This is a genomic window from Okeania sp. SIO2B3 (genome assembly GCF_010672525.1).
Lineage (GTDB): Bacteria > Cyanobacteriota > Cyanobacteriia > Cyanobacteriales > Microcoleaceae > Okeania.
In genome coordinates this window covers 1-57,671 of sequence record NZ_JAAHGH010000030.1, presented here as the reverse complement: position 1 = coordinate 57,671, position 57,671 = coordinate 1, and the positions used below count along the sequence as shown (strand labels likewise).

At 35.5% G+C, this 57,671-nt stretch carries 40 protein-coding genes and 2 pseudogenes (1 of these 42 running past the window's edge); 29 read left to right on the top strand and 13 right to left on the bottom strand.

Translation table 11 applies throughout. The features are described 5' to 3' along the window. The 10 genes and pseudogenes from F6K15_RS20040 to F6K15_RS19995 all read left to right on the top strand — a co-directional run. On the top strand, positions 1 to 544 hold the 3' end of the coding sequence (locus tag F6K15_RS20040) for an SGNH/GDSL hydrolase family protein (RefSeq protein ID WP_293063553.1). The gene continues 659 nt to the left of window position 1, outside the view; the window shows 544 of its 1,203 coding nt (coding positions 660–1,203); its start codon lies off the left edge, out of view; it ends in the stop codon at positions 542 to 544. A 412-nt stretch (positions 545 to 956) separates the two neighbouring features. Beyond that, positions 957 to 1,337 carry a helix-turn-helix domain-containing protein gene (locus F6K15_RS20035; RefSeq protein WP_293063552.1) on the top strand — a complete coding sequence of 127 codons (381 nt, stop codon included), beginning with the start codon at positions 957 to 959 and terminating at the stop codon, positions 1,335 to 1,337. A gap of 31 nt (positions 1,338 to 1,368) precedes the next feature. After that, a complete protein-coding gene (locus tag F6K15_RS20030; protein ID WP_363268345.1) occupies positions 1,369 to 1,782 on the top strand; it encodes a transposase in 414 nt (137 codons plus the stop codon). 126 nt (positions 1,783 to 1,908) lie between these two features. Beyond that, positions 1,909 to 1,974: pseudogene (locus tag F6K15_RS20025) on the top strand (hypothetical protein); the annotation flags it as partial. 40 nt (positions 1,975 to 2,014) lie between these two features. Beyond that, entirely contained in the window at positions 2,015 to 2,242 is a 228-nt protein-coding gene (locus F6K15_RS20020; protein ID WP_293063550.1) for a hypothetical protein, read from the top strand. Positions 2,243 to 2,544: 302 nt separating this feature from the next. Next, the gene (locus tag F6K15_RS20015) at positions 2,545 to 2,676 is read left to right on the top strand and encodes a hypothetical protein (RefSeq protein ID WP_293063548.1); all 132 of its coding nucleotides are present in this window, start codon (positions 2,545 to 2,547) and stop codon (positions 2,674 to 2,676) included. Positions 2,677 to 3,470: 794 nt separating this feature from the next. Continuing rightward, positions 3,471 to 4,691: an SGNH/GDSL hydrolase family protein gene (locus F6K15_RS20010; RefSeq protein ID WP_293063546.1), complete on the top strand. Its 1,221-nt coding sequence runs from the start codon at positions 3,471 to 3,473 to the stop codon at positions 4,689 to 4,691. 736 nt (positions 4,692 to 5,427) lie between these two features. Further along, entirely contained in the window at positions 5,428 to 6,780 is a 1,353-nt protein-coding gene (locus F6K15_RS20005; RefSeq protein WP_293063544.1) for a hypothetical protein, read from the top strand. 1,427 nt (positions 6,781 to 8,207) lie between these two features. Next, the gene (locus F6K15_RS20000; RefSeq protein ID WP_293063542.1) at positions 8,208 to 9,437 is read left to right on the top strand and encodes an SGNH/GDSL hydrolase family protein; all 1,230 of its coding nucleotides are present in this window, start codon (positions 8,208 to 8,210) and stop codon (positions 9,435 to 9,437) included. Between the two features lie 1,971 nt (positions 9,438 to 11,408). Beyond that, entirely contained in the window at positions 11,409 to 12,866 is a 1,458-nt protein-coding gene (locus F6K15_RS19995; RefSeq protein WP_375341077.1) for a hypothetical protein, read from the top strand. 456 nt (positions 12,867 to 13,322) lie between these two features. Here the strand turns inward: F6K15_RS19995 and F6K15_RS19990 are convergent, their stop codons facing one another. Beyond that, the gene (locus F6K15_RS19990) at positions 13,323 to 14,387 is read right to left on the bottom strand and encodes a hypothetical protein (protein ID WP_293063541.1); all 1,065 of its coding nucleotides are present in this window, start codon (positions 14,385 to 14,387) and stop codon (positions 13,323 to 13,325) included. 2,034 nt (positions 14,388 to 16,421) lie between these two features. Between F6K15_RS19990 and F6K15_RS19985 the strand changes: the two genes are divergently transcribed. Together F6K15_RS19985 and F6K15_RS19980 are read left to right on the top strand one after the other, a co-directional pair. Further along, positions 16,422 to 18,221: a hypothetical protein gene (locus tag F6K15_RS19985; protein WP_293063540.1), complete on the top strand. Its 1,800-nt coding sequence runs from the start codon at positions 16,422 to 16,424 to the stop codon at positions 18,219 to 18,221. Between the two features lie 1,307 nt (positions 18,222 to 19,528). Continuing rightward, positions 19,529 to 20,476, top strand: coding sequence for a DMT family transporter (locus F6K15_RS19980; RefSeq protein ID WP_293063538.1), 948 nt, complete (start codon positions 19,529 to 19,531; stop codon positions 20,474 to 20,476). A gap of 149 nt (positions 20,477 to 20,625) precedes the next feature. Here the strand turns inward: F6K15_RS19980 and F6K15_RS19975 are convergent, their stop codons facing one another. Continuing rightward, positions 20,626 to 21,810 carry a hypothetical protein gene (locus F6K15_RS19975; RefSeq protein WP_293063537.1) on the bottom strand — a complete coding sequence of 395 codons (1,185 nt, stop codon included), beginning with the start codon at positions 21,808 to 21,810 and terminating at the stop codon, positions 20,626 to 20,628. A gap of 1,640 nt (positions 21,811 to 23,450) precedes the next feature. On the opposite strand from F6K15_RS19975, the gene mfd reads away from it, so the two are divergent. From mfd to F6K15_RS19960, 3 genes are all read left to right on the top strand, one after another. Continuing rightward, on the top strand, positions 23,451 to 26,942 hold the full coding sequence (gene mfd, locus F6K15_RS19970) for a transcription-repair coupling factor (protein ID WP_293063536.1): 3,492 nt from the start codon (positions 23,451 to 23,453) through the stop codon (positions 26,940 to 26,942). Between the two features lie 82 nt (positions 26,943 to 27,024). Beyond that, positions 27,025 to 27,303: a transposase gene (locus F6K15_RS19965; protein ID WP_293063535.1), complete on the top strand. Its 279-nt coding sequence runs from the start codon at positions 27,025 to 27,027 to the stop codon at positions 27,301 to 27,303. Positions 27,304 to 27,405: 102 nt separating this feature from the next. Next, positions 27,406 to 27,816 (top strand): transposase, encoded by a 411-nt coding sequence (locus tag F6K15_RS19960; protein ID WP_363268343.1) that lies wholly within the window; start codon positions 27,406 to 27,408, stop codon positions 27,814 to 27,816. A 396-nt stretch (positions 27,817 to 28,212) separates the two neighbouring features. Here F6K15_RS19960 and F6K15_RS19955 read toward each other — a convergent pair. Next, positions 28,213 to 28,446: pseudogene (locus tag F6K15_RS19955) on the bottom strand (hypothetical protein); the annotation flags it as partial. A gap of 17 nt (positions 28,447 to 28,463) precedes the next feature. Between F6K15_RS19955 and F6K15_RS19950 the strand changes: the two are divergent. Beyond that, a complete protein-coding gene (locus F6K15_RS19950; RefSeq protein WP_363268332.1) occupies positions 28,464 to 28,721 on the top strand; it encodes a zinc ribbon domain-containing protein in 258 nt (85 codons plus the stop codon). Positions 28,722 to 28,741: 20 nt separating this feature from the next. Here the strand turns inward: F6K15_RS19950 and F6K15_RS19945 are convergent, their stop codons facing one another. After that, entirely contained in the window at positions 28,742 to 28,993 is a 252-nt protein-coding gene (locus F6K15_RS19945) for a hypothetical protein (RefSeq protein WP_293063534.1), read from the bottom strand. A gap of 315 nt (positions 28,994 to 29,308) precedes the next feature. Here F6K15_RS19945 and carB point away from each other — a divergent pair, with 315 nt between their 5' ends. From carB to F6K15_RS19920, 5 genes are all read left to right on the top strand, one after another. Continuing rightward, positions 29,309 to 32,545, top strand: coding sequence for a carbamoyl-phosphate synthase large subunit (gene carB, locus F6K15_RS19940; RefSeq protein WP_293063532.1), 3,237 nt, complete (start codon positions 29,309 to 29,311; stop codon positions 32,543 to 32,545). Between the two features lie 377 nt (positions 32,546 to 32,922). Then, the gene (locus F6K15_RS19935; protein ID WP_293063530.1) at positions 32,923 to 33,915 is read left to right on the top strand and encodes a YgcG family protein; all 993 of its coding nucleotides are present in this window, start codon (positions 32,923 to 32,925) and stop codon (positions 33,913 to 33,915) included. 561 nt (positions 33,916 to 34,476) lie between these two features. Then, positions 34,477 to 35,025, top strand: a complete 549-nt coding sequence (locus F6K15_RS19930) for a Uma2 family endonuclease (protein ID WP_293063528.1) — start codon at positions 34,477 to 34,479, stop codon at positions 35,023 to 35,025. 430 nt (positions 35,026 to 35,455) lie between these two features. Beyond that, a complete protein-coding gene (locus F6K15_RS19925; protein ID WP_293063526.1) occupies positions 35,456 to 36,253 on the top strand; it encodes a phosphodiester glycosidase family protein in 798 nt (265 codons plus the stop codon). 187 nt (positions 36,254 to 36,440) lie between these two features. Continuing rightward, positions 36,441 to 37,010, top strand: a complete 570-nt coding sequence (locus F6K15_RS19920) for a Uma2 family endonuclease (RefSeq protein WP_293063524.1) — start codon at positions 36,441 to 36,443, stop codon at positions 37,008 to 37,010. A gap of 260 nt (positions 37,011 to 37,270) precedes the next feature. On the opposite strand, the gene F6K15_RS39100 is transcribed toward F6K15_RS19920, so the two are convergent. Next, the gene (locus tag F6K15_RS39100) at positions 37,271 to 37,348 is read right to left on the bottom strand and encodes a hypothetical protein (RefSeq protein WP_375341078.1); all 78 of its coding nucleotides are present in this window, start codon (positions 37,346 to 37,348) and stop codon (positions 37,271 to 37,273) included. Positions 37,349 to 37,578: 230 nt separating this feature from the next. Between F6K15_RS39100 and F6K15_RS19915 the strand changes: the two genes are divergently transcribed. Further along, positions 37,579 to 38,769, top strand: a complete 1,191-nt coding sequence (locus tag F6K15_RS19915) for a hypothetical protein (protein ID WP_293063522.1) — start codon at positions 37,579 to 37,581, stop codon at positions 38,767 to 38,769. On the opposite strand, the gene F6K15_RS19910 is transcribed toward F6K15_RS19915, so the two are convergent. Then, complete coding sequence (locus F6K15_RS19910) at positions 38,766 to 41,555, bottom strand: DNA methyltransferase (RefSeq protein ID WP_293063521.1); 2,790 nt, start codon at positions 41,553 to 41,555, stop codon at positions 38,766 to 38,768. The two genes, F6K15_RS19915 and F6K15_RS19910, sit on opposite strands and share 4 nt — an antisense overlap. 273 nt (positions 41,556 to 41,828) lie before the next feature. Between F6K15_RS19910 and F6K15_RS19905 the strand changes: the two genes are divergently transcribed. Both F6K15_RS19905 and F6K15_RS19900 read left to right on the top strand, forming a co-directional pair. Then, complete coding sequence (locus F6K15_RS19905) at positions 41,829 to 41,972, top strand: hypothetical protein (protein ID WP_293063519.1); 144 nt, start codon at positions 41,829 to 41,831, stop codon at positions 41,970 to 41,972. Positions 41,973 to 42,225: 253 nt separating this feature from the next. Then, positions 42,226 to 43,212, top strand: coding sequence for an ROK family protein (locus F6K15_RS19900; protein WP_293063517.1), 987 nt, complete (start codon positions 42,226 to 42,228; stop codon positions 43,210 to 43,212). 412 nt (positions 43,213 to 43,624) lie between these two features. Here the strand turns inward: F6K15_RS19900 and F6K15_RS19895 are convergent, their stop codons facing one another. The 6 genes from F6K15_RS19895 to psbH form a co-directional block, all read right to left on the bottom strand. Further along, positions 43,625 to 44,053, bottom strand: a complete 429-nt coding sequence (locus tag F6K15_RS19895) for a hypothetical protein (protein WP_293063515.1) — start codon at positions 44,051 to 44,053, stop codon at positions 43,625 to 43,627. Positions 44,054 to 44,494: 441 nt separating this feature from the next. Next, positions 44,495 to 46,216: a CTP synthase gene (locus F6K15_RS19890; protein WP_293063513.1), complete on the bottom strand. Its 1,722-nt coding sequence runs from the start codon at positions 46,214 to 46,216 to the stop codon at positions 44,495 to 44,497. 541 nt (positions 46,217 to 46,757) lie between these two features. Continuing rightward, positions 46,758 to 47,024 (bottom strand): DUF3146 family protein, encoded by a 267-nt coding sequence (locus F6K15_RS19885; RefSeq protein ID WP_293063512.1) that lies wholly within the window; start codon positions 47,022 to 47,024, stop codon positions 46,758 to 46,760. Positions 47,025 to 47,130: 106 nt separating this feature from the next. Then, positions 47,131 to 47,775 (bottom strand): aminoacyl-tRNA hydrolase, encoded by a 645-nt coding sequence (pth, locus tag F6K15_RS19880; RefSeq protein WP_293063511.1) that lies wholly within the window; start codon positions 47,773 to 47,775, stop codon positions 47,131 to 47,133. Positions 47,776 to 48,084: 309 nt separating this feature from the next. Continuing rightward, positions 48,085 to 48,357: a TatA/E family twin arginine-targeting protein translocase gene (locus tag F6K15_RS19875; protein ID WP_293063510.1), complete on the bottom strand. Its 273-nt coding sequence runs from the start codon at positions 48,355 to 48,357 to the stop codon at positions 48,085 to 48,087. Between the two features lie 107 nt (positions 48,358 to 48,464). Further along, positions 48,465 to 48,668, bottom strand: a complete 204-nt coding sequence (psbH, locus tag F6K15_RS19870; protein WP_287274054.1) for a photosystem II reaction center phosphoprotein PsbH — start codon at positions 48,666 to 48,668, stop codon at positions 48,465 to 48,467. An 821-nt stretch (positions 48,669 to 49,489) separates the two neighbouring features. Between psbH and psbN the strand changes: the two genes are divergently transcribed. From psbN to F6K15_RS19855, 3 genes are all read left to right on the top strand, one after another. Further along, positions 49,490 to 49,621 carry a photosystem II reaction center protein PsbN gene (psbN, locus tag F6K15_RS19865; protein WP_124146299.1) on the top strand — a complete coding sequence of 44 codons (132 nt, stop codon included), beginning with the start codon at positions 49,490 to 49,492 and terminating at the stop codon, positions 49,619 to 49,621. A 423-nt stretch (positions 49,622 to 50,044) separates the two neighbouring features. Then, on the top strand, positions 50,045 to 51,142 hold the full coding sequence (gene aroC / locus F6K15_RS19860; RefSeq protein ID WP_293063508.1) for a chorismate synthase: 1,098 nt from the start codon (positions 50,045 to 50,047) through the stop codon (positions 51,140 to 51,142). A 166-nt stretch (positions 51,143 to 51,308) separates the two neighbouring features. Beyond that, on the top strand, positions 51,309 to 52,217 hold the full coding sequence (locus F6K15_RS19855) for an MBL fold metallo-hydrolase (RefSeq protein ID WP_375341076.1): 909 nt from the start codon (positions 51,309 to 51,311) through the stop codon (positions 52,215 to 52,217). Between the two features lie 372 nt (positions 52,218 to 52,589). On the opposite strand, the gene F6K15_RS19850 is transcribed toward F6K15_RS19855, so the two are convergent. Continuing rightward, positions 52,590 to 53,441, bottom strand: coding sequence for a tetratricopeptide repeat protein (locus F6K15_RS19850; protein WP_293063579.1), 852 nt, complete (start codon positions 53,439 to 53,441; stop codon positions 52,590 to 52,592). Positions 53,442 to 54,003: 562 nt separating this feature from the next. Here F6K15_RS19850 and F6K15_RS19845 point away from each other — a divergent pair. Continuing rightward, on the top strand, positions 54,004 to 54,129 hold the full coding sequence (locus F6K15_RS19845; protein ID WP_293063506.1) for a hypothetical protein: 126 nt from the start codon (positions 54,004 to 54,006) through the stop codon (positions 54,127 to 54,129). Between the two features lie 1,142 nt (positions 54,130 to 55,271). Next, complete coding sequence (locus tag F6K15_RS19840) at positions 55,272 to 57,143, top strand: tetratricopeptide repeat-containing sulfotransferase family protein (protein WP_293063504.1); 1,872 nt, start codon at positions 55,272 to 55,274, stop codon at positions 57,141 to 57,143. Positions 57,144 to 57,671 lie beyond the last annotated feature (528 nt).

Here is a 57,671-nt window from a genome sequence, read left to right as displayed (position 1 = left end):
CCGCTACATGATTACTACAGTCGATAAATTACCAACTTGGCTAGTAAATAATGTCAGAATTTTACAAATTATCAAAAAAGTAGAGGCAGACCAAAAGAAGAGAAATGCTGCTAGACACTTTGAAAATTTACAAGCAAATAATTTTAGAGAACCGCCAAATTCTGCTTGGCAAGAAGCTTGGAAAATTACTGATGAACTAATCGGAACTATGGCAAAAGAAGTACAAGAAAAAGGTGCAGAATTTAGAATAGCTACAGTGATGACTCCGATGCAAGTTCATCCAAATCAAGAATGGCGAGAAGGATATATGAAAATTATGAATATTAAAGACTGGTCATATCCAATAAAAAGACTGAAAAGTTTAGGAGAAACTCATAATTTTTCTGTGATTGATTTAGTGGAACCTTTTGATAATTATGTTCGGGAAAATCCTGTTTGTTTTCATGGGTTTAAAAATACGACAATGTGTACGGGACATTGGAATGCTATAGGACATAAGTTGGCAGGTGAAATTATTGCTGAAAAGTTATGTCAGGGGTTATAGGGGAGTATGGGGAGTGTGGGGAATAGTAAACAGCTAATTAACTCTCAAAGTATTGACCTATAAAGACTTTAGCCTTTTTATGTGGAAAATAGTGCAAGGTTTTCGGTCTCTAGAGCTACAAAAAAGTTAGTATTTTGGGCAAGAGTTGGACAGAAAAATCAAGAGACATCTTCTACGGATGATTAGTTATTTTAGGTCATTGCAACTGGAACGGAGTGAAAGTAATACCATTTCTCCATGAAGTTGCACTTAATATAAAGATGAGAATAGTTAGTGTAATAAGGTCTGAGCAACAATTATTAAGCGCATTGTTACCAAAAAATTGGGTTTAAAGCCTCGCCCATAAGCGGGCGACTTTTTGGTTGTTTTTTTTAATAAATATGTTATCATAGTGCTAGTTCAGATAGGAATTATGAAAGCTAGATTTAGGTATCGTATTTATCCAACAACGGGGCAAAAACACCAATTAGCCAAGCTATTTGGTTGTGTCAGTGTGGTTTGGAATGATAGTCTAGCTTCCTGCCAAGAAAAGTATAAACTAGAAGAAAATAAACCCACTAATTCTGAACTAGAAAAACAGTTGATCACATCTGCTAAAAAAACTGAAAATAGAGAGTGGTTATCAGAGGTTTCTGCTATACCATTGCAGCAATCATTGAATGATTTAAACCAGGCTTATCAAAACTTTTTTAGATCGACTAAAGGTCAAAGAAAAGGTAGACCTATTAAACCTCCTAAATTTAAAAGTAGAAAGTCAAAGCAAACTGCGAGGTTTACACTCGTGAGGATTTAAAGTTGGTCAACACAAAGTTTATTTAGCTAAGATTGGAAAGCTGAAAATAGTATGGTCAAGAGAGTTACCTGCTCCTCCATCATCAGTAACAGTAATTAAAGATTCAGCTCATAGATATTTCTTGAGTTTTGTAGTAGAAATACAACCAGAAATTTTACCTAAAACTGATAACTCAGTAGGTATAGATTTAGGTATTAAAACCTTTGCTACATTTAGTGACGGTACAAAGGTTGATGATCCTAAGCCACTAAAGAAACGAATTAAGAAGTTAAGAAAGTTAAGTAAGTCATTATCTCATAAAACTAAAGGCTCTAAGAGGTATGAAAAAGCCAGGATTAGAGTAGCTAAATTCAATGGCAAACTGAAAGATACAAGAACAGATTTTCTACATAAATTATCTACTGAAATAATTCGTGAAAACCAAACAGTTGTTTTAGAAGTATAACAACGTTTCTGGTATGGTGAAAAACCGTAAATTATCCAGAGCAATTTCTGATTTAGGTTGGAGAACCCATACGGACATTCTTAGAAGGGAAAGCAGAAAAATATGGTCGTGATTTTAGAGTAATTAATCGCCCTTGAACCCACATCTCAAACTTGCTCTAGCTGTGGATTCAAAGGTGGAAAGTTAGACCTGAAGGTGCGAGAATGGGAGTGTCTCAACTGCGGTGCAAAACATGTTCTTAGACGAGAATGCAGCAATAAATATATTAGTCGCGGGCGGGCAGTCCGAGACAAAAAAGCGCACCGAACCCGCGCCGCCGAAAGGCGCAAGGGAACGCGGAGCAAGAAACGGACGTGGAGGCAAGTGTAACCCACCCCCATCCCCTCCCGGGAGGGGAGCAAAAGGGGTGGGTGCAGCAGCCTGTGAGACGTCAACCCGCCGAGGAGTTACGGCTCGGTAGGAATCCCCGTGCCTAACAGCCGGGGAGGATGTCAAAAAGAAATGGTATAAGTAATCTCAGGGGTTGTGCGAGATTGCTTCCTATTGTCGCAATGACGACTTTTGTACAAAAGTCGCGATCGCTCAGACAAATATACTATTTTTAGTTGAATAAAAAGTCATGCGTAGGGGCGAGCAACCCCCAATAACATTTATCATATCACAAAAATTGTGAGGGTGGAACCGAAAATCCTTTGAGCCGCCGTTTTTTTAGGAGCTTAATAAAATGAAAAAAATTGTGGTTTTCCACCCTAGGAGAGATAGATGGAAAGATTTGATGATGGGAAAAACAGATATGTCTTCAAGCTTCACAAAATGACGATATTTCTAGTATTTATCCTGGGAAAAATGCCTGAATATTTAATTGTGTCTCAGTCAGGAAATTTAGTTGAATAAAAAGTCATGTGTAGGGGGCGAACAACACCCAATAACATTTATCATATCACAAAAATTGTGAGGGTGGAACCGAAAATCCTTTGAGTCGCCGATTTTTTTCAGGAGCTTAATAAAATGAAAAAAATTGTGGTTTTCCAACCTAGGAGAGATAGATGGAAAGATTTAATGATGGGAAAAATCTGATTCTAATCTTAAAAGTAGGGGAGTAAGGGAGCATTTTTCTATCTCAGAACTTACGCATTTTTCCAACAAAAACACTATATATACCATAGTACTATAGTTTTTATCTACTATATGTAGCGCCTTTGCGTAAGTCCTAAATCTTTTTCCTGTATTGCCTCTATTCCACTCCCAACTTGTAACTCAAAAATTTTTACGCGGGCGAAGATACCAAATGGCTTCTATATATATGTAGATATAATCCGGCTAAAAAGTGGTCATTGCGAGGATAGGAGGCAATCTCAGGGATTTTCAAGATTGCTTCGTTCCACTCCGTTCTAGTCGCAATGACCTACAATAACTAATTTAGGACGTTACGCACCTACAACGTATTTTCGTCATTGCTTCCCTATGGGTCGCAATCTCAAATCCTAGTTTTTCGTACCTTATGCGTAAGTCCTGTAATTATTAGAATTTGATATGACTGAAAAAAGTTTCTCTACTGTATCTCCAGAAATTAGAAAATTACCCCAATTGTTGATACTTTCAGGTACTATATGTAACTTAGTTTTTAACTTAACTTATTGTCAATACTAAAACTAAGAATAATTTCTTGCTCAACTAACCTTTATATAATGAAAAAATTTAAGAATTTAGCCATCAATTTAGGATTAACAGTCAGCACATTAATATTTGCTGTAACAGTGGCAGAAATAGGTTTAAGAATAGCAAAAATAGAAACACCTCCACCACCAAGAGAAGAATCTAATCAAGAACTTTTATATACAGCAAAAGATCCGAATAGAGGTTGGGCAGGAAATCCGAATCAAACATCATTTTGGACAGGAGAAGGCATACCTTCTGAGCTGAAAATGAATAGTGGAGGATTTCGTGATTATGAACGTAGTAAAACTCAACCTAAAAATGGATTAAGAATTGCTTTATTAGGAGATTCTTTTACAGAAGCAATTCATGTCAAATTGGAGGATAGTTATGGTGCAATTATGGAGCAAAAATTACAACAATGTCCTGTCTTGAAAGACCGGAAAGTTGAGGTAATGAATTTTGGCGTACAGGGTTATGGAACAGCTCAAGAATTGATGACTTTAAGGCATCATGTTTGGGATTATTCACCAGATTTAGTAATATTAGCTTTTTATGCTGGTAATGACCTCCGTAATAATTATCGCGCTTTAGAACACGATCATCTCAGACCTTATTTTGTTTACCAAGATGGTCAACTTGTTGAAGATATGTCATTCCGCGATTTAAAATTTTGGGATAGAGACCGTTATAATTTTTCTCTAGTAGATTTTTTACCATTTTGGTCTGTGCAAAATTCTCGGATTTTACAACTAATTAGAAAGGTAGATATTGATGCTAAACGCCGTCAGTTTGAAAAAGATTATAGTGACATTAATCTAGCTTTTTACAAAGAACCACAACCAAATTCAGATTGGGAAGAAACCTGGAAAGTCACTGAAGGTTTAATCAAACTAATGAGGGATGAAGTATATGATCAAGGGGCAGATTTTATGGTAATAACAACCAGTGATTCTTATCAAGTTTTACCGGATATTCAAAAGCGTGATGGATTTAGAAAATCTTTGAATGTACCAAATTTATTCTATCCAGATATCCGATTAAAAAAGTTTGGTAAACAGGAAAATATACCAGTTTATACTTTTAGAAGGACCTATTGGGATGAAGCAAAAAAAACGGGTAAATGTTTGCATGGTTTTGATAATGCGGTTCCTTGTGGAGGTCATTGGAATATAGAAGGTCATAAATTTGTAGGAGAAATAATGACAAATTATTTGTGTGAACGATATACTACTCAATTAAGCAAAAGGTAAACCCACTAAATTTATTTATGGAATTTGTTAAGGATGCTTTATACCAAATCACTTTGTTTCTCAAAATAATTCTTTTTTTTGCTTTTCATAAATTAAAATACTTGCTGGAAACACTTTTTTTATTGGTAATCGAAAAAAGTTTCAGTAGGTTGAAAAATTAATACAGCATTTTTCTACAGACACGAAGTACTTATGTTTATGGTTTTAGGGAATAGGTAGCAGGAAAGATGGGGAGGCAGAATAGGAAACAAACAAAAAAATATTTACCCCGTTGGCCATACCACATAGACCGCGGAATATGCTGTAATTAATAATTAAAAATTATCTTTTTATCTCTCTTGAAAATGCATGGGATTAGGGAATAGAATTTTTTGTCTTTATTTCTTCTTTAAAGTAAGAAGATTTATAGTAGTGGAAGGAAAGTTGAAGACATATCAAAAATTTATACTAAATTGATAAATATTTGTTACGAATAGCTAGAATATTTCTTAGGAGTCAGGAGTTAGAATGAATGGCTTTAATAGGAGTTTTTATGTCTGAATTTATCTTTTTAGTTTAAGAGATATCTCCTATAAAGTAGAGGCGTTAACGGAGTTATGCGGTAGCAAAACGCCCCTACTGTGGTCTACCTAAATGAAAACCACTGTAAAACTCAGACAAGGCAATATCTTTCCTTCTTCCTTCTTCCTTCTGATATAAACCTTAATTATTCGGTAAATAAAAACTTAGCAATGCCATGAAAAATTTTAAATGGATACAAGGAATCAAAACAGGATTCAGTCTAGTTACTATTAACTTAGTTTTAGGATTTATAGGGTTAGAGATTGTATCATTAGGTTTTTATTATTCTCAGGAAAATAGACTATTTTATACGAGAGAAAATACTATTTCCAAAGTAAGAGAAGACTTGGAAAAAACTGGAACCAGACTGGGTGCAGATTTAAATAATGAATCAATACTAGAGCGAATACATCCGTTTTTTGGCTATGTACTAAAAGCAGGAAGTTTTACCCATGAAGAATCGGGAATAAGAATTAATAATTATGGTTTTGTCTCTCAGTACAATTATCCTTTTATTAAAAACAATAAGAATCAATTTATTATTGGTATATTTGGCGGTTCAGTTGCGAATAATTTTGCCGTCGGTCTGAATATTAATCAATCCAGAGGTAATGAAGAATTTATCAATAACTTAAAAACGATACCTGAGTTAGCAGATAAAGAAATAATCATCCTATGTTTTTCGGGGGGAGGTTATAAACAACCACAGCAATTATTGATTTTAAATTATTTTCTTTCTATCGGCCAAGAATTTGATATGGTTATCAATATAGATGGTTTTAATGAAGTAGCTCTATCTCATCAAAATAATCAAGCAAAAATAAAATTAACTCTGCCAAGCATACAACATATTTTACCTTTAACAAGGTTAGCTAGTGATGATTTGTCTGTAATGAAGGCAATTGTTCAAATTAGCGAATTGAAACAGAGTTTATCAACTGCTATTAATAAATTAGAAAGTTGTAAACTAGCTTCGTGTCATAGTTTGAGAAGTTTGCAAGTAAAAGGATTATTAGAAAGCTATCAAAAAGAGATTATTAAATACGATCGACAGATAGCTCGAAATTCTCAAACTCTTGATAGTAACAGTCTAGTACATTTGAATAAGATGCCTGAAGTATTAGAAGATGAGGTGGCTTTTGAGAAGATAGCAGAAAATTGGTATGAATCATCACTAACAATGAGTCATATTTTAGCCGAGAGAAATAAATGGTATTTTCACTTTATTCAACCCAATCAATATTATCCTACTGAAAGAGTTTTTAGCCCGGAAGAAAAGGTTCTAATTATTGAAGGACATCCTTATTCAACAGGAGTAAAAAAAGGTTATCCCATGTTATTTTCTAAGATTAGTGGGTTACGAGAAGCGAAGGTCAATATATTTAATGGTGTGAATATTTTTGATGAAGAAAAAGAAGTAGTTTATCGAGATGCTTGCTGCCACTATAATTTTCTTGGAGATACAATTTTAGAAAATTTTGTTGCTAATTCCATCAAAAATGTAATGGAGAATCAAGAGAAAAATTAGAATAATAGGAAGCATTTCCGTTTGTCATGCTGCGCAAACAGTGGTCAGCGGTCAGCTATTAGCTTTATTACCTTTAGTGGGAATTTAAGCTCGTTGTTCTTGTGCTTCAATTTATGGATTGAAAATGTAGTAGAGCTTAAGCGAATGCTTGCTTCATTTATGAAAGATATCAGAGCTAACTGCTAATAGGTGAATGCTTACTTTGAAGGAAAGGAAACTGAGATACTAAAAGATTAAAGCTCAGACAACGTCAGATTTTTCCAACTTCAGTCTTTCTTTCTTATTCCTTTTTCCTTCTGCTACATTATCTAGCTTAAAATTGAAAGTTAGTTAATATGAAATATCAAAAAGAATGCTATGAATAATTTCCCTGCTTAAAAGACTTTACCGAGAAATGTCGATTTGAATAAAAACAGGATTTGACTCTAACTAAATGGTAAGCATTTCCTGCGGAATGCTGCGCAAACAGCTATCAGCTTCATTAGCTTGAATTGTATGGGTTAAAAACTCAAAACAAGTCTTTCTTGTGCTTCAATTTATGGGTGGAAAATGTAGTATAAGTTAAACGAATTTTTACTTCATTCATTAAAAAGCTGTTTGCGTAGCATTCCGTAGGAAGAGCTGACCGCTAATAGCTGAATGCTGACACTAAATGATATATAGACTATTCCTACTAAACATCTCCAATAATCAAAAATCAAATCAATTATCCCACTCTTATTCATCAATTCTTTCTCCCTGGTCCCTGCTTTCTACTCCCTCTTGTGGAGGAGATGTCTACTGATACCATTTCTCTGTAACAATGGACTTAATAATTGTTGCTCAGACCTTATTAAGCTGACTATTCTCATCTTTATATTAAGTGCAACTTCATAGAGAAATGGTATGACTCGGTCCTCCTGGAAACAGTCTAATTATTGCTCTGCTGATTAAATCTAAAAGCATTGACATATAACAGACAAGTGCCTTTTTGGGGCCTTTAAAAAGTGCATGGTATCATGTCTAAAACGCTCATGCATGGAGCGTATTTTAGGCGCATAGTTGGGCAGAAAAATCACTCTTATACCAATTTCATAAAATATTGCAAAGCGTGACGACACAGGGAACAGGGAACACCTGAACTGTGGCTAGTGAAAGAAAAACATAAATATTAAAGAGGAAAAAAGGTGGAAATTTTAGAATTTATGGAATTTATAATTTTTTCTTTTATGAATAAATCACAAATTAAGATGTAACTGCCTTTTTTGAATTTGGTATTACAATTCTTACTCCTACCTCCTCGCTCCCAAGCCATTTCTCCCCTCCTGGGAGGGGGAGGGGCGAGGGGTGGGTTGTCTCCTGTCTCCTACAAAGAGCAAAAAGACTTTCCATACGCAAACCCTAAGTATTTGTAGCAAAAATTTTAGTATTTCATATAAGTAGAGAAAATGAAAAAGCGACAAAATTTAGCAGTAAATATAGGAATAACAATAGTTACATTTATATTTGCTGTGATAGTGGTAGAAGTAGGATTAAGAATATTAGGAATTGCATATCCCCCACCACCCAGAACAGATGAAAAATCAGAAAATAAATCTCTATATACTACTAAAGATCCAAATAGAGGTTGGGCAGGAAATCCTAATGCTACAGCATTTTGGAAAGGAGAAGGTATACCTTCAGAATTAAAAATGAATAGTGGAGGGTTTCGTGATTATGAACGTAGTAAAACTCAACCTGAAAATGGATTAAGAATTGCTTTATTAGGAGATTCTTTTACAGAAGCATTTCATGTCAAATTGGAGGATACTTATGGTGCAATTATGGAGCAAAAATTACAACAATGTCCTGTCTTGAAAGACCGAAAAGTTGAGGTAATGAATTTTGGCGTACAGGGTTATGGAACAGCTCAAGAATTGATGACTTTAAGGCATCATGTTTGGGATTATTCACCAGATTTAGTAATATTAGCTTTTTATGCCGGTAACGACCTCCGGAATAATTATCGTCCTCTTGACCACGACCATCTCAGACCTTATTTTGTCTATAAAAATGGTCAGTTAGAATTAGATATGTCATTCCGGACAATGAAACCTTGGTCAAGAGGTCGTTATGTTTTTTCAATGGTTGATATATTACCAATTTGGTTAGTCAAAAATTCCCGAATTTTACAGCTAATTAGAAAGGTTGATATGGATGCTAAACCACGTCAATTTTTAAATGATTATGGCAAAACTATTGTTTCTTTTTATCGAAAACCTGAATCAAATTCTGACTGGGATCAAGCTTGGAAAGTAACGGAAGATTTAATTCGGTTAATGAGGGATGAAGTCTATGAAAAGAATGGAGATTTTATGTTAATTGCAGTTAGTGATTCTCATCAGGTGCATCCCAGTTTGGAACACCGTGAAAAATTTAAAAATTCTCATAATTTGTCAGATTTATATTATCCAGACCGGAGAATAGAAGCGTTTGGTAAACAAGAAAATATTCCAGTTTATATTTTATCTGGACCATTAGCAGATGAAGCGCAAAAAACAGGTAAGTGTTTATATGGATTTGATAATGCAGAACCTTGTGGAGGTCATTGGAATATAGAAGGTCATAAATTTGTGGGGGAAATAATGTCAAATTATTTGTGCAAAATGTATGATTTCACAGGAGTCAGGAGTCAGTAGGTAGAAAGGAGTTTTTCAGTGACTTTAGAGTTAAAAATAGGTATAATTCGCCACTATATGTTTTGGGTGAAAATTTACCACTAAATACCTGGACAGAATTAATTGTACATTTTTGATTGCTATGTCGTAGAGTCATAAAAGGATGCCAAATAAATTTATATACAAATAATTTTGTCTACCTACTTATAGCGTTTCTTAGCTTAATGAGATATACCTATCTTTATTTGTTTTCTGTTTTCTGTTCCGTAAAACCAACGAATTCGCGTACCTCACGCTTCTTGGAAATTGCTATAGTTGAATTTCATACATCAAATAAGCAACACCAAAATTAAAATGTATAATACCAAATTGATAAATATTTGCTACAAATAGCTAGGGTCTTTATTAGAAGTCAACCTACCTCTAACCACTCCCTGGAGGGGAAGTCAGGGGTCAGAATGAATGGTTTCAATACCAGTTTTTAGCTCATAAATTCTCTTTTCTGTCAAAGGGACATCTCCTTTCAAAAATTAATAATTAATAATTAATAATTAATAATTACCTCTTCTTGAAAAGAAGAGGATTGACTAATTATAAAAATTTTTATTTATTATCCCCTTAAAAGGGGAGGCTTTAAACCACAATTTTCGGTAAAGCCTTTTAATCACACTTATTATTCGTAACATTCTTTTTTCAAAATGGTATAATAATTAAAATTAACCATCAGAGAATTTATTGAGTAACTGAAACATTAGTTAGATCATGATTTTCTCAACAATAAAACTTGATATTTTGACCGAAAAATTATGGTCAATAACCTCCCCTTTGAAGGAGATAAAAAGGTAAGCATTTCCTAGGTCATGCTGCGCAAACAGCTATTAGTATTCAGCGCTTCCCTACGGGATGCTACGCAAACAGCAATTAGTAATGAATAGACATCTGGAGATAATCAAAAATAAAATCAATTATCGCATTCTTATTTATCAATTCTTTCTTTCTACTTCCTACTCACTACTCCCTATTTTGCTGGAGATGTCTAATAATTACTTCTAAGGTTTAGTCAGGAAACTTTGGCAGTAACTTTTTATTAAAACTCAATTTCAAAGGTTGCTTTTATCTTCCCCAAAATTAATAGCTGAATTGCGCAGTTCCGACCTAGGAGCCTAGCTAATAGCTGACGGCTGAATGCTGACATAAAAAGTGGTCGAGGGAATGACTGGTGTTAAATTAAAATGATACCTGATACCGAAAAAAATCTATCTATAAATTAATATGAAAAGTAATGCTATACTTAGGTAAAATTTCAGTTATTAAGTAATTAATAAAGAGCTGAATCACTTTTTTGCTAATTTTAGCCAAGTTAATGTTAATTATTCTTGTGTTTAATTCTCCCTATAATATGGACGTTGCATACAACTACTACTCCTCCTCCTGCGAGCAGTAGGGGTGGGTCTCCTACTCAAGAAAATGTAGAAAAGTTTTTGAGAAATGCTATAAGACCAAAATTCATAAGATATGGAACCATTAGATAAGCTTTTGAGATTACAGAATTGCCAAAAAAAATCCTTAACTGAACTGTATCTATCTATAGACTTATCGTAAGCATTTCCTGCGGAATGCTACGCAAACAGCTTTTTAATGAATGAAACAAGCATTTGCTTAACTTCTACTACATTTTAAACAAAGAATTGAAGGACAAAAATAACGCAGCTCTAATTGTCCACTAATACCAGTTTTATATGAGGTTACATATAATTATGAAATTCATTAAATCGATCTATTTCTATTTACTCCTTTCTGTAGTCAATTATGCTTGAAATATTATTCTATGTAGCCTCATTTCAATTTGATATAAAGGTAATAAAGCTGATAGCTGACTGCTGAATGCTTACTACTTATCTACTTTCTTTCTTCCTTTTTCCCTCTTCCTTCTTCCTTCTCCAAAAAATCTTTAACTGAACTGTATTAATCTATAAATATATCTTCTATAAAATGACTATGAAAAAACTAGGTATGTTCAAAGATTCCAAAGAACTATGGAAAATTATTTTGATTAACATAATTTTGCTATTTATCTTTTTGGAATTAGGTTCTTTGGCTTGGTATTTTATCAGGTATAAGCAATTTTTCTACACTAGAGAAAAGGTGGCAGAAACCAATCAAGAGGAAGAACAAGAAAATCAAGCAGAAAATGAAAATAATAATGCTAATGTCAATACCAATATGATGGGAATAAATTTAGCAGGAATTAGGTTAGAAGATTCTGTAATAGAAAGACTGCATCCTTACTTTGGCTATGTTCAAAAACCAGGACCAGATTTTCGAGAAGGGTTTAAATACAATGCTGCTGGTTTTATTTCTCCTTATGATTATCCCTATCAAAAAAAGAGTGATAATCAATATATAATCGGAGTTTTTGGTGGTTCAGTTGCCTCTAATTATTCAATATATGAAATTCAGAATCAAATTTTGGTCAATAAATTAAAGCAAGTTCCAGAACTTCAAGATAAGGAATTTATTATCTTATCTTTTGCCACAGGGGGCTATAAACAACCGCAACAATTAATACTATTAAACTACTTTCTCTCCATCGGTCAAGAATTTGATATGCTCATCAATATAGATGGGTTTAATGAGGTAATTTTGGCAAAAGCAAACAATAAAAATAATATTGATATTATGATGCCAAGTACCAATCATGTTGTGCCGTTAACCAACATAGCGAATAATAGTCTCTCGACAAAATCTATTAGAGCAATGTTAAAAATTAACGACAGTAAAAGTAAATTGAAAGATGCTTTAGAAACTTTAGATAAGTGTCAAGTAGCTTACTGTTATGCTTTAACATCAATTTATGTACAAAATCTAGCAACTACCTATCGTAAAAATGTCAAAATATTTGATAAAGAAAGGAAAAAAGCAGCTCAACAAGCTGCGGGAGAAACTGAAGCTAGTATCGTTTATTTCTATGCACAATCTCCTCAACTAGAAAAATCAGAATTATATGAGACTATGGCAGAACATTGGAAAAAAGCATCTATAATGATGAAGCAAATTGCTGCTAATAATAATATTTTATATTTTCATGTTCTACAGCCAAATCAATATTATCCCACTAATAGAATTTACAGTGAAGCAGAAAAGAAAATTGCTTTTGACTCTGATACTCCTTTTAAAGAAGCAACAGAATTGGGGTATCCAGTGCTTTTTAGTAAGATAGATGATTTAAAACAGAATAGTGTGAATATTTTCAATGGTGTGAATATTTTAGATAATGCTAAAGAGATAGTTTATATTGATAGTTGTTGCCATTACACGAAAGCTGGAGAAAATATTTTGTCTGAATATATAGCTAATTCAATCTTTAATATACTTGCTCCAAATCAAAATCAATCAGTAGAGTTAGGAGACAGGAGACAGGATACAGGAGACAGGAAGAACGGGGAATGAGCGAAAAGGTAGGATTCAACAATTAATTATTAATTATTAATTATTAATAATTACCTCTCCTTGAAAAGAAGAGGATTGACTAATCATGAAAAATTTTTTCTTCTCTTGGTCGATTGGATATGGCGAGGTCTCCTCGCCATCCCACCCTACGGGAAGCTGCGCTTTACATGTTGCGTAGCAAAACGACCGCTTTTTTCCCCTTAAAAGGGGAGGCGCATACCCACAATTTCTCGGTAAGAATTGTCCCAAGATTGTTATGCCCAACTATGCGCCTAAAATACGCTCCTTTTTGAGCATAAAGAGCTGAAAAATTTGCACTTTTTAAAGGTTCCTAACTTGTCTTTATATGTCAAGGCAAATTATTTTATATTTAATCAGCAAGTCCTAATGATTAATGATTAATGATTAATTATTAATCATTAATTATTAATTATTAATTATTAATTGTTGCTATATCTACTGAAAAAAATCTTCAGAGAGATACTTATCTATTACTTCAGCAGCTAATCTATTACCAGCAATATTCCAATGAATATCATTAGGTTTGTAGAGAGAAGTTTGAGTACCCGCAGTCACAAATTCTTCAACAATATCAAGATAATATATATTATTTTTGATAAGTGCTTGAGATAATAATTTATTAGGTTGTCGAAAATCAAATTTATCTGGAGTAAAATTGTAACTAGCAACTACTTTATCTCTTAATTCTTTGATAACTTGTACTTCGTCAGGCATTAAAACTACCACTAAAGTAATATTTCTGCGATCGCAGATTTCTTTAATTTTTAATAAGTCGCCCAAAGCATCATTAAAATGTTCTTTAAATTCAGTTTCTTCAGGATTTTTAAGAAAAATATAACTCCTCTTTTTTGCCTCTTCCAGATGAAAGTCATCCGGTGAAGTAGGTAAATCTTCTCGATACTCAATATTATGATGATAAAGATTACCTTCAAACTTACTATTCACCTTAATTAGAAAATCAAAAAATGAGAAAACATAAGAATCTTGAACTTTAAGTAATCTTCGGTCTTGTTGTGATTTATAGTTATCAGAAAAATCATTTCCGATATAAAAAGATAACAACACCATATCAGGATTTAATTCTAATCCTTCATTCACTAATAGGGATAAATAATCTTTTGGCCCAATAGCAATTATTCCCATATTAATTAATTCTATTGGTTGCTGACTATCTTGATTAAGTTTTGACTCCAATAGAGTTAGAAAATTATGTTTGTAGGGAATACCTCCATAAGCAAAAGAATCACCTATACCTAGAATTCTATATGTACCTTCTGCTTTTTGTTTGCTAAATTCTACATCTTTAAATCCTCGAGAATTTAATTGGAAATCATAATCTGTAGATAATGGTTTCCCACGCCAACGATTATAAGATGAGGGGTCGTAAAACATAAAAGATGGATTAATTTTGTGATAAATTCTGAATGTGACTTCTGTTAAGCCAAAAGTTATTAAAGAAATAATTGCTGTTTGACGGAGGATCGAAAAAAATCTTTTCATTATTAAATGTTAAAGGATGAATTTTTTGATTGGATTAAGTACAGTTAACCTAGATTAGCGGTCGCTAAAATGTTAATATAACACCAGTTTCAAAAAATACCTCTAAATTAACTTTTTATATCTATATAGAGAGATGCTATAGGGGAGGTTTAGATTTGGTAATCTGGAAAATTAAATTTGAGTATAATTTTTCCCTATTCCCCATTAACTATTCCCTGTTCTCTGGATTAATTTTATGATAAATTCTGAATGTGACTTCTGTTAAGTCAAAAGTTATTAAAGATATAATTGTTGTTTGACGGAGGATCGAAAAAAATCTTTTCATTATTAAATGTTAAAGGATGAATTTTTTGACTGAATTAAGTACAGTTAATCTAGATTAGTGAAGGCTAAAATGTTAATATAACACCAAGCGTGATAAATGTTTGCTACAAATGACTAGACTTTTTATGAGGAGTCAGTCCTCAGTCCTCAGTCCTCAGAATGAATGGCTTTAATACCAGCTTTTAGATAGGAAATTTTCTTTTTTGTCAAAGGGATATCTCCTGCAAAGTCTTTCGACCGTACTTATTATTCAAACACATTCTTTTTTCATGTATGGTATAAAATCAGTAAAAAAAATACCTATAAGTTAACTTTTTCTAGATGGAGAAGCGCGATATGGGAGGTTTAGATTTAACAATCTGGAAAATTAAATCTGAGTATAATTTTTCCCCATTCCCTATTCCCTATTCCCTTTTTTTATAAATATGAAATGTTTTGACTGGATGAAGTACAGCTAATCTAGATTAGCGATCGCTAAGGTGTTAATATAACACCAGTTTCAAAAAATACCTCTAAATTAACTTTTTATATCTATATAGAGAGGTGCTATAGGGGAGGTTTAGATTTGGCAATCCGGAAAATTAAATTTGAGTATAATTTTTCTCTATTCCCCATTCACTATTCCCTATTCCTTGTTTTTTAACTTTTTATATCTATGTAGAGAGGTGCTATAGGGGAGGTTTAGATTTGGCAATCTGGAAAATTAAATTTGAGTATGAATTTTCCCGATTCCCCATTAACTATTTCCTGTTATCTGAGTGAATTTTATGATAAATTCTGGTAAGCATTCCGGAGGAAATGCTTACAAATTATGAATGAGACTTATGTTAAGTAAAAAGTTATTAAAGATATAATTTTTGTTTGACGGAGGAACGAAAAAAATCTTTTCATTATTAAATGTTAAAGGATGAATGTTTTGATTGGATTAAGTACAGTTAATCTAGATTAGTGAAGGCTAAAATGTTAAGATAACACCAGTTTCAAAAAATACCTCTAAATTAACTTTTTATATCTATATAGAGAGGTGCTATAGGGGAGGTTTAGATTTGGCAATCTGGAAAATTAAATTTGAGTATAATTTTTCTCTATTCTCCATTAATTATTCCCTGTTCTCTGGGTGAATTTTATGATAAATTCTGAATGTGAGTTCTGTTAAACCAAAAGTTATTAAAGATATAATTGCTGTTTGACGGAGGAACGAAAAAAATCTTTTCATTATTAAATGTTAAAGGATGAATGTTTCGACTGAATTAAGTACAGTTAATCTAGATTAGTGGAGGCTAAAATTTTAATATAACACCATTTCAAAAAAATACCTCTAAATTAACTTTTTCTAGATAAAAAATCGCCATAAGGGAGGTTTGGGTTTAACAATCTGGAAAATTAAATTTGAGTATAAAATTTCCCCATTCCCCATTACCCATTCCGCATTAGCTATTCCCCGTTAGCTATTCGCTTTTTTGATAAATATGAGATGTTTTGACTGGATTAAGTACAGTTAATCTAGATTAGCGATCGCCAATAAGTTAATATAACACCAGTTTCAAAAAAACTCTAAATTAACTTTTTATATCTATATAGATAAGCAGATAAGCGCTATAGGGGAGGTTTAGATTTGGCAATCTGGAAAATTAAATTTGAGTATAATTTTTCCCTATTCCCCATTCCCTATTCCCTGTTCTCTATTCCCTATTCCCTTTTTTTATAAATATGCAACGTACTCATTCTAAATTAGTTTTAGGAATAAATTTATGTTTAGCGATAATTCCAGCTATAGTTCTAGGAATTCTTATTCTTAAGTATAGTTTGAATGTACCTATTCAAGACCAATGGCAAATTGCTGCTGTCTTTGAAAAAGTTAATATGAGAACTTTGTCTTTCAACGATTTAATGGCACAGCATAATGAAAGCAGAAAATTTTTCCCCAGACTAATTTTTATTGCCCTAGCATTTCTGACAAAATGGAATATTAGATATGAAATGTTAGTCATATTTTTACTTGCCTGTATAGTTGCTATAAATATTTATCTTTTAAATCGATTAACAATTAATACCTCCTCTATCAAAAGTCTGACTATAGCATTAGTATCTAATATTTTTATATTTTCTGCCGTGCAATATGAAAATTGGTTATGGGGTATCCAAATAGTTGTTTTTATTCCCATCGCTTGTATTACTACCTGTATATTAATTGCTTATTCTCGACTGAATAATACAGCGAAATTTTTAATTTGTATGTTATTGGCAACCATCAGCACTTTCTCTTATGCTAATGGTTTATTAGCCTGGGTAATTGTTTTACCAGTTTTAGCTTTAGCCAAACTCAAATCTTGGTCAGATATACTAAAAAATATCAAATTATATATCCTCTGGATAATTGGATTTATCGCAAATATAGCCTTATATTTTTATGATTATCAAAAGCCATTATCTCACCCTAATCCAGTAGAATCTATTCAATATCCAGATCAAATATTTCAATATTTTCTAGCATTTATAGGTACTGCTCTTGGTATAGGTAGTAGTATACAACCTCTCAATAATTCAATTATTCTTGGCTCAATAACTATTACTCTATTTATTTGTTTATGTTCTTATGTACTATGGCAGATTAAAGACCATCAAATTCGGTCTCAAACCATTGGTTGGATTATGCTTGGTTCATATACAATTATTAGTGCCTTAGTTACATCCTTTGGTAGAGTTTCATTTGGTATAGAACAAGCACTTTCCTCAAGATATACAACCTTTTCCACTTATCTAATTATCTCCATAATTCATTTAATGATAATTGTGGGGGAGGATTGGAGAAAAAAAGAATACTTGTTAATTAATAGAAGCCTATTCTCAAAAATAATTTGCTGGTTTCTTGGGATAATAACTGTTCTGCAAATACACAATTTTACCTACAGTATAGAAAAGATGCAATCATGGCGACAAAATTATTTGAAATATAAAGGATGTTTATTACTCATTAATTTTACTCACGATAACTGCCAAAATTTGATTGATTCTTACTATTTTGAATCTCACAGACAGCGGGCGCGTTACTTAACAGAAATGGGTTTTTTACATCCTGGTTTAATTCAAACTAATCGTATTCAAGACCTTGTAGATACTAATAATGAGAGAGAAGTAAAAGGTATTTTTGAGAAGTTAGAATTCATTGGTGGTAATAATTTACTAGCGACTGGTTGGGCAATATTTACTGATACGGGTTTACCTGTAGATGCCATTGTTTTGAGTTATGACAATTCTCAAGGTGAATCTATTGTTTCTGCTGTGGCAGATATGACAATATCAAGACCTTATCTGGTGAAAGAATTTAAGAGTCAAAAATACTTTAAGTCAGGATGGCAAAAGGTATTATCTACCCATAAATTTCCCCAAGGAAATATTAATGTTAAAGCTTGGGCATTAGATACAGATACTGCTAAATTTTATCAAATTCCTGGTGTTCATATAGTTAATAAGAATGGTCAAAATCTTAGTGTTTTATCAGGTAATTAGGGTTTGCGTATGGAAAGTCTTTTTGCTCTTTGTAGGAGACAGCTATACTGGAGACAGGAGACAACCCACCCCTAACCCCTCCCAGGAGGGGAGGAACGGGGAATGAGTGAAGAGGTAGGAGCGGGCGTTTTGTCTCTCAATTTTTCTGCCATAATCATCCTAAGATACTAGCTTTTTGAGCTTTTTCTACCGAAAAGCTGGTACTTTTTTTAACTCTAAAACGCTAAAACCTTTATATGTCAATACTTTTAGAATTAATCAGCAAGCCCTAATTAAAGAAGGAAGAGGGAAGAAGGCGGAAAGCGGAAGGCGGGTTTGGGTCTTGGTCGTACTCCATTGCCCATGTTGCTGCTGGAATGTCTTCAATTTCTTTTTCATATACACTTGATTTTTCCTAATTCTGCAAAATGAGTCTAATTGATAGATTCCTAATCTTAAACAGCGTAGCTAAAACGTGCTAATACTTTACCGAATAATTAACTAATTAATAATTAAATAATTCTGGTTTAAAGTCTCCCCCTTTTAAGGGGAAAAAGCGGTCGTTTGCGGAGCATTCCGTAGGATGGGATGGCGAGGTCTCCTCGCTGTCCGACCATCGACCAAGAGAAAAGAAATAATATTTCCTTATATTCAATTCCGTAACGGTTTTAACCAGAGGTAATTATCAATTATCCATTATCAATTATCCATTAATGAACCTTCCTATTCTTAATTTCATATCTAAGATTTTCGTTTTGGTAGGTGTGGTAATTGTTTTCTAGAACTTCCTGACAAAAACACTCTTCAATATAGAAATTTAATTCATCTTCTTCATCTTTAAATTCTTTATCTATAAATTCGTCATCAAAAGAGAAATCAAAGTCAATATGTCCGTAGATTCTACAAAAAATGTTTTTGTCTTTAGGGTCGGTTTCTATTGTGATAAATAATTTCTAAGATATAGCTTCTTGTATTTCAGCGGAAAAAATATCATAAAACTCTTTAATGCAAGAAGTTTTTTTGTCTAAATATATACTATCTATTTCTTTCCTCCATAGTTCTCTAAGTGTTTTGAATTTTACATCGACAGACATTCTTATTGATATATCCATTTTTAAGAAATTAATAATTTTTCAAAGGGAAAGTAGTGATTTACCTTACCTTATATTTTAAAATAAACTTATTAGTCTGAGTTAATTATACCTCTCTCCTTATATGGATATGGAGAGGGGTTTTCCCAAGAAAATTATGACTATCAATTTTGTTTATTGTCTGTTAAAATGAGAGTCGATTAATAGAATTAGATATAGTTATTAAGGAAGTTTATAGTGTTAACTAAAGAATCTCCAATTTTGTCAATGACTTTCTTAGGAATTGCTGTTATTATCCTATCTTTTTCTCCAATTCTGACTCGTATTAGTGAAAATGAGTTAGGTCCTTATGCAACAATATTTAATCGTTTTTGGATTACAAGTCTAGCTTTAATCCTGGGGAATGGTATTAAAATACTTTGGGATAAGCAGAGCGATCGCTTATCTACTAATGTTCAAGAGACCTATACTTTCAAAGATTTTTTCTACTTATTTCTTAATACGATTCTAGGTACAGCTTGTTTAGTAATTTGGGCTTGGTCTTTGACAAAAACAACCGTTGCTAACTCTAATCTCCTCCACAATACAACTCCTATATTTGCTGTTTTAGGTGGGTGGTTATTGTTAAGTCAATGTTTTGGTAGTCGCTTTTTAATTGGTACAATTCTAGCTCTAGGAGGAAGTTTTATAATTGCTTTTCAAGATTTTCACCTGGCTGAAGATACATTGATAGGAGACAGCATTGCATTAGTATCTGCCATTTTCTACGCTGGAGGAATTTTGGTAGCAGAGTATCTCCGACTTAAATTTAAAACAACTACAATTTTAATATGGGATAGCTGTTTGAGCTGCCTATTATTGTTACCATTTGCATTGCTATTTGAAGATAGACTATTACCAATTTCTCTTTCTGGATGGTTGGCTGTTATTGGTCTAGGGATTTTGTGTAGCTTAATTGGATGGGGTATATTATTTTATAGTTTAAAACAATTTTCATCTGGGTTTATTTCTCTGATTCTGTTGCTGGAACCGATTATTGCTGCATTCTTGGCCTGGGCAATTTTTGCAGAAGAATTGAGTTTCTTAAATGGGTTGACGTTTGTATTAGTATTATCGGGAATTTATTTGGCTAAATCAGATAAGGTATTAGACAATAATTCAATAATTAACAAAATTAACAATTAAAAGATGACAATTAAACCTAAAAATGATTCCTGACCTAAATTTTAGGTTTTGGTTACCAACACCCTACTATATTATACATTTCCAATAATCAAAAATAAAATCAATTATCATAGATAAATCATTAATTATTTTCCCCTACTCCCTACTCCCTATTTCCTAAAAAATTTATCTATATCTTTAACTAAATAATCGAACAAAATCTCAGCAGCTAATAAATTTCCAGCACTATTCCAATGGGGTTCCCTCAGTAAGTATAAAGGACGATTTTTTTGTTCTCTTCTGAATATATCTAACATATCTATATAAGGAATACCATTCGCCTCCAAATATTTCCTCAAAATCTCTTGCTGACAAGTCGTATTATAAGACTCTCGCTTCAAATCATCATATTCGGCAAAAATATCATTCAATAATTCATCATTAACTTGATATTCATCGGGATAAATTGCCACAACAAACTGAATATTTCGAGACTCTAATAAGGCTTGCATTTCTGAAATACTCTGAAAAATATAGTTAATATTATCGTCTCGCTTACCCTCAAGTAAATCTCTAATCTTACAGAACTTTAGCCTACTTTTTTCTACCCGCAGAAAAGCTTTTTCAGATAAAATTCCCGGTGATTTTTCCCGTTCAATAATTGGAGCTGATGCCAAATTAAAACTAGCGACTAGAGAACTACTAGATAACTGGGCAGAATCCTGTTTAGCCCTTTGTAATTCTTGGTAAACTTGATATTTTTGCTGTAAAAACATCAACAATCTAGACCTACCAATAATCGGATAACCAAAAAGAATTAATTCATCTTTCTTATCTATATCTATATAGATACCATTGACAATAATTCGTTTTCTTTCCGGGTCAGCATCCCGAAAATCATTACCAACAAAAAAACCCAATACTACCAAATCTGGATTATATTGTAACCCGTACTTTTTCAACATAGCTAATTGCTCCCCAGTATGAGTTCCTGGATAGCCAACATTAATCACATCAACCTGATTTTGACCATAATAATTCTCAAATTTTTTCTCCAACAAAGCCGTATAATTTCCCTCCTTTCCACCAGCCCAATTAAACGAATCACTAACTACTAACAAGCGAAATTTATTCTGGTCTTTTTGTAAAAGATAATCTCTATCGTTAAAACCAAATTGATTGTTTCCATTAATATAAGGTCGCACTCTAAATCCTAAATCTGAATCATACTGATAGAGACCTTTAAATAGATAAGGCTCCAAAACAATCATCACAATTTCTACCAAAAATAGAGGTATAACTATCCAGGTAAATGTTAATAATAAAAATGTATTAAAATTTTTCCAGTTAATCAATTTGAGGAATTTTGATAACATATTGAAGAAGGAGACAGGAGACAGGAGACAGGAGGGAAATTACATGGGGATAGTCTTCGACAAGCCGCTCCGCGTCTACGCTCCCCCAAGTAATTTTGAACACTCCAGTTGACAGTGGGGTATTAAACCCATAAAGAAAATGATAAAGAATAAGGAAGGAAAAAAAAGTGGATATAGCGCCTTTGCCTAATTATTCTCAAAAAAAGAGGATGTATTTCGGTTCCAATTAAAACAGGACTTAAGGATTTTTTCGACAAAAACACTATATGTACCATAGTGCTATAGTTTTTATCTACTATATATAGTGCCTTTGTCTAATTCTTGTCAAATAAATAGGAGACAGGAGACAGGAGACAGGAGACAACCCACCCCTCGCCCCTCCCAGGAGGGGAAGACAGGAGGAACGGGGAATGAGAGGGGAAGTAGGAGCGGGCGTTTTGTCTCTCAATTTTTCTGCCATAATCATCCCAAAATACTAGCTTTTTGAAATTTTTCCATTCCAAAGCTGGTACTTTTTTCAATTCTAAAATGCTAAAACCAATATCAGTTAATACTTTCAGATTTATTCAGCAAGCCCTAATTATTGTCAAATAAAAACGCTATATTTCGGTTTCAATTAAAATAGGACTTAAGGATTTTTCCGAAAAAAACACTATATGTACCATAGTGCTATAGTTTTTATCTACTATATACAATAGATATAGTGCCTTTGCGTAATTCTTGTCAAAGAAAGAGGATGTATAGCGCTGTGCGCAGGCAACAGCTCCGGAAAGCAACAGCTCATCTGGGGAAATAAATTGGCGATAATATAAGACTTTTAGCTATTTGGCCTTTCCTGCAATTTGTAAATATACCAGCGCTCATTGCTATATTTCGGTTTATTTCCTACTGACAGTTTTTTCCGCTCCTCTACTCCCCATTGTCTCGTAGCACCATATATCTAAAATATACTAGGATAATAAATTGTTAAATTTGGCCATCCTGACTCCTGACTTCAGCATCGCTGACTCTTGACTTCCGGCTTGGAAAATCAACTTATAGCGTGTAGCGCTAGGGAATAGGGAACAGGGAATAGCAAACTTTCAATAATTGATAATTGATAATTGATAATTACCTTTCCCTAAAACGGATAGGATTGAATAAAAGGAAAATTTTTTCTCTCTTGGTCGATTGGATATGGCTCCGAGACCTCGCCATCCCACCCTTCGGGAAGCTGCGCTTTTTCCTGACGGAATGCTCCGCAAACATGTTGCGCAGCGAAATGACCGCTTGTTTCTCCTTGAAAGGAGAGGCTTTAAACCTTAATTATTCGGTAAAGGGTTTTAGGATTGAAAAATGTCCTAACCAATTCTTGTAGTCCTATAAAAATCTCATAACCAAAAAAGAGGGTCAATATTCTCCCCTTGGCTGCGCTGCGAGCTGCCGCTCTACAAGGGGATGAAAAGCAGTCGATCTTCGTAGCTTCCCGAAGGGTGGGATGGCGGCATTCGGAGCAGCTCTGTCAAGAGCGGGTTTCCTCGCCATATCCATCAGACCAAGAAAAAGTAAACTTAAGTATTTCAAGCCTTTGGCTTTAGTCGGAGGTACTGATAACTGATAACTGATAACTGATAACTGAAATGACACTATCTTCTATTATTAAACTACTCGGGCGATCGCCGTTAACAACCGAACTCCTAAACAAACTCCAACAATACCAATGCCTACAACTCAACGGCGCTCCGCGTTTACCCAAAGGCTTAGTTGCATCTACCCTGGCCCAACAACAACAGCAAAATTTGTTCATTGTCACTGCCACTTTAGAAGAAGCGGGACGGTGGGCGGCACAATTAGAAGCAATAGGATGGCCGACAGTCCACTTTTATCCCACCTCAGAAGCATCACCTTATGAAACCTCCCACTCAGAAGAAATGATTTGGGGACAAATGCAGGTATTGGCAGACTTGTTGAGTGAGAACGCCCCAGAAAATGCAACTAACAACGGCAACAATAACAATAAAGCAAAAATGGCCGTAGTGGCAACAGAGCGATCGCTCCAACCCCACCTACCCACAATTAAACAATTTCAACCATACTGCCTAACACTCAACCCAGGCATTACCAGCAACTCCAAAACCTTCAGCACGACACAGATATCTGATGGTTTAGAGTGTATATCTTTAGATGAAAAACTTGCTCAGATGGGATACGAGCGAGTGCCGTTAGTAGAAACCGAGGGTCAGTGGAGTCGCAGGGGCGATATTATAGATATATTTCCTGTCGCATCAGAATTACCAGTACGCCTAGAATGGTTTGGCGACGAACTCGAAAAAATTCGGGAATTTGACCCCTCGACTCAACGCTCCCTTGACAAAATTGCCAAAATAGTAGTGACTCCCACAAATTTTAGTCAGTGGGGGTGGGGAAACTTAGAGTCAATAACCGACTCAAAATTTGTCTCCCTTCTAGACTATTTGCCAGAAAATACCCTAGTCGCCATAGACGAAGCTGACCAATGTGCTGCTCATGGCGATCGCTGGTTTGAACTGGTAGAAGAAAATTGGCAACAACTCAACGCTGACGAAACATCCCAACCATTACCAAAAATTCATCGTACTTTTGCCGACTCCCTCGCAGAAGTAGAATTATTTCCCAGACTATATTTATCCGAACTTGTCAAAGAAAGCAATAGCAGTATTACCAGCTCAGTAGAATACACCCTCAACCTCGCCAGTCGTCCCTTACCAGTTATGCCGCACCAATACGCAAAACTGGCAGAAAACCTGCGCCAGGAAAGGGAACGGAAATTTTCCGTATTCCTCATTTCTGCTCAACCATCGCGCTCCGTTTCCCTACTCCAGGAACACGACTGTCCTGCCCAGTTTATCCCCAACCCCCGCGACTACCCTGCCATTGACAGACTGCAAACTCAACACACCCCCGTTGCTCTCAAATATAGTGGTTTAGCAGAATTAGAAGGATTTATTTTGCCTACATTCCGGTTAGTTGTCATCAGCGACCGAGAATTTTACGGACAACACACCCTCGCAACTCCCACCTATATTCGCAAACGTCGTCAAGCAGCTTCCAAACAAGTAGACCCGAACAAACTACGTCCCGGAGATTATGTGGTTCACCGTCAACATGGTATCGGCAAATTTATCAAATTAGAAAGCCTGACTCTGAATAATGAAACCCGCGACTATCTGGCAATTCAATATGCTGACGGTTTGCTCAGAGTTGCCGCCGACCAACTCAATTCTCTGTCGCGACTCAGAAGTACCGATAAGAAAAAACCCCAGCTCAACAAACTTACGGGTAAAACTTGGGAAAGCACCAAAAATAAAGTCCGTAAGTCAATCAAAAAATTAGCCGTTGACCTGCTGAAACTTTATGCTCAACGCGCCAAACAAACAGGTTATAGTTTTCCTGCTGACTCCCCATGGCAAGAAGAAATGGAAGATTCGTTCCCGTATCAACCTACTCCCGACCAGTTAAAAGCAACTCAAGATGTGAAACGAGATATGGAAAGTGAGCGAGCAATGGATCGCCTGGTTTGTGGTGATGTGGGTTTTGGTAAAACAGAAGTTGCTATTCGGGCAATTTTCAAAGCAGTCACTGCCAACAAACAAGTAGCATTTCTCGCCCCGACTACAGTTTTAACTCAGCAACATTATCATACTCTCAAGGAACGTTTCGCACCTTATCCTATAGAAATAGGTTTACTCAACCGCTTCCGTACTAATAATGAAAAGAAAGAAATTCAGCGGAGGTTGGCGACTGGGGAGTTAGATATTATTGTTGGCACCCATTCCATTTTAAGCAAAACGATCAACTTTCGGGAGTTAGGTTTGTTGGTGGTGGATGAGGAACAACGGTTTGGCGTTAACCAGAAGGAAAAAATTAAGGCGCTCAAAGCTCAAGTAGATGTGCTGACATTGACTGCAACGCCAATTCCCCGGACTTTATATATGGCGCTTTCGGGAATTCGCGAAATGAGTTTAATTGCGACTCCACCCCCATTGCGTCGTCCGATCAAAACTCATCTTGCACCTTACGATCTGGAAACTGCTCGCACTGCAATTCGCCAAGAATTGAATAGAGGAGGGCAAGTATTTTATGTTGTGCCACGGGTTGAGGGTATTGAAGAGTTGGCGGGAAAGTTACGAGAAATGATTCCCGGAGCTAGAATTAATATCGGTCACGGTCAGATGGATGCTAACGAATTGGAGTCAATAATGCTCACGTTTAGTGCTGGTGAAGCTGATATTTTGGTTTGTACCACAATTATTGAGTCTGGTTTGGATATTCCCCGCGTCAACACGATATTAATAGAAGATGCTCAAAAGTTTGGTTTGTCTCAGTTGTATCAGTTGCGGGGAAGGGTAGGTCGTGCGGGAGTGCAAGCTCATGCGTGGTTGTTTTATCCGACTACTGCTTCCGGTGGGGTAGCGCTGACAGATGATGCTCAAAAACGGTTGCGAGCTATTCAGGAATTTACCCAGTTGGGGTCTGGATATCAGTTGGCAATGCGAGATTTAGAGATTCGGGGTGCAGGGGATATTTTGGGTGCAGAGCAGTCTGGTCAGGTGAATACTATTGGGTTCGATCTGTATACGGAAATGCTGCAAGAAGCAATTAGCGAGGTTAAAGGTCAAGAAATTCCCCAGGTGGATGATACGCAAATTGACTTGAGTTTGACTGCATTCATTCCCGCAGACTATATTCCAGACTTAGATCAAAAAATGAGTGCATATCGGTTAGTTGCTGCTGCTAATAGTCGGGAAGAATTGACTCAAATAGAAATTGATTGGAGCGATCGCTACGGTAGTATTCCGAAAGCTGGTTTACAGTTATTAAGGATGATGGAATTAAAACAAATTGCTAAAAAATTAGGCTTTTCTCGAATTAAAGTAGAAGGCAAACAACACGTTGTTTTAGAAACACCAATGGAGGAACCAGCTTGGAATTTATTAAAGGAGAAATTACCAGGTCATTTGAAGTCTCGTTTTGTGTTTAGTAAAGCTAAAGTAACGGTTCGTGGTTTAGGTGTTTTAAGTGCAGATAAACAGTTAGAAAATTTAATCGAATGGTTGAGTAAAATGGAGGGTGCGTTAATAATTAATAATTAATAATTAATTATTAATTATTAATTATTAATAATGGCTTTGTTGCACAAAAGATGATGTTTAGGGTAAAAATAAAGAAGTTAAGATGGTACACAAAATACAGTCAGTAGGTATGAGTAAATCTAAGTCCTTGTATCGGCTCAAAAACTGGTCTGAGTATGATACATCCTTAAAACAGCGAGGGAGTTTGACTTTTTGGCTGACTCCGGAGGTGATTCAGGAGTGGCTTAATCAGAAAAAAACTGGACGTAGGGGAGCATCTAATAACTACAGTGAAACGGCCATTGAATTTATGGTGACTATACAATCCTTGTTTAGTCTGGCCGGACGACAGACGCTTATGTTTTGTGGAATCTATATTTGAATTGATGGACTTAGATTTACCAGCTACCTTTCCATAGCACCGTATCCCGTCGCTTACAAAAACTGAATGTTCAACTGCCATTGATACCAATGCTCTGAAGCTATTCATCTGGTAGTAGACTCTACAGGGGTGAAAATTTATGGAGAAGGTGAATGGAAAACAACAGTTCATGGTATTGGTAAACGGCGTACATGGCGTAAATTACATCTGGGAGTAAATGAGGCGACTGGGGAGATCGTCAGTGGGGTAGTGAGTACCAATGATGTGAGTGTGACGGGCGTATTTTCTGACCTATTAGATGGAGTAGATGGGGAAATAGCCCAAGTATCAGGAGACGGAGCCTATGATAAGTATAAGTGTTATCAGAAAGCTAGGCAACCAGGAGCAAAAGCAACTATTCCACCCAGGAAAAATGCAGTAATAGGTCAACATGGCAACTGTAAATGCCCACCTCAGACCACCTTTCCTCTTCCTTCTTTCGTACGGACTATGCAACGTCCCTACCATTTGTAACAAACATTTATCACGCTTGGTATAAGATACAGAAAACCTGTTTGTGAAAAAAGGTTAATCAAAGCAGGAGGTGGTAGAAAAGAAATACTAAGTAGTGAGGAATAAATTCTATAATTAATTATTAATTATTAATAATTACCTCTTCTTATAAATAAGAAGATTGACTAGAATGATTTTTTTCTTTTCTCTTGGTCGATGGTCGGCCAGCGAGGAGACCCGAAGAGTGACAGAGCCGTTGCCTCTTTCTGAGGAGCTGCCTCTTTCTGAGGAGCTGCCTCTTTCTGAGGAGCTTCGCTAACGCTAACGCTAACGCTAACGCTTTTCATGTTGCGGAGCAAAACGCCATCCCTCGACCGCTTTTCTCCATGAATGGAGAGACTTTATACCTGAATTTTTTGGTAAGAGTTTTCCTACTTGTTTTACCCAATTAATAATTGTGGTATGATATACTTTCTTAACTCTTTCAATACCCTAAATCCCATACCATTGACATACATTTTTAGACATTCTTGTTTAGTAAGAGTGAGAGTAACCTCTACCAGGTTCATAAAATTCTATGAATTGTCGGCCACAATGGGCACAAATATAGTTTTGTTTTCCTTGTGCAAAGATACCACTCAGGGGTTCTATAAAGGCATAAAAGAGGTGTGAATGTAATTGCAGTTCCGCCCGGGTATACAAGTCAAACTTGTCATCAATGCCTTCATATTCACCCAGTTTCAGGTAAGTCATATCGAAGTGGAAAAAACTTTAAATGTGGGAATTGTGGCCATCAATGCGACGCTGATGTTAATGGGTCAAAAATGATTGAATTGTGGGGCTGCTATGTCAACCAGTCTAGAGGTTCAGAATTGTTGTCTTGTGCAATAGTTCTAGGGCTACCAAAAGCCCGCACCATAGCCTAGCTTGGTGTCGGGTCATTTACTTAAAATCTTTCCACACTAGAATTAAATATAGGTTCAACCCGGATAGCAATTATAGCAGAGGGACGAACAACCATATATTCTCCTTGAATAGTCTTAATTGGCACATTGACAAACTCTGGAGAATCATGCTTTGGAACTAAAACGCCACTATACCAAGTTTGAAAGTCTTTAAGAGTTGGAAAACGTACTTCTTCGCGAGCGCCACCTTGCAATATCAGGTGTATGGCAAATTCATCAGGGTTTCTAGGCATATCTAAAAATTTTCAGTCAAAATTTAAAATTCAAAAGTATTAATTAATAAAGCTTTGAGTATTTTGTCAATGGGTCGTTTCGCTAAAATAATTAACCATTAATCAAGATTAAATTTCAAAAGTATTAACTTAAGCTAAAGGCTAATAGCTTTTGAACCCTTAATTTTCAGTATAGTATTCTTGCTGACGACTCAGGGCTAATTGCTTTAAATGCCCAAATATAAAATTGCTCTGTATATCATAACACTACAACTATACTAACCCTTAAAATACTGTGGATTAACCCTTAATTGTCAAACAAATAAATATAAATCTATGCCGCGACGCCAAGATATACGCAAAATTCTACTTGTTGGTTCTGGTCCGATTGTTATTGGCCAAGCCTGTGAATTTGATTATAGTGGAACACAAGCTTGTAAAGCTCTTAGGGAAGAAGGATTTGAGGTTGTGCTGGTCAACTCCAATCCAGCTACAATTATGACAGACCCAGAAATTGCCGAATGTACTTACATCGAACCCCTGACCCCTGAACTTGTAGAAAAAGTCATTGCCAAAGAACGACCAGATGCTCTCCTACCCACAATGGGGGGTCAGACCGCTTTAAATATAGCAGTATCCTTGGCCAAAAATGGTACTTTAGCTAAGTATGGTGTTGAGTTAATCGGGGCTAAACTACCAGCAATTGAAATGGCCGAAGACCGACTGCTATTTAAAGAAGCAATGGCTCGAATTGGCATTCCGGTTTGTCCATCGGGTATCGCTAGTAGTTGGGCAGAGGCAAAGGCGATCGCTCAACAAATTGGCACTTATCCCCTAATTATTCGCCCTGCTTTCACACTGGGGGGGACAGGAGGAGGTATTGCTTACAATCAGGAAGAATACGAAGTAATGGCACAAGCAGGGATAGATGCTAGTCCAGTATCTCAAATCCTGGTGGAGAAATCGTTGATTGGTTGGAAAGAATATGAACTTGAGGTAATGCGAGACTTAGCAGATAATGTAGTAATTATCTGTTCGATTGAAAACATTGACCCGATGGGTGTACATACTGGAGACTCGATCACTGTTGCTCCAGCTCAAACATTAACGGATAAGGAATATCAACGACTGCGAGATGCTTCGATTAAAATTATCCGGGAAATAGGGGTGGAAACTGGGGGTTCTAATATTCAGTTTGCTGTCAACCCGGTGAATGGAGATGTGATTGTGATTGAAATGAACCCTCGGGTGAGTCGCTCTTCTGCTTTGGCATCAAAAGCTACTGGTTTTCCTATTGCTAAAATGGCAGCAAAATTAGCAGTGGGTTACAGTTTAGATGAAATTCCTAATGATATTACTAAAAAGACACCAGCTAGTTTTGAACCTACTATTGATTATGTTGTCACGAAAATTCCTAGATTTGCTTTTGAGAAATTTCCTGGTTCCCAAGCAGTGCTGACTACTCAAATGAAGTCGGTGGGTGAGGCAATGGCAATAGGTCGGACATTTCAGGAGTCGTTCCAGAAAGCTTTGCGTTCTCTAGAAACAGGTAGGGGTGGTTTCGGTAGCGATCGCTGGGAAAAGTTACCCAGTTTAGAACAAGTACGCTCCGGGTTACGCACACCTAACCCAGAGAGAGTATTTACAGTACGTCATGCTTTGTTGTTGGGGATGACAGTAGAGGAAGTCTATGAGCTGACCGGAATTGATATTTGGTTTCTGGATAAGATGCGGGAGTTAACCGATACAGAAAAATTGATTAAGCGCACTCCGCTCAACGAATTAACAAAAGAGCAGATGTGGGATATTAAACGGCAAGGTTTTAGCGATCGCCAAATTGCTTATTGCAGTAAGACTACTGAGGATGAAGTCAGAAGTTATCGGTTGAGTTTGGGAGTTAAACCTGCTTATAAAACGGTGGATACTTGTGCAGCAGAATTTGAGGCGCTGACACCTTACTATTATTCTACTTATGAAGAAGAGTCAGAAGTTTTGCCTTCTGAAAAACGGAAAGTAATGATTCTGGGAGGCGGACCTAACCGTATTGGTCAGGGAATAGAATTTGACTATTGTTGTTGTCATGCTAGTTATGCTCTGGGAGAGGATGGGTTTGAAACAATTATGGTGAATTCTAACCCAGAAACTGTTTCGACTGACTATGATACGAGCGATCGTCTTTATTTTGAACCTTTAACTAAAGAAGACGTACTAAATATTATTGAGGCGGAAAACCCGGAAGGAATTATAGTTCAGTTTGGCGGACAAACACCCCTGAAGTTAGCAGTTCCCCTGCAAAAATATTTAGAGCAAACAGAAACTCCTTCACAAACTAAAATTTGGGGAACTTCCCCAGACTCTATTGATACCGCAGAAGACCGGGAACGGTTTGAGAAGATTTTGCGAGATTTAGATATTCGCCAAGCAGCAAACGGTCTCGCTCGTAGTTTTGAGGATGCGTTGGAGGTGGCGCAGAAAATAGGTTATCCAGTGGTGGTAAGACCTTCCTATGTTTTGGGAGGAAGGGCAATGGAAATTGTTTATTCCGACCAAGAGTTAGAACGTTATATGAAGTTTGCAGTACAGGTGGAACCGGAACATCCTATTTTGATTGACAAATTCTTGGAAAATGCTATTGAGGTAGATGTGGATGCTATTGCTGATGCTACAGGTCAGGTAGTTATTGGTGGGATAATGGAACATATTGAGGAGGCAGGTATTCACTCTGGTGACTCTGCTTGTTCTATTCCTTATCAAACTTTAGCTCCTGCTGCGGTGGAAACAATTCGCCAATGGACTGTTGCTCTGGCAAAAGCGTTGAATGTTATCGGGTTAATGAATATTCAGTTTGCGGTGCAAGGGGAAAATGTATTCATTTTAGAAGCTAACCCCCGTGCATCACGCACAGTACCTTTTGTTTCTAAAGCAATAGGAACGCCTTTGGCAAAAATGGCATCGCGGGTGATGTCTGGGAAAAAATTAGAGGAATTAGGTTTTGTAGAGGAACAAATTCCCGATCATGTTTCTGTGAAAGAGGCGGTGTTACCGTTTGCGAAATTCCCCGGTACAGACACAATATTAGGACCGGAAATGCGCTCTACTGGTGAAGCGATGGGTATTGATGTTGACTTTGGTAAAGCTTTTGCGAAGGCGCAGTTATCCGCAGGGCAAAAATTACCTTTGGAGGGAACAGTGTTTGTGTCTATGAGCGATCGGCATAAAGAAGCAGTTGTGCCAGTGGTTAAGGATCTGATTGAGTTGGGTTTGAAAGTGATAGCGACTGAGGGAACTCGGAAGGTATTGTGTTTGCATGGTTTGGATGTGGCGTTGATGTTGAAGTTGCATGAAGGGCGACCAAATGTTTTGGATGGGATTAAAAATGGAGAAATTCAGTTGATTATTACGACTCCTTCTGGGGAGGAAGCGCGTGCTGATGGGATTAAAATTCGGCGGAGTTCGTTAGATTATAAAGTGCCGTTAATTACGACTATTGCAGGTGCGAAAGCAACGGCGGCGGCGATTCGAGCGTTGAAGTCTGGAGTGTTGGAGGTGAAAGCGATGCAGGATTATTATTAAGAAGGAAGAGGGAAGAAGTTGTAGAGGGAATAGCAAACTCAGGACTTACGCAAATTAACTTTTAAAGCACCATTTGTAGGGGCGAATGGCATTCGCCCTCGCTATATGTAGAGTCTCTACGTAAGTCCTAAAACTGTAAAAGGGTTTTAGGATTGAAAAATGTCCGCGCCCAATTCTTGTAGTGCTATACTACTCTTTCTTCTTATTTCTTCCCTCCTGACTCCTGACTTCTGACTTCCCCTCCTGGGAGGGGTGAGGGGTGGGTTGACTCCTAAAGAATTAAGATTAATATCATACACGCGCTTCAGCAACGCCATTTTATTAAATTGCTATAATTAATAGGGAACATTTTATTGTTTTTCCAAAAGGTAAAAATTATGAATTTCCTTTTAGTTATCTTGAGATGTGTTTTGTCAATAATTTTTGTAGTCCAAATTTGGTTAATACATCCTTTGCCTAGTTTTGCCCTAACTATACAAGAAGTACCAAACCCACGACATTACTATCATGGTTGGGTGACAGATATGGCTGAAATTCTCAGTCAAAGTACAGAAACTCAACTTAACCAAATGATTTCCAATTTAGAAGCAAAAAATGGCTCAGAAATTTCTGTTGTGACTGTACCAGAAACTCAACCCGCAGCAACTCCCAAAGAATTTACTACTAAGTTGTTTAATTATTGGGGAGTTGGTAAAAAAGGTCGAAATAATGGTGTGTTGTTTTTAGTTTCTGTAGGCGATCGCCGTGTGGAAATTCAAACAGGTAGGGGAATACAGCGATCTTTACCAAATGGTAAGGTTAGTAATATTATCGACAGTAAAATTATTCCTGAATTTAAGTTAGGAAACTTTGAAAGTGGTGTAGTTGCAGGTACAAAAGAATTAGTAACATCCCTGAAAACAGAGAAATATCAGTTAGCTACAACTTCTACCGCAGGTTTAGTAACATCCCCGAAAACAGAGAAATATCAGTCAGCTACAACTTCTAATGCAGGTCTCGTTACTTGTATTTTCATAGTTATAGGTATTTTCATGGGTATCTTACTGATATTGATATTCTGGGGTATCCTCAAAATTATTGAGAGAGTCCAGATGGGTCCGCAAAGCACCTATATTATTCGCAGTAACAATTATAGAACTACTGCCAGTAGATCGACTAACAGAAGTAGTAGCATTTACAGTGGTGATAGTAGCGGTAGCTATGGAAGCGATAGTGGTAGTTTTGGTGGAGGTGGCAGTTTTGGTGATGGTGGAGGTGGCAGTTTTGGTGGCAGTTTTAGTGGAGGTGGCAGTTTTGGTGATGGTGGAGGTGGCAGTTTTGGTGATGGTGGAGGTGGTGATGGCGGTGGTGATGGTGGTGGTGGTGATTGAAAATTTGCCCACCCCACAAGTAGTAGTTGTAGTGGACTGTTTCAGCTAAAATGACAAGTACTGAGGTTTTAATTTTACAGCGTTATCTAAAAAAACAGTCAACCCCGTAGGGACGTTCCATGGAACGTTCCTACATTTGAAAGTAGAAAAGATTCTTAGAAAAAAGTAGTTAAATTTGTTGAATTTTTCAATTTATTTAATTAAAAAGTTATGCCATTAAGAGCTTTATTAGAATTAGATAATCAAGAATTATTAGCTCCATTCATATCTGATGAGGAATGGGAATAATTAAAACTTAAAAAAGCTAAAGTTATTTTACCTTGTTGTAAAGCAAAAGGATATTTAAGGACCTCAACACGGGGAACCAAGCATTTTGTTCATCAGAAGAAAGATGGATTTATTTCTGGTGCAGAAACATGGCAACATCTTCTATACAAAACAGAAATTGCTAGAGCTTGTAAAGATATGGTTTATGACGTTAGTATCAGGAGCAGTATAATAAATATAAACCTTATCAAATTTTATTATGTCTGTACAAAATCTTACTAAAGTTGTGGTCAAATGAAAACTTTATTAAAATGGACAATTAAAGAATATCATCATCTAATTAATACTGGAATATTTGTTAACCGTCATCTGGAACTTTTGCATGGGGAAATTGTAGAAATGTCACCGGAAAGTCCAATACATACTCAAATTACAGAAACTAGCGTTGAATATCTACGCTCTCTGCTCAAAGAGTTGGCTTATGTTCGGGAAGCACATCCTATTACTCTGTCTAATTCTGAACCTCAACCTGACATTGCGATCGCACGCCCACCCAGAAATAATTACTATCAACGTCATCCTTATCCTGAAGATATTTTTTTGCTGATAGAAATTGCTAATACTACTCTAGGTTATGACTTAGGGGAAAAAAAGCAAGCTTATGCAAAAGCGAAAATTTTAGAATATTGGGTAGTAGATGTGGAAAATCGACAAATTTATGTTTTTCAACATCCTCAAGCAGATAATTATCAATCGGAAGTTATTTTCCGGCAAGGAAAAATTAACCCTCTAGCATTTCCAGATATTTCTGTTTCAGTTAGTTCTTTTTTCGCAGAAAATTAATTACAAAAAAGCGTTTAATTAATTGCCTTTAAGACAAAGTTTAGAGAGATTATAAATACAATAAATTTGCATACTTACTTATTTCACTAAATATTCAATTACTTCTTATATCATGTTCGGTTGAATACTTATAATATCTGTGGACCGAAGGCAGCTATGCTGAGGGCAGCTATGCTGAAGGGAAAGAGCAAGGTTAGAAGACAGAGAGTTTTTTATAACTGATTATCCGTTAGCGTAGCTCCCCCTCCGGGGGAACATGATATTATATATTTTCAAAATTCTAACAGTAAAAAAACAGATGCTTTGAAGAAATTACCATTGATAATATCGGACGAGTTAATTTAATGAGAGCCATGAATAATGTTGGCAAAATATATCTCGTTGAAGCAATTTTTATGTGGAAATGTAGTTTACTTTGAGAGGTTATGTGATGAACAAAAAAATCAAAATAGGTCTGTGTATGATTGTATTGCTTTGTTTAGGAGGGATAGGAATTACTATTTTCCAAGGGGCAAAAAAATCATACCAAAAAAGCATTTATCAGCAAACTATCTATCCTGATTCGAGTTTTCAAGATGGTGATTTTATGGCATATAAATTCAATAATTATGACATGACTATTGTTTCTTTTGTTGGAAATTTTGATTTTCTATACAAACCATACCAGACTGAATCCATCAAAACTGTTGCGACCAAATCAAACTATAAATATATAATTAATGGCTCATTTTTTGAAGAATCGAAAGAACACGCTGGATGGCTTTCTGTATTAGGTAAAGTAAAAACTCCGGTCAAAGAAGATAAACAACTTTCCCATATTATTAGCTTTAATCCAAATACAGAAGAGTTGAATTTTATTGAAACTAAACTATTTGAACCTTCAACTGAGAAAACTAATATTGAATTTCAGTCCGGTCCGTTAATTATAGATAGTAATCAAGTAACAACAAAATATATTAACCAATCTCTTAATGGTCTTTTGCTATTTGAAAGAACATTATTAGCCTATACAGAAGAAGACCGAAGAAAATATTTTATTATTACTAAAGAGAATGTCAAATTAGATGAGCTGGCAGACTATTTGTTAAAGCTTTCTGTGTTTTCAGGTAAGACCTTACATATTGTTAATTTAGATGGAGGATCTTCGGTGGCATTGTATTCTCAAACCCATCCAGAATTGAATTTTAATGAAACAGCTATATTGCCTATATTATTAGGATTAAAGTGAGGCATTATGTAAATTTGGGCTTCATTATGTAGCGAATATTATTTATCGTTCAACAATTATGAAAATTAGGAGTAAAATTTGTGATTATAGGTTGGGTTGCGCTGCGCTTAACCCAAAAAAACTTTTAGAATCAAAGGATAAATTTTAGTATTATATAATCTTATATAATCCAACAGGAGAGAATTTAATGCAGGCAACTCAAACCCGTTATTCTGTCGAAGAGTATCTAGAGCAAGAAACTACCGCTGAATTTAGAAGTGAATATCGTGATGGAGAAATAATACCTATGACTGGAGGAACAGTAAACCACAATCGAATTGTTGGTAACTTTTACGCAACATTAAAGTATGGCATCAAAGGGCGACCTTACGAAACTTTTATGAGCGACTTGCGCTTGTCAATACCAACAAAAAATATTTACACCTATCCAGATTTGATGGTTATTGCTACTCCAGTAGTTTATGTCGAAGGTCGCCGAGATACTATTACTAACCCTCAGATAATTGTGGAAGTATTGTCGCGATCGACAGAAAATTATGACCGGGGGCAAAAATTTGAGTATTATCGCAGAGTAAATAGTTTCCAGGAATATATTCTCATTGACCAATACAGATATTATATCGAACAATTTAGCAAAATTGAGGATGGTAAATGGTTGCTGTCAGAATATGAAGGTGATGAAAGCGTTTTATCTTTGAGTTCGGTGGAGTTTCAAATCTCTTTGTCAGATATCTATGAAAATGTAGAGTTTGAATAGGGGGAAATAGGGTAGACTTGACTATTATTTGAGATTTAATCAATTTTGATCGAGCTATTATTCTAAGGTCTAGGGGCATTTTGTTGGAAAATAATTAAGTTTATTCTTAGCTTTAATAAACTTGAGGATGTCTCGATCGATAAATAATAATTATGCAGTTAAATAATTGAGCAAATTATTAATCAAACGGCGTTTTAATTAATTTTAAAATGAACAATTTATGCCTCTCAATAGTTGGCATTTTCGGTAAGTTAAGTTTGCTAATCTTTATACATAAGTAGAGGTCGGATTATTTGTTGGAAGAAACTTTCTATCGCGTTTTTTCCATTTCTGCCCAAGGCTTCTAATTCCTCAATTAAGTTTTCATAATCTAGTTTTTTAGTTGACGGTTTTTGAGCAGTTTGATAGTTTCTTATAACTAGCGATCGTATTCAGTTTTGTAGAGTGGCTTTAAATCAGTGATGAAATTTATCATGTTTAAGATTTTTGATTAAGATTTTACTAGATAATAGTTATATGGTATTCTAGTTTAGATTAAATTTTAAACTTACTCTATATATAATAATTTATGCTTGATTTTATTCATCAGCCAGACAGTGAAGTTCGTCTTGGCAATTATTTACAGTTTCAACTCCAGCAGCGTCAATGGACTCAATTTAGAGCAGCAGTTGCTTTTGTGAAATATTCAGGAGTACGACACATTTCCAAACTTTTAAATGAGTTTTCATATAATGCTTTTGTGAAAATTTCTGTCGGTATCGATCATGATGGTACTTCAATGGAAGGGTTAAGTGAACTACTGAATAGTGTTGAAAATAGAGGAGAAATTTGGGTTTACCACAATGACAATAATTATTCTACCTTTCACCCCAAACTATACCTATTTAAAAATGATATCGAGGCAAACATTTTAGTCGGTTCGGGTAATTTAACAGAAGGTGGACTATTTACAAATTATGAAGCATCCTTTTGTGTTTTACTGAACCTAAAAATAGATGTCAATCTGATTCTTTTACGAAAAATTGAAGCAATTCTTGACTTATGGTCGGATCGAGAGCAAGATACAGCTCAACTTCTAACATCAGAGTTACTTAATCAGTTAGTAAGGAATAAATATGTAAAGGGTGAAGCACAAGTACGAGCAACTCAAGAATTGGCTTCTTCAAGAAATAGGACTTCTTTATTTGCTAATATTCAAGTTCCAAGAGCTCCTGTACCTCCAAGACAAACCCCAGATGAACCAGAAGATTTATCAGAAGAAGATTTTGAGGTAGAGATTCCTGAACCTGTAGCTGCACCTGGAGGAAACTTTACAGGTTTTGCAATGACACTTCAAAGAACAGATGTTGGTCGTGGCCAAACGACTGCTGGAACATCAGCGCGATCGCCAGAAATTTTTATCCCCCTCTCAGCACGAGATTACGACCCTGAATTTTGGGGTTGGCCTGGTGATTTTACACCCGATCCAAAAAAGCCTAGAAAAATGGATCGAAGGAATGTAAAGATGCGAGTTGGTATCACTACTGTGGATGTTAATATGATGACTTGGCCAGACAAGCATGATTTTCGGCTCCGTAGTGAAGCACTTCGGAGTGCAGGGAATGTGGGAGATATTCTCAGAGTTGAACGAACAGATGGACAAAGTGGATTTGCCTACTATGTAGAGATTATCCCTCAAGGGACTCTACAATATTCACAATTTTTAGCTTTATGTGTAAATTCAGTCCGCAACTCAAAGAAAAGATGGGGTTATTATTAAATTAAACGCTTAAACGACAAAATCAGTTCAGAAGCAATTGCATTTTTCTTAAAAATATTCCGCGAAGCTAACATCTCCATCTCAATTTGTTCTACTATTTCCAAACCTACCATTTCTCCAATATCTACTAATAATTTTGCTGTTTCAATTTTAACTCTTTCCCCACCAGCAATTGTATGATTATTACCAATCACAATATAAGCAAAAGCTCCTGGTTTTAAAAGTTGTAATATCTCCTGGAACACTTCTCGCATATCAAAAAAATACTTTGCCAATAAAGCAGCTAAATTTCGTCTTCTAAAACCAGCATTTGACTCAGTATTTAATCTGTCTATTTTTTCAATTAACGAAATTACAGATTGAGGTAAAAGTGCTTTTTTCTGCTGAAAATATTCCCAATAATCTCGCCGTTGTTTTCCTGTTATTTCTCGGTTGCCAATCATTTTTAAATCTTGTTTGCGGTGTTGCGATCGCGACAACAAATTCAAATAACATAAACTCAAGCGATCGGTATCTAAATAAGGCAACGCTGTCGCATAGGGGGGAGAGGTAATTACCACATCTACCTTACCTATTAAATCTTGCCAAGTAGTGGTTAGTTTTCTAGCATCGCCACCTTGAATATCAAAAGTTCCTAACTGTGAATCTTGATTTTGATAGAGGAAAGATAGAACAGTTTTAACTGAATTTTCTAGCTCGTTTAAAAACTCCTGTTTTGGCTGAATATTTGCAGTATTAATTATTTCTTTTCGGACTCTCAGATCGCTTTCTTTTTGCCAAGAAACTTTCCGAATAATATTACTCAGAGAAAGCTGCATGAAATTTTGCATAGTATTATTTTCCACCGATTTTATCAAAATCATAATTTTGTCAAGTTCTGCTAAAACATCCTTAGCAAACCAACGATTCAGATAGACTTGATTCTCTCTTGGTAAAGTAGAAAAGTAATGTAGTTTAGCTGAAAATTTTGTAAGTTTTAAATTACCGATGGTATCAGCAACTTGCTGATAATTTTCTAAAAGTTTATCCGGTGGAACTGACAATAAATCGCACTTTGTTTTTCCTATTAATACTGATAGAGGATTCATATCTAACCCCACTCCATGATAACTTCCTAAAACTGCTTCTACTAAAGTCGTACCACTACCACTCATTGGGTCAGCAATAATTGCTTTTTCTGGTACTTTAGCAATATTAATTAAACTCCGAACAAGTTGGGGAAAAAACTTACCTCGGTATTCATGTATGCCATGAGTTCCGTATCTTAAACAGCGCCGTTTTGGGAAAAGTATTGATTGATAAAACGGTACATTTTTGGAAATTTCTGCTAATTCTTGATGAGTAGTATTAACAGTAGCTTCTCGTTTTACTTGGGTGGTAATGTATGTTTTATCTTCCTGAGTAACTGATTCCCAGTAAGATAATTTACTGGCTAAAATGTTAGCTGGTAAATTAGAAAAAACTTGAAAATTTAATACTTCTTTTTCTGTAGTTAAAGCATAAGGTTCTGAACCTGTAAGTGTGGTTAATTCAGATAATGCTAATTTTCGTTCAAAGGGTTGAATATATGGTTTTATTTTACACTTGAGCAATGGTTTTCCAGAATTTTGCAGAATAAGAATTTGTTCAGTTTTAATTCTGCCAATAGCTGGATTAAAATATTTTTTTCTATCTTGCATTTGTCTATGAATACGTTTTATTTCGGAGAAACCATAATCTTTAGCTACCTCAGAAATTAGATCGACATTACTGATTTTTTTACCTTTAATTAAAGAATCTCCCACAACAAAACAGGCATATCTGTTAAATTTTAAATGTTCTCCTAACCACTCAAAAATAGTTTCCATTTCTGAACGGAATGTTTCTATTGTTGCACCTTTAGAACTTTTACTACTATATTTGCGATGACTACCAATTTCTTCTTGTTTAAATTTAGGTTGATTCATACCTAACCAGATCATCCGAGTCATGTGATAAAGGTGATAGCTATAAGCATTGGGATAAGGGGGAGAACAGACTACTAAATCTACATCACCAATATCAGGTTTTGTCAGTAAGTTGGCACAATTTACTTGGCAATTTAGGTTAGCTTCGACTTGGTTTGTAAACTCAGAAACAGAGACGATCGCTTCTTTTAAAGCTTTAGTAAAACGTTTGCAGGTATCCCCTGGGAAAATCTTTTTTTGCCTACGAACATATCGAGTATCTGAATCTTGTTTGGAAACAGTAACTACAATAGAAGAAAATGCTGTCAAGGCAATTTTTCTACTAGATTTTGTGGAGAGTTGCTGACACCAATTTAGTATTTCTGCTAATTCTTCAACGACAAATGGTTCAAACCAAAAGGATATTGCTTTATGATTGGGACGAGCAGCATATGAGGTAAATTTTTCTGTGTTTAACAGGGGAGATTTAGTATTAATATAGATTGACTGAGATAAATTTTCTGTGCGTTTTACAAGAGAATTTAATAATGCTTTATCTTCTGTATTGAAGCAAGTTGTTTTGGCCTCACTGATTAAACAAGCAATGGGGTTAGCATCAATACCAATAGTATGACGTTTCTGGGTTAGTGCTTCGACTAATGTTGTACCACTACCGCAAAATATATCAGCAACTATTTCCCCTGGTTGAGAAAGTTCTTGAATGAGTTGGTGGGGAATTTGAGGAATAAATTTTGCCGGATAGGGATGAAGTCTATGGGTTAGATAATTGGTTTGAGCTTGGGAGAAATTCCAATCAATTTCTGTGAGTTTTTTCCAGTTAGGATTTAAGTCAATATTCATTAATAATTAAATTTGAGTTTAAATTTTATGGTATGATTGTAGTCTGATATTATATCAAACTTATTTAACTATTATCTAACTGCAGCAAGCATTCTGGAAACACATAATTTACAATGGCAAATAATTTCTCCAAATCCCCGATACTATAACTAATAATATTTCTTGTAAAAACATCATTCGTATACAAGTAGATAATAGTATAAATATCTACCAAGCTACGGATTTTGATACTACTTTTAATCTGATAAATTGAAGTGCGGAATGTGGGATAAAATGTTATACCAAAAAGCGATCGCTCACCATAAAATACTAGATTTTAGAGATTTTTTTCACTATTCTCTAACTGCAATCAACATTGCTGAAATACAGAATTTACTATGGCAAATAATCTATCTAAATCTCCAGTGTTATAGCTGATGATATTTCTCGTGAAAATATCTCCTTTCAATTTACCAAATTCCCAAAATTTACCCTTAGAAAGGCTTTGTTGCATGAAAGTAGCGATCGCACTGCAACCGTTAAATCTGAGATGATAACGGGAACTTCAACACAAGGATAACTGTACCCAATTTCCTTCTGAAGTTTCTTGTTTTGTTGAGGCAATGCTACACTTTATATGTCGCGAAGCGTTAACGTGCGTTGTGCGACAACTAAACACAGGCTGACTAATATGGATGTTCAGGTAATAGGTATTGATATAGGGGGGACAGCAATTAAACTGGGGCGTTTTGACAAAAATGGAGTTTGTCATCAATTTTTGAATGTGCCGACTCCTCAACCTGCAACCCCAAAAGCAGTAATTGATGTGGTGATAGAAGCGATTTTGTCATTGCAGCGCTCTGCAAACTCTGGTTTAAGATGTAATTCTTCACTCAACAATTATAGTGTTAATCCACCGGATTTATCTGTAGCTAAATCTCAACCAGGTAACTCAGCAGTTATTCAAGCCATAGGTATTGGAGTACCTGGCCCTACTGATGTCCAAGGTAGAATATCTAAAGTAGCAATTAATTTGACAGATTGGCAAAATGTTCCCTTGGCTGAGTGTTTGGAGGAAAAGACTGGTTTACCAGTAGTTATAGCTAATGATGCTAATTGTGCTGGTTTAGGAGAAGCTTGGCTAGGTGCGGGTCGTCCGTTTAAAAATATGATTATGCTTACCCTGGGTACTGGTGTCGGAGGAGCAATTATTTTGGACGGCCAACTTTTTGTGGGTCATCAAGGTGCTGGTGGAGAGTTAGGGTTAATTACTTTAAATCCTGATGGGCCAGAGTGTAACAGTGGTAATAGTGGGTCTCTAGAACAATATGTTTCTGTTCAAGCAATTCGTCGAGCTACTGGTAAAGAACCCTTGGAATTAGCAAATTTGGCTCAAACTGGAGACCAATTTGCCCTAGAATTCTGGGATTATTATGGGAAACTTTTGGGTGCAGGTTTGGCAAGTTTGATTTATATCTTGACACCAGAAGCTGTGATTATTGGGGGGGGAGTGAGTGCTGGTGCAGAACTTTTTTTGCCTGTAGCTAAAGCTGAAATTGAGCGACGAGTTTTGTTGAGTTCTCGTTTGGGCTTACAATTATTAACGGCTAAATTAGGTAATCATGCTGGTATTGTAGGAGCTGCTAAATTAGCTTGGGCAAGTTTGCATAATAACTAATTGGGGTTTGCTGAAAAAGTCTTTTAGTAGGGGGAGAAGACAGGAGAAATGGGGATTTAGAGGAGGTTAGGAGTAAGAATTGCCTCTCAATTTTTCTGCCATAATCCTCCCAAAATACTAGCATGCATGAGCTTTTTCCACTGAAAAGCTAACACTTTTTTAGATCAAAAAATGCTACAACCAATATCAGTTAATGCTTTGAGATTTAATCAGCAAACCCTAATTAACAAGAACTAGCGTGCTAATTATCAAAAAAGTTATTCAGTCTGTGTTAATTACTTAATAATTGAAGTACAGTTTAAGTTAAGCATTCTTTTTTCAAATTTTTATAAGACACTAAATGACTGGTTCAAGACTATCTCCATCAACTTTTTCAGTCTTTCTTCCTTCTTCTTTCTTCCTTCTTGCTTCTTTAAGGTAAAGAATACCCTGTTACTTTTGTGATAAATTCCACAACCTTTTCATAAGCTTCCGGATTGATATTAGGACTAATAATAATATCTTTTGTACTATCTGGTAGCCAAAAAGTTATACGACCATTCGGTTCAAAAACAAATGTACTAATACAATTCAAATTTATAAACCATTCATGGCGATCGTACATAATTTGCACCCAAAATTCATCATTAGGTGGATAGTTGATCTCAATTTTGTCTTTAATATATCCTAGTACTAACTGATAGTCATATTCGCAACTTTGTTTATTTAAAGTAATTGGCTGACTGCTATTTGGCAACCAGAAAGTTAGTCGCTTATTTGACTGACAAGAAAAAGCAGTAATACGATCAAGGTCGATCAAGTATTTACTTCTTTCATAATCTATTTTAATCCAGTAGGCCACATGACCCCCTCAAAGCTTTGATTTCTTGCATTTCTCCAAATTAGTGCAAGTTACCCTAAAAGTCCGATAGACACTATTGAGTTATCCTCGATCTGGTAAATTACTACTCAATGAACCTATCCCACTATTTTTAACAGGCTTATTTGTTTAAGTAAAATGTGTTTGAAAAGTTTAATTTTTTGTTTTTAACTCTCAAAATATTTAGGGTTTTTAGTAAAAATATTATTACTGGGATAGGTTCACTCAATGAAAATTTTTTTTTCTTTAAATCAAGAAGTTCACCACTACTAAAAGTTTGGAATAGCCCTGGGTAACTATCAGCGATTAATATTAGAAAATATAACAATTTTTAATGCTCTACTTAAGATTATTAGTAATTACCTAAGATAAAACAATTAAATAAGATAACGAACAATAAAAACTTTTTTAGTAACTAATAACCTAGTCAGCACTGAGGATAGAACCTGTACTAACTACATTATCTAGAATAGCTTCAGCATTATGGACAGACAAATCATAACATTTTTCTTGTGAACTAGCAGCTTGAAAAAAGCTATAAAATAGAGGATGAGGAGTGCTAGGCCGAGATTGAAACTCTGGATGAAATTGTGTAGCAATAAAGAAAGGATGAGTGGGAAGTTCAATAATTTCTACTAACCTTCCATCAGGAGAAGTTCCGCTAATAACATATCCTGTTTCTAACAACAAGTTCCGGTAAGCATTATTAAACTCATATCGATGACGATGACGTTCATAAATCACCTCCTGTTGATAAGTTTTAAATGCCAATGTATCAGTTTGAAGACGGCAAGGATAAAGTCCCAGTCGCATAGTACCGCCCAAGTCTACTACATCTTGTTGTTCGGGTAACAAATTAATCACTGGGTTTGGTGTTTCAGGGTCAAACTCCGCACTATGGGCACATTCCAATTTTGCTATATTGCGTGCCCACTCAATTACTGCACATTGCATTCCCAAACATAGCCCCAAAAAAGGAATTTTTTGCAACCGAGAATATTGAATAGCAGCTATTTTTCCATCAATACCTCTCACGCCAAACCCACCCGGAACAATAATTCCATTCACCTTTTCTAGGTAGGTATTTGCCCCTTTGGCCTCCACATCTTCAGAACTGACCCAACGCAGATTTAAGTCCACACCAACAGCTATTGCAGCATGGCGTAATGCCTCTACAACTGATAAATAAGCATCGCTCAGTTGAATATATTTACCTACTATGGCAATTTCGATAGTTGTCGCAGTAGATGCTTGGACCTTTTTTGTCTCTATTTCAGGATTGTCCCGATGATAAAGACGATTGACCAAAGTTTGCCACTTACCAAGATTTGGCTGGCGTTGCTCCATATTTAATAATTCTAGAGCTTGCACCGCTAGTCCTTCTGCCTCTAACATTAGAGGTACTTCATAAATACTTTCGGCATCTTTTGATGTAATTACAGATGCTACAGGTACATCACAGAATTCAGACATTTTTTCTTTTAAGCTGGAGCTAAGTTGGCGATCGCATCGACAGACTAGAATATCTGGCTGAATACCAATAGAGCGCAACTCTTTGACTGAATGTTGAGTGGGCTTAGTTTTCATCTCCCCTGCTGCCCCAATCCAAGGAACTAGGGTAACATGGATATATAACACATTATTTCGTCCCACATCTTTACGAAATTGCCGAATAGCTTCTAAAAAGGGCTGAGATTCAATATCTCCTACAGTCCCTCCGATTTCTGTAATTACTACATCTGGATTAGCATTTTTGGCAACTCTATGTACCCGCTCTTTTATTTCATTGGTAATATGAGGAATAACTTGAACTGTGCCTCCTTTATAATCACCTCGTCTTTCTTTGTTGATGACTGCTTGATAGATTGAACCCTGGGTAACACTATTTAGGCGAGACATGGAGGTATCTGTAAATCGTTCATAGTGGCCCAAGTCAAGGTCTGTTTCTGCGCCATCTTCTGTGACAAATACTTCTCCATGTTGGAAGGGACTCATTGTCCCTGGGTCTACATTTATATAGGGGTCTAACTTCAGAATAGATACGGAATAATCCCGTGATTTGAGCAAACGGCCTAAGCTTGCTGCTACAATTCCTTTACCAATGCTGGAAACTACTCCACCAGTTATAAATACAAATTTACTCATAAATTTTTTTTTGAAGAAGGTTTTGGGTTTTAGGTTTTAGGTTTGAAGAAGGTTTTGGGTAGTAGGTCAAAGGCTGGAAAAATCTCATTTCCATAGTTATAATTTTTGGCATTTTTGTGTAGATTTTAGGTAATAAATACTTAGGGTTTGCGCTTCACTAGTCTTATGGGTAAGGGTAGGAGACAGCTATACTGGAGACAGGAGACAGGAGGAACAGGGCATTATAGAGGAGGTAGGAGAAAGAATAATCAAGGGATTATTCTGCTCAACTATGCGCCTAATATGCGCTCTTTTTTGAACCATTAAGACCATTAAGCTTGGACTTTTTTTTACTAAAAAATTCGCTCAACCTTTATATGTCAATGCTTTTAGATTTAATCAGCAAGACCTACTTATAAATACTTAGATTTAAATTTATTATTTGCTTTTGGACAGTTAATCTACATCATCACTAACTTTTATACTTACAATTACTTTTAATCTGTTTCAGCTAAAGTTCAACTAAAATTTCCCACCTACCTAATTAATATCTTATGTTTTGTTAAAATTTTGCTTTAATTGTAAAATAGTAATCCCCACCAGCTTCTAGTTGATAATCCCATTTTTCTAGAAACCTACCTAAAGGTTCTTGAATTAATGCACGTCCTTGAGAAGGTTGAATGGAAAGATTTTTTTTATGGCGAAAACCCCATTTAAAATGCCAATTAAAAGACCCAGCACTTACTTCTCCTTCAATAGTGCCTTTTTGCCAAGACTGACGAGTTACTCTGACATAAGCAGTAGTTTCTGGTAAACCTTTATAACTCATTAATAGTTAAAAGTCACACTTTGATGAAAGTCAAAATTTTAAATTCATAATAATACCCTGACTTATACAAATCAAGGCACTTTTAAATACTTTCTTAAATAGTCAATTAATCTTCTGGTAAGCTGACACTACGACTGTTATAAAGACTCATTGCTTTTTCTATTCCTTGTCTCAAAGAAAGCTCTACAGCTTCTACAACTAACTTCAGCACTTGAGTCATTAATTGACTTTCCGTTGGGCTAAACTTTCCTAAAACATGACCAATAGTATTTGGATCTCTACTTTCAACACCACCATTCTTTGGCTTATCTATACCTATTCGCAAACGAGGAAATTCTTGAGTCCCTAAATGAGCGATCGCTGACTTCATCCCATTATGGCCACCTGCTGACCCAGATAACCGTAGTCGCAGTCGTCCCATCGGTAAATCCATATCATCATATATGATTAGCACTGAATGGGGTGGCAATTTATACCAATCTAACACTGCACGCACTGCTTGTCCCGACCTATTCATATAGGTTAAGGGCTTAAGCAAATAGATTTTATCAGATTTTATACCTCTGCCTTCTCCAAATTCCGCTTTAAATTTCCGGTTTTCAGATAGAGAAGTCTGCCACATATTAGCTATAGTATCAACTGCGGCAAATCCTATATTGTGCCTAGTTCTTTCGTATTTTGGCTCTGGATTTCCCAAACCTACAATTAATTGAGGAATCACTAAATTTTGCCCTGATGCCACCTCTTTCATTACGTTAAAAATTAAAATTAAATTGTCAAAAATATAATAATTTTTTGGGTACATCTCAATTTTAAATAGAGCTAAAAAATTATCGCTTTTAGGGAACAGGAAATAGGGAACAGGAAAAAAGTATTTTTGCAAATATGAGATGTACCTAATTTTTTGGATTGGCTCAGGTGATTTTTTTCTCTAGTTTGACCAAATAATTAAGGTTTAAAGCTTCTCCTTCAAAAGAGAAACAACAAAACAATTTCTTTTTAGTCAATCCTCTTCTTTTCAAATAGAGGTAATTATTAGTTATTAATTATTAATTGTGAACTAGCTTTTCTGACTTGCATCTGTAGGGGAAGAAACAGTTACTACTTTTTCTGACTCAGATTCAGTTGCATATTGACTAACTTGAGACCCTTCTTCTAACTGTTTTGCCTCTCGTTTCAACTCATGTTCAAACTCTTTAGCTCCTGCTTTAAAACTATTTATAGCTTGCCCTAAACTACGACCAATTTCTGGTAGTTTCTTTGGACCGAATATCAAAAGAGCTACGACTAAAATTACAATCATTTCAGGCAGACCAATACCAAAAATATTCATTTTGTTTTTTACTCCTAAAACTTATCTGAAATTACTATTGAAAGATATAGCTAGGGCTGGAGAAATTTTAATTAATTGAATTTCTTAGCCCTACTCTTTAATTTATCTTATTTAGTTAGACTAGCCCAGTCCACATCAACATTCTCTAACAACAACGAAGAGTTGTAGATTTGGAGAATAATCAACAAGAAGACAAAGAATAAGCCCATAAAAACGGCCATTAATGGTGTAGTTCCCCAACCGGGAGATACTTTACCATATTCAGAGTTTAAAGGTTTGAGCAGGTCTCCTAATCCAGTTCTTTGTGCCATAAGTTTCTATGTAATCTATAATTCAGCAGAATTTTTTAATCTTTTGTAATAATATTGTATAATAAATGTTGTACATAAATATAGTCTTATGTAGTTAAATATAGTCTTTTGTCTCCAGAAATTTGGGCGACTATTGAGATAATTTAACAATGTCTGCAATAATAGAGAATAAAATAGCCTCAAGAGTCAACGATCTGATTTCAATAGGGTGAAATTCCTGGACTGACACGCTACCTCTAGACACATAAGAACCTACGTCCAAGCCTCTGTATTATGACCAAGCAGAAATTGAATCAGGGAGATCGTCAAACAAAGAGGAAAATAAAAAGCAACTCCCTTATGTCTTTGACCATGGGATATGGGAGCCAGTGCGCCCTTGCGGGTCCCCCGACTTAAAGCAACTGGCGTGGTGTTGTAGTGCCTCCTCCGGAGGAGCTGCGCTAACACGAGCGTCAGGGTAACACCTGCAAAATAAGGATATGTCATATTTGACTATATTTTTATCTCAACTTTGGTTGAAGACCCGCGCTATCCCTTTGGCAGAGCCTAGAGGTAGCTATTAGGGGATCGAAGAGATGGGAAAACCAATCAATTGTGCGTGCGGTTTTACCAATAGTGTGTTAGCTTTAAATAAGGCTGCTGGGCTAGCAGTGTCAGTCTGTGGAGCGACCGTAAGACCAGAAAGAGGGAAGGGCCTTGGAGGCAGGTGCTACGAAGCAGAAAGTCCTAAACCGCAAGGTATAGGAATCCCGCGTTGTCGCGCCATGCGCAACGTCGGGAGGATGTCAAGAACTATAACACTCATAATTTTAATGAATTATATGGAACCGGCAACAGTTCTTAGTATATCCATCGGCGTAATGGTTGTGGCCATTACTAGCTTTTCAATTTACACAGCCTTCGGACCTCCCGCTAAGGAGTTAAGAGACCCTTTTGATGAACACGAAGACTAAGTCTGATTAATGCTCTCTCGTTATTATTATCTAAATTTAGCGGGAGATTATTACGGATTTCAATTGGCCTCTTAGCTATGCCTTTGAAAGTAGGCCGATAAAATATTTTTAAGGAAATTATTTGGTTGACGCTACAATCTTCCTGAATGACAGTATCTAGACCGAATTTTCCTTCAACAAACGCGGTCAAGGTTTTCCACGCTCATAGTCCTAAACCTCAAAAACCCTAGATCTAGCGAAGTATTTGCTGATATAGCAGTCGCCATTATTATTAGGATATTCTCGCTCCTCTCAAATTTAGTCACAGCAAGAGTTTAAATTATAACTTCTGACTTTTGATTTCTGACTTCTATAGCTGAGTGCTTTATTTAAAGAAAACAGGTTAAAATAAAGGTCTTAATTCTTTATTGTAGTTTGAATTTCATGGGCAACACATTTGGACATCTGTTTCGGGTCACAACATTTGGTGAATCCCACGGAGGAGGAGTCGGAGTTATAATTGATGGTTGCCCTCCTAAACTAAAAATAGATGTTGCAGAAATTCAATATGAGTTAGACCGTAGGCGTCCAGGACAAAGCAAAATTACTACACCCCGCAAAGAAACAGATATTTGTGAAATACTGTCTGGAGTATTTGAAGGTAAAACTTTGGGTACGCCAATTATGATGTTGGTGAGAAATAAGGATGCTCGTTCACAAGATTATCAGGAGATGGCTAGTAAATATCGTCCATCTCATGCCGATGCAACTTATGATGCTAAGTATGGTATTAGGAACTGGCAAGGTGGGGGACGCTCTTCAGCTAGAGAAACAATTGGACGTGTTGCTGCTGGGGCGATCGCTAAAAAAATTCTTAAACAATATTCTGGTGTGGAAATTGTCGGTTATGTAAAGCGCATCAAAAATTTAGAGGCCATTGTTGACCTAGAAACGGTGACTATAGAACAAGTAGAAAGTAATATTGTCCGTTGTCCAGATACTGAATGTGCAGACAGGATGATTGAATTAGTAGAGCAAATACGGGATGTGGGAGATTCTCTGGGAGGTGTGGTTGAATGTGTGGCCAGGAATGTGCCAAAAGGTCTTGGTTCTCCTGTGTTTGATAAATTGGAAGCAGATTTAGCTAAGGGTGTAATGTCTTTGCCAGCGAGCAAAGGATTTGAAATTGGTTCTGGTTTTGCGGGTACTACTCTGACAGGTAGCGAGCATAATGATGAATTTTATACAGATGAGCAAGGGGAAATTCGGACTGTTACTAATCGTTCTGGAGGGGTACAGGGAGGAATTTCTAATGGAGAAAATATTGTGTTGCGGGCAGCATTTAAACCAACTGCTACAATTCGTAAAGAGCAGCGTACTGTTAGTCGTAGAGGTGAAGAGGTATTGTTAGCAGCGAAAGGAAGACATGACCCTTGCGTTTTACCTAGAGCTGTGCCTATGGTAGAAGCAATGGTAGCCATTGTGCTATGCGATCATTTATTGCGCCATCATGGACAATGTGAGAGTTTGAAATATAATTAGTGGTTTGCAGATTGGTTAATTATTAAAATTGGACAATTTTCTCAATTGGCAATAATTAACAATTTATAGAAAAGCAAGCTGCTATATTTTCTGTCTCTAGTTCAATTTCCCAAAAATCCAGAAATCTTTAAATTCATAAAGTGGAAACTGCTAAAAAAAAATTCATATGGAAACTAAACTTTCTTCTGAAGTGCTAACTAAAGATAATGTTGATTTCTCGAAGATGTCTGAACAAATGGGAGATTTTTTAGTGAAGTTCTGGGGTGTACGAGGTAGTGTTCCTACTCCAGGAAAAGATACTATTAGATATGGTGGAAATACTTCCTGCATAGAAATGCAAATAGCTGGTAAGCGACTGATATTTGATGGTGGCACTGGTCTACGAGAATTAGGCGAGGAAATGATGCAGGAAATGCCAGTAGAAGCTTATATGTTTTTCACTCATTATCACTGGGATCATATTCAAGGTTTCCCTTTATTTACTCCTGCTTTTACCCAAGGAAATAGTTTTCATATCTACGGAGCTATACCTCCAGAAGGGGAGTCCATGAGAAAGCATTTTATACAAAGGGTTCTACATTATAACTCTCCTATTCCTTTAAATGGTATCCAGGCTGACTTACGTTTTTATGAGCTTCAGCATGGGGAAAAAATGATGCTGGATGATATTGAGATTGAGACTGGTTCCCTGAATCATCCTAACACAGCAATGGGATATAGAGTGACATGGAATGGACGGACAGTAGTTTATTGTTCTGATACAGAACATTTTCCCGACCGTTTGGATGAAAGTGTGGTAGATTTAGCCCGCAATGCTGATGTATTAATCTATGATGCTATGTACACTGATGATGAGTATCATAATCCCAACTCTTCTAAGGTAGGTTGGGGACATTCGACTTGGCAGGAAGCAATCAAAGTAGCTAAAGCTGCAGGAGTAAAGCGGGTAGTTATTTTTCACCATGAACCTACTCACAGTGATGATTTTCTTGATGAAATAGCAAAAAAAGTCAAAACAGCTTTTCCCCAGGCAGTTATGGCCCGCGAAGGTTTAGTCCTGCCAATGGGAGTTTAAAGATCCACATTCCGCACCACAAAATGTAGCAACCGAAGAAGGAGTCAGGAGTCAGGAGTCAGGAGACAGAATTTAGGAGAAAATCATAACTGCCGTGATTGAGTAATCAATCAAACAATTATTTATGCTTAATTATTTACTCGGAATTTGATGAACGAAAAAAGTAATTGAGATGATTTGCATAGTATAAATACTTACCAAGCAACGGATTTATATACTACTTTTAATTTTACAAATTGAAGTGCGGAATGTGGGTTTTATAGTTAAGTATAAATTCTGCCTCAATTAGTAAAGTTTTTATCTAAAACTAAAAGCAGTAGCTGATTGCTGATAGCTGACGGCTGAATGCTTCTTACAAATGAAGAACTACTTTTAGTACAGGTTTAATAATAGCTGCTTGCGATATTCTTTACTGGTAGAGTTATCATCTCCTAAGATATTAAATATTGCCAGCATTGCTTTGCGTGCGCCGTCATTTTTATATTTACGATTCCTGGTGACTATATCTAAAAATAATTTTAGTGCTTCTTCATAGTTAGCTGATAGTGTTAAGCTACAAGCTTGAGCATACATTTTATCTAGTTCGGTATCACCAGGATTTTCTGCTTCTTGTTTAAAGTGAATTAATCCTTTTACTGCTTGTACTTGGGGATAAAATTCTCGGTTATTTTCTCCTATAGTTTCTATTAGTTTTTGAGCTTCTTCTAATCGATTTAAGCTTACTAAAAATTTCGCAGCTTCTATGATTAAGCTAATATTACGAGGATATTTTTGAAAAAGCTGGTCTAAAAGATTTTTTGCTTGTTTTAATTCACCAGATTTTGTCAAGTTCCGCAGTGTTGCTAGTTCTGTTTCTAATTCTGATTTAAGATTAAGTTCACCTAGAAAATTTCGTAGTTTTGGCTCTGAAAGAACTCCTACAAAACCAGGTTTTACTTCTCCTAGATTTACGACTTTAACATCTGGTACTCCCTCTACACCATAAGTTTGAGCTAATTCTGGATTTTGATCGACATCTACTTTAGCTAAGATAAAGTCATATTCTTGAACCAACTTTTCTAAGATTGGTTTGAGCATTTTACACGGACCACACCAAGTAGCGTAAAAGTCTACTAAAACAGGTCTTTTGTGGGAATTTTTTAAGACTTCGGTGGCAAAGGTTGTGTTGTCAACTTCTATAGATATACCCATTGAATTCCTAGAATATTTTGTGTTATTAACTATTATGTCATTATCTCGGAATTGAGCAAATTTTTGACTATATAATATGAAATAGGTGAATGTTTGCTACAGGCAATTGATCGGGAGATAGAGAGATGTGGAAATGGGGGAATGGGAAAATAGCATAATTACTTGTATTTCAGATGAAATTTATCTTTTATTCTTTCGCTCAACTTATTTATTTAGGTTTTGTGAAATAATTGTAGTATTATTTTTTGTATTTGATATAAGGTAAAAATTTTCAATTATTTTAACCTTGCTACCCTAGAATTTGTATCAAGTTTGAATAAGTGCGTTATCAGTAAAAAAATCTTGTTTATAGTTATGAGAAAGAGAGATTATACAAAGTCCGGTTTATCAAACAGATTGATGATTTTTCTCTATTTCCTGTTCTCTCCTTTAAAAAATATCATATTCGTATAATCAGTTATGATTCAGATTGCTTTAGTCAGAGTTTTGTTGGAATATATGTAGAAAGTTACCATTTCTTAAATTACTGTAAATTGCAAGTATATGAAGTACAAATATTTAAGACCTCGCCCTTAAGGACGGAGTTTGAATTTTTGTGGTGTGGGCATTTTGTCCACGACTTATGTACCTCATATCATGTCCGGTAGCATCGGTCTTGTATAGAGAAGGTAAGGAAGAAGGAAGAAGGAAGAAGGAAGAAGAAAGAAGAAAGAAGCTTTAAGAAAAGGAAAAATTTTACTTATATGGCGGTAGATATTTCCCCAACTTTTACACGGGACTATACCAACGGAGATGATATCACTTATATCATATCCGCTTGAATACTTATAAATTAAGAGAGTAGGGAGTAGGGATAATAGGGATATTTGCCCTGTGTAAAAAGATAGGTTTTTTCATAACTAATTTCCGGACTTGATATTAGATGAAATCTGCTGTAGGTATTAGGTAAGGCGTTCAACAATGAATAATGAATAATGAATAATGAATAATTACCTCTCCTTGAAAGAAGAGGATTGACAAAGAGATGAAAATTTTTCTTCTCTTGGTCGATTGGATATGGCTCCGAGACCTCGCCATCCCTCGACCGCTTATTATCCCCTTAAAAGGGGAGGCACATACCCACAATTTTTCGGTAAACTTTTCTCATCTAGAATATGACATATAATCTACAAACCTTGTTTGATATAGCAGAAGGAAGAAGGCGTTTAGTTATCTAGGAGAGAAGGAAAAATATTGCGTTGTCTGAGTTTTAAGCTTTTGATATGTCTTATACCAAGGGTGTTAACGAAGTCATAAGTCAGAATTAAGCAGTCATAAGTCACAAGTCATAAGTTAACCCACCCCTAACCCCTCCCAACCCACCCCTAACCCCTCCCAGGAGGGGAGGGGAAGTAGGGGATTTGAGGAACTCTCCAAAAATATTTCGCCTTAAAAGGCGGGGTTGGGCGACCCATATTATTTTGATAAATATTTGCTACAAATAACTAGGTTATTTCTTAGGCAGTCATTGCTAGGGGTAAACGGCCATTTGCCCGTACAGGTAGGGGAGCTGTCGGATTAGCGACGTACAAAATGAATAGCTTTAATACCATTTATTAGGTCATAATTTATCTTTTTCATCCAATGGACATTACCTATAAAGTCTTTATAATTGCCCTTATTATTAATTATTAGTAACATTATTTTTCCAAATTGGTATTAACCTTTACTTCGACTGCTATAGCACTACGCAAATATATTAGGAAATTCTTCTATTTCCTATTCTCTACTGCCTACTCCCTACTCCCTTTTCACTCAAATTTATTGTCCTAACCAAAGAAGGTGCTGCTATATAAATGTGCCAATTACCTATTACCAACTTTTATGTCGTCAAGCAATAATTTCAATCCGAATACACCTGAAGAGTATGCCAAACTTGCGACTATATATGCTAAACAGAAAAAATGGGAATTAGCAATTGAAAACTACCGTGAAGCTATTATACTAAAACCTGATTTTTCTTGGTATTACTATCATTTAGCACAAGTTTTACATCAGCAAGAAAATTGGGATGAAGCTATAAATTTTTACTATCGCGCTATAGAGTTAAACCATGATTTTTCTTGGTCTCATTATAATTTAGGAGATGCTTTAAGCAAATTACAAAGATGGGAAAATGCTGTTAATGCTTATAAAAAGGCAATTCAACTTGATAGAAATTTTCCTTGGTCTTACTACAATTTAGGAAATGCTTTAGTAGAGTTAAAACAATGGGATGAAGCGATATATAACTATATTTATGTGATTAAGTTACAGCCAGGAGCGCCAGGAATTTATAGTAAATTAGGAGATGCTATAGAGCAAAAATATCATTCAAATATAGATGCAGCAATTCAGGATTATCATCAAGCTATTCAGCATCGAGGGCAATATCCTATTTACGATAAATTACTGGAATTTTTACAGGATAATCCAAATTTATTTGTAGAAATGGCAAATAATTTAGCTAAGGCAGATAAGAATAATGGGGCGATTATTTTTTATAAAATAGCTCTAGAGATTAATCAAGATGACTTAGACATTTGCCACAAGCTACAGCAAGTTTTAGATAAAAAACACCAGTTATCCCAAGAAATTTTAGAACTCCGAAGAAAAATAGAATTAAATCCAAATAGTAAGTCTTATTATAATTTGGGTATTGCCTTAACTCGACAACAAAAATGGGATGAAGCAGTTGTAGCTTATCGTCAAGCTATTGAAATTAATCCAGACCTATATTGGTGGTTTTATCCTAATATATGGGAAGCTTTTTTGAGAGAAGATAAACTATTAGAAGTACTAACTTTTTTCCAGAAATTTCAAAAGTCTAATCCTGATTCTTTTTGGTCTTACTTAAATATAGGAGAGACTTTAACTCGTTTGAATAAAATTGAAGAAGCTATACCTTATTATCAAACTGCTTGTTATCAGCAAACTCAGAAGTTATACCCTGAATTAGTATCCCAGCCATGGAATTTAGAACAAGTACAAGGACCGAATTTTATCATTATTGGAGTTCACAAAGGAGGTACTACTTCCCTTTATAGTTATCTGACTCAACATCCACAAATTGTTCCTCCAATTAAAAAAGAAATGGATTTTTGGTCTTGGAAATTTAATGAGTCTATAAATTGGTATTTAGCTCATTTTCCAGTAATTTCAGAAGGGAAAAATTTTCTGACAGGGGAAGCTAGTCCTAGTTATTTTGATTATCCGAATGCTGCAAGAAGAATTTTTCAAGTGTTCCCTAAAGTTAAGCTAATTATACTATTAAGGAATCCTATAGATAGAGCCATATCTCAATATTATCAGTGGCTACGATTAAACTGGGAAAATCGGTCTTTTGAGGAGGCAATTAAATTAGATTTAGAGCAGCTAACAAAAACTCCTGAAAAAGTTAATTACTGGATGAAGGAATTAAATTATTTAGTGCGAGGAGTATATGTTGAGTTTTTTAAGGAATGGATGAGTTTATTTCCACGGGAACAATTCCTAATTTTGAAAAGTGAAGATTTTTATGCTCACCCAGAAGTTACGATGGGGGAGGTTTTAAATTTTTTAGATTTGCCAGAATATCAACTCTCAGAGTACAAAAATTATAATATGGGAAATTATTCTTCTATTGATTCATCAATTCGTAGGAGTTTAAATGATTATTTCCAAATTCATAACCAGAGACTAGAAGAGTATTTAGGAATGAAATTTAACTGGGATTAGAAGTTAATTCATTTATAAGTTATCAATTAACAGTTATCAGTAGTTCCTGGAATAGGGATAGGATAAGATGGATAATTTAATTTTTTATCCTCTGAAAAAGTCAGTTTTGAGAGCCGATATTTTTGTCAAAAAAATAGAGATTGAAATCTGGGTGAGCTACAATCAGATTATGAGATTATTTCCAACATTTATTGATTCATAAATATGTAGAAGCTTAAATGATTATTTCCAAATTAATAAACAAAGACTAGAAGAGTATTTAGGAATGAAATTTAACTGGGATTAGGAGTAAATTCAGTTATCAGTAGTTCCTGGAATAGGGATAGGAGAAGATGGATAATTTGATTTTTTATCCTCTGAAAAAGTCGGGGTTGAGAGCCGATATTTTTGTCAAAAAAAGATGAGAATGAAGGGAATCGAGTTGTCACCTTGCTTGAGAATAAAAATGCCAAAGAGATACAGTTAAAAGAAGGGATTATTACTACCTTATTAATCAACCTAGAAGAAGAGTATACTTTTCGTTCTGGT

Excerpts from the sequence above, each read along its gene's own strand:
- F6K15_RS20035 (WP_293063552.1), top strand. The coding sequence starts at position 957 with ATGAAAGCTAGATTTAGGTATCGTATTTATCCAACAACGGGGCAAAAA.
- F6K15_RS20020 (WP_293063550.1), top strand. The coding sequence starts at position 2,015 with ATGTTCTTAGACGAGAATGCAGCAATAAATATATTAGTCGCGGGCGGG.
- F6K15_RS20015 (WP_293063548.1), top strand. The coding sequence starts at position 2,545 with ATGGAAAGATTTGATGATGGGAAAAACAGATATGTCTTCAAGCTTCAC.
- F6K15_RS20010 (WP_293063546.1), top strand. The coding sequence starts at position 3,471 with ATGAAAAAATTTAAGAATTTAGCCATCAATTTAGGATTAACAGTCAGC.
- F6K15_RS20005 (WP_293063544.1), top strand. The coding sequence starts at position 5,428 with ATGAAAAATTTTAAATGGATACAAGGAATCAAAACAGGATTCAGTCTA.
- F6K15_RS20000 (WP_293063542.1), top strand. The coding sequence starts at position 8,208 with ATGAAAAAGCGACAAAATTTAGCAGTAAATATAGGAATAACAATAGTT.
- F6K15_RS19995 (WP_375341077.1), top strand. The coding sequence starts at position 11,409 with ATGACTATGAAAAAACTAGGTATGTTCAAAGATTCCAAAGAACTATGG.
- F6K15_RS19990 (WP_293063541.1), bottom strand. The coding sequence starts at position 14,387 with ATGAAAAGATTTTTTTCGATCCTCCGTCAAACAGCAATTATTTCTTTA.
- F6K15_RS19985 (WP_293063540.1), top strand. The coding sequence starts at position 16,422 with ATGCAACGTACTCATTCTAAATTAGTTTTAGGAATAAATTTATGTTTA.
- mfd (WP_293063536.1), top strand. The coding sequence starts at position 23,451 with ATGACACTATCTTCTATTATTAAACTACTCGGGCGATCGCCGTTAACA.
- F6K15_RS19965 (WP_293063535.1), top strand. The coding sequence starts at position 27,025 with ATGGTACACAAAATACAGTCAGTAGGTATGAGTAAATCTAAGTCCTTG.
- F6K15_RS19945 (WP_293063534.1), bottom strand. The coding sequence starts at position 28,993 with ATGCCTAGAAACCCTGATGAATTTGCCATACACCTGATATTGCAAGGT.
- carB (WP_293063532.1), top strand. The coding sequence starts at position 29,309 with ATGCCGCGACGCCAAGATATACGCAAAATTCTACTTGTTGGTTCTGGT.
- F6K15_RS19935 (WP_293063530.1), top strand. The coding sequence starts at position 32,923 with ATGAATTTCCTTTTAGTTATCTTGAGATGTGTTTTGTCAATAATTTTT.
- F6K15_RS19930 (WP_293063528.1), top strand. The coding sequence starts at position 34,477 with ATGAAAACTTTATTAAAATGGACAATTAAAGAATATCATCATCTAATT.
- F6K15_RS19925 (WP_293063526.1), top strand. The coding sequence starts at position 35,456 with ATGAACAAAAAAATCAAAATAGGTCTGTGTATGATTGTATTGCTTTGT.
- F6K15_RS19920 (WP_293063524.1), top strand. The coding sequence starts at position 36,441 with ATGCAGGCAACTCAAACCCGTTATTCTGTCGAAGAGTATCTAGAGCAA.
- F6K15_RS19915 (WP_293063522.1), top strand. The coding sequence starts at position 37,579 with ATGCTTGATTTTATTCATCAGCCAGACAGTGAAGTTCGTCTTGGCAAT.
- F6K15_RS19910 (WP_293063521.1), bottom strand. The coding sequence starts at position 41,555 with ATGAATATTGACTTAAATCCTAACTGGAAAAAACTCACAGAAATTGAT.
- F6K15_RS19905 (WP_293063519.1), top strand. The coding sequence starts at position 41,829 with ATGTTATACCAAAAAGCGATCGCTCACCATAAAATACTAGATTTTAGA.
- F6K15_RS19900 (WP_293063517.1), top strand. The coding sequence starts at position 42,226 with ATGGATGTTCAGGTAATAGGTATTGATATAGGGGGGACAGCAATTAAA.
- F6K15_RS19890 (WP_293063513.1), bottom strand. The coding sequence starts at position 46,216 with ATGAGTAAATTTGTATTTATAACTGGTGGAGTAGTTTCCAGCATTGGT.
- F6K15_RS19885 (WP_293063512.1), bottom strand. The coding sequence starts at position 47,024 with ATGAGTTATAAAGGTTTACCAGAAACTACTGCTTATGTCAGAGTAACT.
- pth (WP_293063511.1), bottom strand. The coding sequence starts at position 47,775 with ATGAAAGAGGTGGCATCAGGGCAAAATTTAGTGATTCCTCAATTAATT.
- F6K15_RS19875 (WP_293063510.1), bottom strand. The coding sequence starts at position 48,357 with ATGAATATTTTTGGTATTGGTCTGCCTGAAATGATTGTAATTTTAGTC.
- psbH (WP_287274054.1), bottom strand. The coding sequence starts at position 48,668 with ATGGCACAAAGAACTGGATTAGGAGACCTGCTCAAACCTTTAAACTCT.
- psbN (WP_124146299.1), top strand. The coding sequence starts at position 49,490 with ATGGAACCGGCAACAGTTCTTAGTATATCCATCGGCGTAATGGTTGTG.
- aroC (WP_293063508.1), top strand. The coding sequence starts at position 50,045 with ATGGGCAACACATTTGGACATCTGTTTCGGGTCACAACATTTGGTGAA.
- F6K15_RS19855 (WP_375341076.1), top strand. The coding sequence starts at position 51,309 with ATGGAAACTAAACTTTCTTCTGAAGTGCTAACTAAAGATAATGTTGAT.
- F6K15_RS19840 (WP_293063504.1), top strand. The coding sequence starts at position 55,272 with ATGTCGTCAAGCAATAATTTCAATCCGAATACACCTGAAGAGTATGCC.